Annotated in this window: 35 protein-coding genes (1 of these 35 cut by a window edge); 27 read left to right on the forward strand and 8 right to left on the reverse strand. The window is 61.2% G+C overall.

What is annotated here, in order from left to right; translation table 11 throughout:
• A protein-coding gene (locus tag HOC_RS12080) for a PLP-dependent cysteine synthase family protein (protein WP_084146289.1) crosses the window boundary here: on the forward strand, window positions 1-232 show its end. It extends 839 nt beyond the left edge of the window; the window shows 232 of its 1071 coding nt (coding positions 840-1071); its start codon lies beyond the left edge, outside the window; its stop codon occupies window positions 230-232.
• Between the two features lie 9 nt (window positions 233-241).
• On the opposite strand, the gene HOC_RS12085 is transcribed toward HOC_RS12080, so the two are convergent.
• Both HOC_RS12085 and HOC_RS12090 read right to left on the reverse strand, forming a co-directional pair.
• Complete coding sequence (locus HOC_RS12085; RefSeq protein WP_035538896.1) at window positions 242-580, reverse strand: hypothetical protein; 339 nt, start codon at window positions 578-580, stop codon at window positions 242-244.
• Between the two features lie 82 nt (window positions 581-662).
• On the reverse strand, window positions 663-1958 hold the full coding sequence (locus tag HOC_RS12090; protein ID WP_035538897.1) for a polyhydroxyalkanoate depolymerase: 1296 nt from the start codon (window positions 1956-1958) through the stop codon (window positions 663-665).
• A 234-nt stretch (window positions 1959-2192) separates the two neighbouring features.
• On the opposite strand from HOC_RS12090, the gene HOC_RS12095 reads away from it, so the two are divergent.
• Window positions 2193-2534, forward strand: coding sequence for a hypothetical protein (locus HOC_RS12095; RefSeq protein WP_156950476.1), 342 nt, complete (start codon window positions 2193-2195; stop codon window positions 2532-2534).
• Here HOC_RS12095 and HOC_RS12100 read toward each other — a convergent pair.
• Both HOC_RS12100 and HOC_RS12105 read right to left on the reverse strand, forming a co-directional pair.
• Window positions 2531-2953 (reverse strand): hypothetical protein, encoded by a 423-nt coding sequence (locus tag HOC_RS12100; RefSeq protein WP_035538901.1) that lies wholly within the window; start codon window positions 2951-2953, stop codon window positions 2531-2533. The genes HOC_RS12095 and HOC_RS12100 overlap by 4 nt on opposite strands.
• A gap of 117 nt (window positions 2954-3070) precedes the next feature.
• Window positions 3071-4201, reverse strand: a complete 1131-nt coding sequence (locus HOC_RS12105; protein WP_035538903.1) for an iron-containing alcohol dehydrogenase — start codon at window positions 4199-4201, stop codon at window positions 3071-3073.
• A 298-nt stretch (window positions 4202-4499) separates the two neighbouring features.
• On the opposite strand from HOC_RS12105, the gene HOC_RS12110 reads away from it, so the two are divergent.
• The 6 genes from HOC_RS12110 (at window position 4500) to HOC_RS12135 (ending at window position 11021) form a co-directional block, all read left to right on the forward strand.
• Complete coding sequence (locus HOC_RS12110) at window positions 4500-5180, forward strand: OmpW/AlkL family protein (protein WP_035538904.1); 681 nt, start codon at window positions 4500-4502, stop codon at window positions 5178-5180.
• Window positions 5181-5307: 127 nt separating this feature from the next.
• On the forward strand, window positions 5308-7143 hold the full coding sequence (locus HOC_RS12115; RefSeq protein ID WP_035538982.1) for an ABC transporter ATP-binding protein: 1836 nt from the start codon (window positions 5308-5310) through the stop codon (window positions 7141-7143).
• 108 nt (window positions 7144-7251) lie between these two features.
• Window positions 7252-8295, forward strand: coding sequence for a sensor histidine kinase (locus HOC_RS12120; protein ID WP_051624821.1), 1044 nt, complete (start codon window positions 7252-7254; stop codon window positions 8293-8295).
• 2 nt (window positions 8296-8297) lie between these two features.
• A complete protein-coding gene (locus HOC_RS12125; protein WP_035538906.1) occupies window positions 8298-8663 on the forward strand; it encodes a response regulator in 366 nt (121 codons plus the stop codon).
• A 198-nt stretch (window positions 8664-8861) separates the two neighbouring features.
• Complete coding sequence (locus tag HOC_RS12130; protein WP_035538987.1) at window positions 8862-10064, forward strand: threonine ammonia-lyase; 1203 nt, start codon at window positions 8862-8864, stop codon at window positions 10062-10064.
• A gap of 72 nt (window positions 10065-10136) precedes the next feature.
• Window positions 10137-11021: an FKBP-type peptidyl-prolyl cis-trans isomerase gene (locus HOC_RS12135; protein ID WP_051624822.1), complete on the forward strand. Its 885-nt coding sequence runs from the start codon at window positions 10137-10139 to the stop codon at window positions 11019-11021.
• Window positions 11022-11035: 14 nt separating this feature from the next.
• Here the strand turns inward: HOC_RS12135 and HOC_RS12140 are convergent, their stop codons facing one another.
• Window positions 11036-12559, reverse strand: a complete 1524-nt coding sequence (locus tag HOC_RS12140; protein WP_162174837.1) for a caspase family protein — start codon at window positions 12557-12559, stop codon at window positions 11036-11038.
• Window positions 12560-12709: 150 nt separating this feature from the next.
• On the opposite strand from HOC_RS12140, the gene cysQ reads away from it, so the two are divergent.
• The 6 genes from cysQ to HOC_RS12170 all read left to right on the forward strand — a co-directional run bounded on the left by cysQ (window position 12710) and on the right by HOC_RS12170 (window position 21507).
• Complete coding sequence (gene cysQ / locus HOC_RS12145; protein ID WP_035538910.1) at window positions 12710-13501, forward strand: 3'(2'),5'-bisphosphate nucleotidase CysQ; 792 nt, start codon at window positions 12710-12712, stop codon at window positions 13499-13501.
• 60 nt (window positions 13502-13561) lie between these two features.
• The gene (gene glmM / locus HOC_RS12150) at window positions 13562-14902 is read left to right on the forward strand and encodes a phosphoglucosamine mutase (RefSeq protein ID WP_035538914.1); all 1341 of its coding nucleotides are present in this window, start codon (window positions 13562-13564) and stop codon (window positions 14900-14902) included.
• A gap of 183 nt (window positions 14903-15085) precedes the next feature.
• Window positions 15086-16945: an AMP-binding protein gene (locus tag HOC_RS12155; protein ID WP_035538916.1), complete on the forward strand. Its 1860-nt coding sequence runs from the start codon at window positions 15086-15088 to the stop codon at window positions 16943-16945.
• 70 nt (window positions 16946-17015) lie between these two features.
• The gene (locus tag HOC_RS12160; RefSeq protein WP_035538918.1) at window positions 17016-17906 is read left to right on the forward strand and encodes a hypothetical protein; all 891 of its coding nucleotides are present in this window, start codon (window positions 17016-17018) and stop codon (window positions 17904-17906) included.
• A 120-nt stretch (window positions 17907-18026) separates the two neighbouring features.
• Window positions 18027-18983: an alpha/beta hydrolase gene (locus tag HOC_RS12165; RefSeq protein ID WP_035538921.1), complete on the forward strand. Its 957-nt coding sequence runs from the start codon at window positions 18027-18029 to the stop codon at window positions 18981-18983.
• A gap of 352 nt (window positions 18984-19335) precedes the next feature.
• Entirely contained in the window at window positions 19336-21507 is a 2172-nt protein-coding gene (locus HOC_RS12170) for a TonB-dependent receptor (protein ID WP_241766999.1), read from the forward strand.
• A gap of 79 nt (window positions 21508-21586) precedes the next feature.
• On the opposite strand, the gene HOC_RS12175 is transcribed toward HOC_RS12170, so the two are convergent.
• Entirely contained in the window at window positions 21587-24550 is a 2964-nt protein-coding gene (locus HOC_RS12175; RefSeq protein WP_035538923.1) for a TonB-dependent receptor domain-containing protein, read from the reverse strand.
• 196 nt (window positions 24551-24746) lie between these two features.
• Here HOC_RS12175 and HOC_RS12180 point away from each other — a divergent pair, with 196 nt between their 5' ends.
• Window positions 24747-26159 (forward strand): protein adenylyltransferase SelO family protein, encoded by a 1413-nt coding sequence (locus HOC_RS12180; protein WP_035538926.1) that lies wholly within the window; start codon window positions 24747-24749, stop codon window positions 26157-26159.
• Between the two features lie 94 nt (window positions 26160-26253).
• Complete coding sequence (locus tag HOC_RS12185) at window positions 26254-27426, forward strand: CaiB/BaiF CoA transferase family protein (RefSeq protein WP_035538930.1); 1173 nt, start codon at window positions 26254-26256, stop codon at window positions 27424-27426.
• Here the strand turns inward: HOC_RS12185 and HOC_RS12190 are convergent.
• Window positions 27423-28391 carry a DMT family transporter gene (locus HOC_RS12190; RefSeq protein WP_162174838.1) on the reverse strand — a complete coding sequence of 323 codons (969 nt, stop codon included), beginning with the start codon at window positions 28389-28391 and terminating at the stop codon, window positions 27423-27425. The genes HOC_RS12185 and HOC_RS12190 overlap by 4 nt on opposite strands.
• A 238-nt stretch (window positions 28392-28629) precedes the next feature.
• Here HOC_RS12190 and gap point away from each other — a divergent pair, with 238 nt between their 5' ends.
• The 11 genes from gap (at window position 28630) to HOC_RS22540 (ending at window position 38953) form a co-directional block, all read left to right on the forward strand.
• A complete protein-coding gene (gene gap / locus HOC_RS12195; protein ID WP_035538935.1) occupies window positions 28630-29640 on the forward strand; it encodes a type I glyceraldehyde-3-phosphate dehydrogenase in 1011 nt (336 codons plus the stop codon).
• 13 nt (window positions 29641-29653) lie between these two features.
• The gene (locus HOC_RS12200) at window positions 29654-30847 is read left to right on the forward strand and encodes a phosphoglycerate kinase (RefSeq protein ID WP_035538938.1); all 1194 of its coding nucleotides are present in this window, start codon (window positions 29654-29656) and stop codon (window positions 30845-30847) included.
• Window positions 30848-31159: 312 nt separating this feature from the next.
• Window positions 31160-32053, forward strand: a complete 894-nt coding sequence (locus tag HOC_RS12205) for a fructose bisphosphate aldolase (RefSeq protein ID WP_035538999.1) — start codon at window positions 31160-31162, stop codon at window positions 32051-32053.
• Between the two features lie 157 nt (window positions 32054-32210).
• Window positions 32211-34313: a M3 family metallopeptidase gene (locus HOC_RS12210; protein WP_051624823.1), complete on the forward strand. Its 2103-nt coding sequence runs from the start codon at window positions 32211-32213 to the stop codon at window positions 34311-34313.
• Between the two features lie 7 nt (window positions 34314-34320).
• On the forward strand, window positions 34321-34548 hold the full coding sequence (locus tag HOC_RS12215) for a DUF1272 domain-containing protein (RefSeq protein ID WP_035538939.1): 228 nt from the start codon (window positions 34321-34323) through the stop codon (window positions 34546-34548).
• A 51-nt stretch (window positions 34549-34599) separates the two neighbouring features.
• On the forward strand, window positions 34600-35271 hold the full coding sequence (gene thiE / locus HOC_RS12220) for a thiamine phosphate synthase (RefSeq protein WP_035538942.1): 672 nt from the start codon (window positions 34600-34602) through the stop codon (window positions 35269-35271).
• 68 nt (window positions 35272-35339) lie between these two features.
• Window positions 35340-35906, forward strand: a complete 567-nt coding sequence (efp, locus tag HOC_RS12225) for an elongation factor P (protein WP_035538945.1) — start codon at window positions 35340-35342, stop codon at window positions 35904-35906.
• Between the two features lie 12 nt (window positions 35907-35918).
• Entirely contained in the window at window positions 35919-36743 is an 825-nt protein-coding gene (locus HOC_RS12230) for an inositol monophosphatase family protein (RefSeq protein WP_035538948.1), read from the forward strand.
• Between the two features lie 71 nt (window positions 36744-36814).
• Window positions 36815-38314, forward strand: a complete 1500-nt coding sequence (locus tag HOC_RS12235) for a flavin-containing monooxygenase (RefSeq protein WP_035538951.1) — start codon at window positions 36815-36817, stop codon at window positions 38312-38314.
• A 70-nt stretch (window positions 38315-38384) separates the two neighbouring features.
• Window positions 38385-38672: a GIY-YIG nuclease family protein gene (locus HOC_RS12240; protein ID WP_051624825.1), complete on the forward strand. Its 288-nt coding sequence runs from the start codon at window positions 38385-38387 to the stop codon at window positions 38670-38672.
• Window positions 38673-38794: 122 nt separating this feature from the next.
• Window positions 38795-38953, forward strand: a complete 159-nt coding sequence (locus HOC_RS22540; protein ID WP_164473922.1) for a hypothetical protein — start codon at window positions 38795-38797, stop codon at window positions 38951-38953.
• Here the strand turns inward: HOC_RS22540 and HOC_RS12245 are convergent.
• Window positions 38950-40788, reverse strand: a complete 1839-nt coding sequence (locus HOC_RS12245; RefSeq protein ID WP_035539007.1) for an ABC transporter transmembrane domain-containing protein — start codon at window positions 40786-40788, stop codon at window positions 38950-38952. The two genes, HOC_RS22540 and HOC_RS12245, sit on opposite strands and share 4 nt — an antisense overlap.
• Window positions 40789-40988: the final 200 nt, after the last annotated feature.

Raw genomic sequence — 40988 nt, forward strand, 5'->3', positions numbered from 1 at the left:
ATTGGCCAGCGAACTGGGCCTCGGTGTCGGCATCTCGTCCGGCGCAAACCTGATCGGCGCCCTGAAGGCTGCCGAGCGGCTTGGCCCGGATGCCCGCGTGGCAACCGTGTTCTGTGACGACAACAAGAAATATCTCTCGACCGCGCTGTCACGCAGCGAGCCGGTCAAGGAAGGCTATCTCAGCCCCGAGGTCGAGCTGCTTGGTTTCGAAGCGACGCCCTGCCCGGCCTGATCGCGCGGCCTAGTCTGCCTTGGCGCAGATCGCCCAGACCTTCAGCTTCCACTTCGGTGAGAAGCTGCTTTGGTTCTTGGCATTGACCATCCAGTGGCTGCCGTCATAGGCGGGCTGGCTGGTGGTTGCCTGCCCCTCCAGAATGGCGTCGGTCTTGTCGAGCGCGGCCCAGCCGCCACCCGTTACCTTTTTGTCCTTCGGACAATTGACGATGAGTTGCTTGGACACGGTCGCGTCGTAGGCGGTCACCTGCGCCACGATTTCATATCCCGCCAGCTGCGCACTAGCGGCAGGCGTAATGAGGGCTGCCGCAGCGAGGGCGAGGCTGAAGGCTTTGATCTGGGGCATTTCGATACTCCCTTAGACAAAACGGCGCCCCGTTCGGGCGCCGTTTCAGTCTAACAGGAGTTGAAGGAATTGCGTAGCCGGATCAGCTGACGGCGGCCGTCTCGCGCGCGGCGACTTCGGCTTGAACATCCATGAAGCGACGCGTGAACTGGCTGACGCGCGGCGCAATTTCCGTGCGGAACCGGTTGCCGTTGAACACGCCATAATGGCCGACGCCCGGCTGGATATAGTCCGCCTTCATATCGTCGGGGATCTTCGTGCAAAGATCATGCGCGGCCTGCGTCTGGCCAATGCCGGAAATGTCGTCCTTCTCGCCCTCGACCGTCATCAGCGCCACATCGCGGATCGCCTGCGGCTTCACCAGCCGCTCGCCGCGATACATGTAGATGCCGCGCGCCAGATGGTGCTCCTGGAAAACGCGCTGGATGGTCTGCAGGTAGAATTCCTCGGTCAGGTCGAGCACGGAGAGATATTCGTCATAGAATTCGCGGTGCTTGCCGGCTTCGTCTCCGTCGCCATCGACGAGATGGTTGAAGAAGTGCCATTGCGCATCGACGTGGCGATCCCAGTTCATGTTCATGAACGAGGCCAGCTGCACGAAGCCCGGATAGACCCGCCGCATGACACCCGGATAAGGGCCAGGCACGGTGTGGATCATGTTCTCTTCAAACCACGCGAACGAGCGCTCTTCAGCCAGTTCGTTCGGCACGGTCGGGCTGCGGCGCGCATCAATGGGCGAGCCCATGAACGTCATCGAAGCCGGGCGGGCCGGATCATTGTCTTCAGCCATCATGGAAATGGCGGCCAGCACAGGTGGTCCCGGCTGGCAGACGCCGAGCACATGGGCGCCCGGGCCGACATGGGTAATCATGTCACGGATATGGTCGATATAATCGTCAAGATCGAACCGGCCGAGCCAGACCGGCGCCATGCGCGCATCGGCCCAGTCGGTGATGTAGACGTCGTGATTGGGCAGGAAGGCCTCAACCGTGCCGCGCAGCAGGGTCGCATAGTGGCCCGAGAGCGGCGCGGTGATGATCATGCGGGGCAGCGGCGGTGCGCCCGGTTTGCGTACGGCAGCCAGCTGTTCCGGGTCTTTCTTGAAGTGGACCAGATTGCACCACGGCGAACGCCACGAGACGGTCGGCGTCACCTTGATCGGCGCGCTGTTCACGCGAACGGTATTAATCTGCCATTCCGGCTTTCCATAATACCGCGTCGAACTCTCGAAAACGTCGGCAAAGGCTGCAAGCGATTTGCCGTATTCTGTCTTGCCGAGTGGATTGAGCGGGGAAAGAAGCGCCGCCCGGCCAGCCTTGGCGGCCAGTCTCATCGGCGCCATCGCCACCCGGTTCATTTCGACAAGTGAGTAAAGCATAGCGTTACAAACCTTTCATGCTGCATCGCAACATAAGTACAAGTTTCTGGCGTAGCAATCAGATTCGCCAGATGCGCGTGATGATAGTTCCGCGCGAGAGAAATTTAATTTGCGTAAAATTTGCACGCGCCTGGTCACAAGAGAGTTAAGAAGCGGATGCTTTAACGGGAGCTACAGCGAGGACGAGACGCCATGTTTCTCAAGTGTGAGCCCAATCCCCATCGCGCAGGCCGCATGACACGTTCCCTCGTATTCGAGCACGTGCCCGGCCAGCGCTACGCCATTGATGCTGAGCAGCTGCACAAAACGCCCGAGCTTCTGAACGCTTTTGGCCGCAACATGTATACGCGTTTCCGCGTGCTCGACGCGATCGCCTACATGATTTGCCTGCTCGGCTTCCTCGCCACGCTTGCTTTCGTCTGGTGGGCCTTCATACCGGGCCTTGCGATCTGTGCCCTGATGCTGGCGACCAACCGCAAATCAGCTGGCGAGATTGCCCGAAAGGCCGCCACGCGCTCGGTCGACAATTTCCGGACGCTCCACGAAATGGGCTGTCTCTGGCTGGTCTACGCCTAAATCCCGATCAGGCCGAGAATGCCGGCAATCACGGCAATCAGCATGAACATCAGTGACAGGCTGACCGATACGGCGCGCTGATCCTTGCGGCTTGTCCGCACGCCCTTCGGATTCTTGCCCTCTTTCGGCGCCAGCATCAGCCGCGTCGAGAAGAAGCCGAAGGCCGCCAGCGCCGCTGTCACGGTCGCCGCCCAACTGGTTGCGATCGCGAAAAAGGCCATCGCCGCCAGCATGATCCCGGCAATCGGGACGGCGGTCGCGTGCAGCAATTCGCGCACATGCCGGTCGGCCCGGCTGCCATCGAGCTTGTCGAAGCTGCAATTGGGCGAGGCGATCGCCACGACCCAGCCCGCGCCAATGGCCATGGCACTCGCTGCTACGCCCAGCCCGCCCGCATAATGCTGTATCTCTGCAATCATGCGCGCTTCATGCAGGGATTCGCGTTCATGCGGGAAGCGAATTCGCTATGGGCGCTGATTGCAGTCGTGGGCCGTCCGACCAGTGATTGTCGGACGCGCCCCTCACTTTATCAGGCCTTAAAGCGCTGTTTCGTAGACCTTGGCATAATCATCCGCGCTCATCGTGCGTGGATTGCCGAAATGCGCGAGATCCTTGAGGGCATATTCAACGATGCCCGGGCCGTCCGCAGCCGTCAGGCCGATATCCGACAATGTCTTCGGAATACCGATCGCATCGTTCAGGTCCTGGATCGCATCACCGAGATCAGCCTTTTGCTTCAGGCCCATGGCGGCGCGCAGGCGGACATATTTCTCGTCGGCAGCGCCTTCATGGAAGCGCAGGATATGCGGCAGGAAAATCGCGTTCAGCGTGCCATGGTGCAGTTTCTTCTCATGCAGGCGGCCCGCCGCATGGCTGAGCGCATGCACGCCGCCAAGGCCCTTCACGAAAGCCAGCGCGCCCTCATAGCTCGCCATCATCATGTGCCAGCGCGCTTCCGGGTCACCGCCATCCTTCACGGCCTTCTCAAGCCAGCCACCGCCGAGCGCCCGCACGACGCCGTCATAGCCGATGCCTTCAGCCGGCGGGTTCACGGTTGGCGTCAGCACAGCCTCGATACAGTGCGTCACGGCGTCCATGCCGGTCGCGGCCGTCATATAGGCTGGCAGACCGAGCGTCAGGTCCGGATCGCAGATCGCCGTCGACGGAATGAGGTTCGGTGATGCAAACGTCTCCTTACGGCCATTCTCCATCGTCGTGATCATGCCGATCGAGACTTCCGAGCCCGTGCCCGCCGTGGTCGGAATGGCAATCAGCGGCGGAATCTTGCCGATCTTCTTGGCGCCGCCAATAATGGCCGCATAATTCTCGAGCGGCTCCGGGTGGGAAGCCATCAGGCCGATCGCCTTGGCATGGTCCATCGAGGAGCCACCGCCGACGGCAATGATCCCATCCGCGCCGCTATCCTTGTAGGCCTGCGTCGCGATCTTGGCCTGCGTTTCGGTCGGGTTGGCGACCGTCTCGGCAAAGATGCCCGCAGGCGCAGTGCCCAGAGCGGCCACGACCTTGTCCAGAATGCCCGCCGCCTTGATGCCCGGATCGGTCACGATGAAGGCCCGTGTGATGCCGAGCTTCTTCGCGGTGACTTCCAGCTGCTTCAGCGCACCGGAATCAAAGATGCAGGGCGTAAGGAAATTGATGACGGGCATGAAAACTATCCTGTGAGGGCCGGGATCGGCATGAGTATGCCGGCATGTTCCCCGCTCGCGCGCACAAGTTCAAGCCTGCCGCAACGGGAAATACCCCGCCATCACGCCGCACCCCATCCATCAACGCGGCGCAATCCGTCTTGGTCCCACGCCCCGGCGGGCCCCGCAATCGGGACTTCTACCTATCCGGGCGCTCATGTCGCGCGGCGCGCGACCGCGCGTCAAAACGGACAATTACCAAAGTAAAAACAAAGGCCTACCTCCCGCTCATCGCAGTCACTTTTCGGGGTATAGACCAATGAAACATCTCCTTCTCGCCGCCCTCATGGCCAGCGCCGCCTGGGCCGGAACCAGCCCGGCCGCAGAGGCCCAGGACAATCCCTGGATGCTGCGCGCCCGGGTCATCGGCGTCCTTCCGGACGAAAGCGGCACACTCAAGGTCGGCGCGGCCACCCTGCCCGGCGATGTCGATATCGGCGACCAGTACGTGCCGGAATTCGACATCACTTACTTCTTCACGAAGCATCTCGCCGCCGAACTGATCCTTGGCGTCACGCCGCATGATGTGAAAGCCGTCAACGTCACCGTTCCCGGCGCGCTCACCAATGCCACGATCGATCTTGGCGACGTCTGGCTCCTGCCGCCCACGCTGACCGCTCAATACCACTTCACCGAAATGGGCCGCTTCAAGCCCTATGTCGGCGCCGGCGTTAACGCGACCTTCTTCTTCGACGAGGATAAAGGCAAAGTGGCCGACGGCATCAGCTATGATTCCAGCTTCGGCCCCGCCCTGCAGGCCGGGTTCGACTATGATCTCGACGGCGAGCCAGGTGGCTGGGCCTTCAATGCGGACATCAAGAAGATCTGGATCAACACGGACGTCACCGTCGATTTCACGACAGCGCTGGGCGCCAAGGTGAAGGCCGATGTCGATATCGATCCGCTCGTTATCGGCGTCGGGCTTGGCTACAAGTTCTAGCGCCGGACGGACCGCTGTTCCTCCCGGAAGCAGCGACCGTCATACTGAACCGCGCCTCGCAAGGGCGCGGTTTTTTTGTGCATTGAAATCATTGCACATGTCCTCACCCGATGTAGAGATTGCGGGCATGAGCATACTTTCCGTGAATGACCTTGTGGTCGATTTCGACACGCCCGACGGCCTTGTGCACGCGGTGCGCGGTATCAGCTTTGATGTTGCTGAGGGCGAATGCCTCGGCATTGTCGGCGAAAGCGGGTCCGGCAAGAGTCAGACAGCGCTTGCCGCGCTCGGTCTTCTGGCCGGAAACGGCACGGCGACCGGCCATATCGATTTCAACGGCACCAATATGCTGGACGCCCCGATTGAGGCCCTGCGCAAGATCCGCGGCGCACAGATGTCCATGATCTTCCAGGATCCGCTGACCAGCCTGACCCCCCACATGACCGTCGGCGCGCAGATGCGCGAAGTCCTGGCGCTGCATAAGGGCGTCAAGGGCGAGGAAGCCGACAAGCGCTGCGTCGAATGGCTGGAGAATGTCCGCATTCCGGAAGCTGCCCGCCGCATGGACCAGTTCCCGCACGAGCTTTCCGGCGGCATGCGCCAGCGCGTCATGATCGCCATCGCCATGCTCTGCAATCCACGCCTGCTGCTGGCCGACGAGCCAACAACGGCGCTGGATGTGACCGTTCAGGCCCAGGTCCTGGACCTGATGAATGACCTCAAGCGCGATACGGGCACCGGCATCGCCCTCATCACCCATGACATGGGCGTCGTTGCACGCATGTGCGACCGCGTGATCGTCATGCGTCATGGCGAGATCGTCGAGCGCGGCACGGTCGACGAGATTTTCTACAATCCCCAGCACGCCTATACGAAGATGCTGCTCGAAGCGGTGCCCCGGATCGACCAGCCGGATCGGCGCGGCCGCCCGACGCTCGGCCCGGCCCCGGACGCATCAATCAAACCCGTTCTCGAAGTCGACGACATGAAGATCCACTTCCCCATCCGGGTGAAGGGCGGTCTTTTTGGCAAGACAAAGCCGCTCAAGGCGGTCAACGGCGTCTCGTTTGACCTGCGCCCCGGCGAAACGCTGGGCGTTGTCGGGGAATCCGGCTGCGGCAAGTCCACGCTCGCGCGCGGCGTCCTGCGTCTGATCCCGCCGACCGACGGCAAGGTCGCCTGGCTCGGCAAGGACATTACCAAGGCCGGCAAATCCGAAATGGACGGCCTGCGCGACGATCTCCAGATCGTTTTCCAGGATCCGCTCGCCAGCCTCGACCCGCGCATGACCATCGGCGCTTCGATTGCCGAACCCCTTCAGGTACATGAACCGCGCCTCACCCGCGCCGAACGTGACGAGCGCGTCCAGGCGATCATGCCCCGCGTCGGCCTCGACCCAGCCCTTATCAACCGCTACCCGCACGAACTATCCGGCGGCCAGAACCAGCGCGTCGGCATTGCCCGCGCGATGATCCTGAAGCCAAAACTCGTTATCTGCGACGAGGCCGTCTCGGCGCTCGATGTGTCCGTACAGGCACAGGTTGTCGACCTGCTGATTGAACTCCAGAAGGAATTCGGCCTCGCGATGATCTTCATCAGCCATGACCTCTCGGTCGTGCGCGAGATCAGCCACCGCGTCATGGTGCTCTATCTCGGTCGGGTTGTGGAACTGGCCGGCCGGACCGCCATCTATGAGGATGCCCGCCATCCGTACACGAAGGCGCTGATCGCCGCCGTCCCGGCTGCCGACCCGAAACTGGAACGCACCCGCGAGCGCATCAAGCTGACCGGAGACCTGCCGAGCCCGCTGGATAGCCGGGCCCCGCTTCGCTTCCTGAAGTCAAAGCGCGTGGACGATCCCGATGCCGAACAATACCAGCCGCAACTGGTCGAAATCGCGCCAGGACATATGGTGGCCGAGCATGACGCGGTCCTGGGCAGCGAAGGGCTGCATATAAGCTGATTATCAGCATGCAGAGCCCGGGAATCATAACATTGGTTATTCCAGATTCTTTTAAAATGGTTAGAGTGCCGTCCGCTCGCCCCGTCCGGGGCTTCAACAGGCCAATCAATGTACAAGATCAGACCGAAGCCGCCGACCGAAACCAATCGCATTGACCGGCCCGTTCCAGGCTCGTTCGACTTCCAGCAAGCCTTCGAGCTGTCGCCGAGCCCTCTGATGATCCTGAACAGGGATCTCGACTATGTTTACGCGAACGCCGCCTATCTGGTGACCACAGGCTGTAGCCTGTCGGAAATTCAGGGACGCAATGTGTTTGAGGCCTTTCCGGAAACGGAAGCACGGACAGCCCTCTTCAGGGCGGCATTCGAACAGGCCTTTGGTGGCAGCGAAAACGTCTTGATGACCGAACCCTATGCCATCCCGGTTGATGGCGGCGGCATGCGCGAAGTGGTGTGGATCTGCACCCAAATCCCCCTCCGCAACGCCGCAGGAGAGGTCGAATACGTGATGCAGAACGCTGTCGACATCACCGAGAAGCACCAAAGAGAGCAGGAAAACCGTGTCCTGATGCGTGAACTGGACCACCGGGTAAAGAACTCGCTCGCCACAATGCAGGCGGTCACCCGCATGTCACTCGTCGAATCCAAATCCATGCAGGAGGCGCGTGACGACCTACTGGCCCGCATGCATGCCATGTCCGAAGTCCAGAACCTCTTGGTTGAGCGCAATTGGGCCGGCTCAAACATCGAAGCCGTACTTTCAAATGCCCTGATACCCTTTGGCTATGAACCAGACGGGGCCTCCCGCATCACGCTGGACGGCCCACATGCCCGCGTCACCGCCAAACAGGCGCAGGCCCTTTCCATGGCGCTGCACGAGCTGGCCACCAATGCCGCCAAGTATGGCGCGCTCTCCAATGATGAAGGAACCGTCCATGTCGGCTGGACGTTCAACAACACGAACGGCTCACATTTCGATCTGACCTGGCGGGAGTCCGGCGGGCCGGCTGTGACAAAGCCAACCCGCAGGGGTTTCGGGACGACGATGTTGACCCGGATCCTCGCACAGGAAATTAACGGCGACCTATCACTGGATTACAAGCCCGACGGCCTTGTTTGTAAAATGGAAGGGTGGCTTGACAACGGAAAGTGACAATGACCGCCACCCGAATATTCATTGTCGAGGACGAAGCCATTCTCCTCTGCGATCTCGAAGACATCGTCACCCACCTCGGATATGACCTTGCGGGCAGCGCCACCAGCCTCGACGAGGCGATGGACAAGCTGAAAGACGGTCAGAAGCCGGATATCGCCCTGCTCGATCTCAACCTGAACGGCACGCCCAGCGACCCGATCGCCGACTATCTGATCGCCGCCGACGTGCCCATCCTGTTCGTCTCCGGCTATGGCCGCCGGGGCCTCGCCGAGCGCTTCAGCGCCTGCCATGTCCTGCAGAAGCCCTATGACGAGACCAAGCTGGCAAATGCCCTTGAGCGGCTAATCGCCGGCGAAGCCCCCTGAAACCCCGCTGAACGGACTCAAAACGGTCCCTCAAGTCCCCTGATTGTCCCCGGACTGGTCCGGGAGTGGTCCGGGAATGGTCCGGGAATACCCACAGAACGACCTGCATTTCCCCGCCTTGCCCTTATGGGGTTGGGAGAATAGGGTGCGCCGACTTCAACCGGGACCCCTGAAATGCCTGATACACTGACCTCCACCCTGCCCGTGACCCTGTCTGACATCGAAGCCGCCGCGCGCGTCCTCGAAGGCCAGATTGTGCATACGCCAATGCACTATTCGCGGACTCTGTCGGCCATTACCGGGGCCGAAGTATGGGTGAAGTTCGAGAACCTCCAGTTCACCGCCGCCTTCAAGGAGCGCGGCGCCCTGAACCGTCTCACGCACCTCTCAGATGCCCAGCGCAAGGCAGGCGTCATCGCCGCTTCCGCCGGCAACCATTCCCAGGGCGTGGCCTATCATGCCCGGCGCCTCGGCATCCCCGCCACGATCGTGATGCCGCGCACCACGCCCTTCAGCAAGGTCGAGCAAACCCGCAGCCACGGCGCAGAGATCGTTCTCCACGGCCTGAACTTCGATGAAGCAAAGGCCGAAGCCTATAATATCTGCCAGCGCAGGGGCCTGACCTTTATCCATCCCTTTGATGACCCGCATGTCATGGCTGGCCAGGGCACTGTCGCGCTGGAGATGCTGGCCGAGGTTCCCGAACTCGAGACACTGATCGTCCCGATCGGCGGTGGCGGACTGATCTCCGGCATGGCCATCGCTGCCAAAGGCCTCAACCCTAACATCAGCATCATCGGTGTGCAGGCCTCCATGTATCCGGCCATGCTCTGCGAAATCGAAGGCCGGGACGTCCATGTCGGCGGCGCCACGATTGCCGAAGGCATTGCTGTACGCGATGTCGGCCGCCTGCCGCTGCAGGTCGTGCGCGACCTGGTCGACGAGATCCTCCTTGTCGAGGAAGAGCACCTTGAGCAGGCCATCACGCTCTATGTGAACGTCGAAAAGACGGTCGCGGAAGGCGCCGGCGCTGCAGGCCTCGCGGCTCTCCTCGCCCACCCCGGCAAGTTCAAGGGCAAGAAAGTCGGCCTCGTCCTTTGCGGCGGCAATATCGACACGCGCCTCCTGGCATCCGTGCTCACCCGCGCCCTCGTGCGCGAGAAACGCCTCGCCTCCATCCGCATCATCGGCGACGACCGGCCGGGCCTGCTCGCGCTGGTCTCCAAGATCATCGGCGACAATGGCGCAAATATCATGGAAGTCGCTCACAACCGCCTCGCGCTGGACGTGCCTGCCAAGGGCGCCGAGTTCGATATTCTCATCGAAACCCGCGACAGCCAACACACGCAGGACGTAATCGACGCCCTCACCGCCGAGGGTTACCCGCCGCGTCCCCTGTAGCGTTAAGGTGACTTGGGCCGAAAAGCCCCCTAGACCCGCGCCGAAACTGAACCAGACGGAGCCTGACCCGAGATGATCCGCACATTCGCTGCAGCCTGCGCTGCCCTCTTCATGATCGCTGCCTGCAGCCAGTCCAAGGAAATCACCGACGTGAACGCGCCATTCGAGAAATACCTGCCATGGGATGCCGACGGAAAGGACGTGAAGTCCGCCGAAGGTGGCCTGCAATATATCGTGCTGAACGAAGGCCCGAAGGACGGCAAGTCGCCCGTGCCGACCGACATGGTGCGCGTCAATTATGACGGCCGCACAGCGGCAGGCGAAAAATTCGACAGCTCCTTTGACCGCGGCCAGCCAGCTTCCTTCAAGCTGAACCAGGTCATTCCGGGCTGGACCCAGGGCCTGCAGCTGATGAGCGAAGGCGATGACTACCTCTTCTTCATTCCGAACAAACTTGCCTATGGCAACACGGCGCGCGGCAATGTCATCAAGGCTGGCGACGACCTTGTCTTCCGCGTCAACCTTCTTGAAGTGATGGAGCCCAAAACGGCCGATACCGCCGCCTGGAAGAAATACATGCCATGGGATTCCAGCCTGCCCGAAGTCAAGAAAACCAAGTCAGGCCTTGAATATATCGTGCTCGCCAGCGGCGATCCGTCAGGCCCATCGCCGGAAAACGGCGAAATGGTTGCCGTTTATTATGACGGCCGCCTCGCCGAAAACGGCGAACAGTTTGACAGCTCGTATGAGCGTGGCGCGCCGGAAGTCTTCCCGTCCAACCAGCTGATCCCGGGCTGGGTCGAGGCGCTCGCGATGATGAAGCCCGGCGACCGCTGGATGGTCTACATCCCGGCTGACCTCGGCTACGGCGCTGCCGGCACGCCCGGTGGCCCGATCCCGCCAAACGCAGCCCTGCAGTTCGAAGTCGAACTCATGGACGTAATGAAACGCGGCTAAGGCCGCAGGCCCGCTTAGGCAGGCTCGATATCGGCATTCGCCCGGAAAAAGACCGGCAGCGCCGATGGCGTTCCAAACCAGACGGCCTGGCCCGCGCCAGGCCGTTTTTCTATGTCCGCCGACACACGCGCCATGACGGTGTCGATACTGACCCGGTCAGCGGAACGGATCTCTTTGGCAAATGCATCTGCAAACTGCGATCCGCTGGCGCCCGGACCATAGACAACGGCGACTTTCTTTTCGCCAAGATATCGCTTGAAGGCCGACATGCTATCCGCATCCTTCCCCGGCAGGACAAATGGTTCACAGTCGAACACAACAACCAGCCCCTGCGCCGCACTCCCCTCAAGCTGTGACACCAGATCGCCAAACGGGATCGACCCATAGCGCACATCCGCCTCGGTTTCCGGCAACCAGCCGTCGGGAATGAGATACGCCTCCCCATCAACCATGGTCGCATAGCCGGAAATATAGAGAACACCGACACTGGCCGGCCCCGCCTTGTCCAGGCTCGCACTGAAATCCTTCAATGCGATGCTGACATCTGACAGGCCCGCATTCCGGACCTGGCTTGTCTTGTAGCCGCTCGCGTCCAATGCGCGCGCTATCGTGCGGCCATCCGCGTCCGCGCCGGGCCGCCCATGGCCCTTCATGCCCGAATACGCATTGGACACGACCAGCGCATGGCGCAGATTCGGATGCCATTTCCACGCAAGTTCGGGATCATAGACCTGATCTTCAGAGCCGATACTGATGTCAATCGAGCGCCTTTGCAGCCGGCTCAGGTTCATCGGCTCCTGAACCTGAAATGTCCTGTCGAGTACATCGACGCGAACCTGTTCAAACATGTCCCGCACTGTAACAGGCGGCGCCGTAAGGCGCGTTGCAAGCGATGTCGCATAGGGCCCATTCTTCTCATCGGCAAAGCCATCACTGGCCGTTTCGCCTTCCCAGGTTGCAAATGACAGGAACATGTTGCGCTCCCCCGCGCCCCCGGCAGAGCGGCGCAGGCCGCGGAAGGATTCCCCTCCCCCCAAGGCCCGCTGCGCGGCGGGCAACCGCAATACATTCCGGCACGCATCAATCGCCACAACACTCGGCGCATCAAGTCTGACGAGCCGGTCCATCACCGATTCCAGCGAAATGGAATCGTCCCACAGCGCATCATCAAGCTGGGCTGCCTCCTGCACAGGGATCAGGAAATTCCCCCTGTCTTCATGCGCTGCGCCATGTCCGGCATAGTAGAGGAAGCCGAGCGCATCCGGGCCAGCCTCCTCCATCAGGTTCACATATTCCCGAAGGCTGCTCAGCATGGTCGAGCGATCGGCGTCACGGACCACATCGCCGGTTACCAGTTCGAAACGGCAATTGCGGATCGCGTCAGCCACAAGCAGAGCATCGCTCACGGAATTTTCCAGCGGCCCAATCCCGTCAGAATAGGCCGCATTGCCGATGATGAGGGCATAATGGGGCGCCTTGGGCTTTTCCTGCGCACGCCCAGGCCAGGTAATCGCGGCAGCCCCTCCCAGAATCAGCATTTGACGACGCGAAATCATTTACACCTACCGTAGCAGTTCGCGTCAAACATTGCCCGACCCTGACCCGCATCGTCAACGGGCGCTCATTGGGGCTTGCCTCTATCCGGCGGGGCTGACAGGGAGAAACCGGATTAAATCAACGGAGCATTCATTTTGACCATTTCACCCGACCAGTTGGCGCGTATCGCGCTCGACGCCGGCAAGCTGATCATGGACATCTATGAGAGCGATTTTGATGTCGCCCAAAAGGGCGATGCGTCGCCCGTGACCGAGGCAGACCAGAAAGCCGAGACGCTTATCCTGGCCGAGCTCGCCAAAGCCGATCCTGATCTTCTGGTGGTGGCAGAGGAGGCTGCGAGTGAAGGTAATGTGCCGGACCATGGCCCGCGCTTCGCCCTCGTTGATCCGCTCGACGGCACGCGCGAGTTCGTCAGCAAGAATGGCGAATTCACCGTGAACATTGCAATCATCGAGCATGGGCGCCCGGTCATAGGCGTCGTCTATGCGCCTGCCCGCGATCGCCTCTTTGTCGCCGAGAGCCATAATTCCGGCTGGCAGGCGACGGCCAAGCCAGGCGGCGCCGTGCCGACAGAGCGCACGCCCCTGCGCATTCGCCCCTGCCCAGAAGCGGGCGTCACCGCCATCGCATCGAAATCACACCGCACGCCCGAAACCGACGTCTGGCTGGACAAGCACAATGTCAGCGAGACGCTCAGCGCCGGTTCGTCCCTGAAATTCTGCCTGATTGCGGCCGGCGAAGCTGACCTCTATCCCCGCATGGGCCGCACGATGGAGTGGGACACAGCTGCAGGCCAGGCGGTGGTCGAGGCCGCTGGCGGCCGCGTGCTGACGGAAGATGGCGCGCCCCTCCTCTATGGCAAACGCGAGCGCGGGTATGATAATCCGCACTTCATTGTCTATGGCGATGTGACACCCTGCTGAAGCGGGCTCTCGATCAAGCCGCTTAATTCTGCCAAGAAACGTGCAGGGAGAAGAAAGCGCATGGCACGTCAATATTTCGGAACCGACGGCATTCGCGGCCGCGTGAACCAGAAGCCGATGACGGCGGAAACCGCGCTCCGGCTCGCCATCGCAACGGCGCGCACCTTTGCGCCCGATGGAAATGGCACGGTCGTCATAGGCCGCGACACACGCCGCTCTGGCGAGATGATCGAAGCCGCCCTGGTCGCGGGCCTCACCAGCATGGGCCTGACACCCCAGCTCGCCGGCATCGTGCCGACGCCAGCTGTCGCCATGACAACCCGCGTCTCAGGTGCACGGTTCGGCCTGATGGTATCAGCCTCGCACAACAAATACGAAGACAATGGCATCAAGCTTTTCAGCCCAGACGGCCTGAAATTCGACGACACGACTGAAGAAGCGCTCGAAGCCGCCATGGCAACGGCCTTTGACGGCACCTTCGCCGCGCCAGACATGATCTCGACGCCGCAGCGCATGGCTGGCGTCGGCGACGATTATGTCCGCAGCTGCCTCGCCACCGTGAGTTCCTGCAGCAAGATGCAGGGCATCAAGGTCGTGCTCGACTGTGCCCATGGCGCGGGCTTCGAGGTTGCGCCGGAAGCCCTGCTCCATTGCGGCGCGGACCTACGGGTCATCGGCGCGGGGCCGGACGGCGTTAACATCAATGCCGGGTGCGGATCGACTGACACCGCAGCTTTGAAAGCCGCTGTCCTCGACGCGCGCGCCGATATCGGCCTTGCCCTCGACGGCGACGCCGACCGCATCATCGTCGTGGATGAGACAGGCAACGAGATTGATGGCGACCAGATCATGGCCCTGATCGTGCGCGAGCTGCACGCGACCGGGCGCCTCAAAGGCGGCGGCACGGTCTCCACCGTCATGTCAAACATGGGCCTCGACCAGTACATGCAGTCGCTTGGCCTCACCCTCGCCCGCACCAAAGTCGGTGACCGATATGTCGGCGAACACATGCGCGCCCATGGCTTCAATTTCGGCGGTGAACCCTCGGGTCACATTATCCTCTCGGATGTCTCCACAACGGGCGACGGCCTGCTGGCGGGCCTGCATGTGCTCTCCATCCTCGCCGAGAGCGGGCAGAAAATGTCGGAACTCGGACGGGTGTTTACGCCCGCCCCGCAGGAACTGGTCAATATCCGCTATTCGGGAACCAATCCAATGGGCAGTGATCGCGTGAAGGCCGCCCTTGCCGAGGCTGACGCGCTGATGGGCGCGCGTGGCCGCATGGTGGTGCGCAAGTCCGGCACGGAACCGCTTATCCGGGTCATGGCTGAAGCGCTCGATGAAGACCTGATGAAACAGGGCCTCCAGATCGTTGTCGATGCCGTCGAGGCTGAAGCCTGAGCGCGTCACACCCTGTCAGGAATGCTAGGCCCTGACGTAGCGGCGACAGGCCATTCAGCGCAAACTAACCCCACGTCATCGGCCCGTTTGCCCGCGCCAGCGCATAGTGGCCGCTAGCCAATACGCCCGTTTCAAATACACTGGCAAAAAACATGACAACCATATCCGAGGGAGTACGCAGCCATGGCCGAAGGTCAGACCTTACCGCCATTTCGCCTGTTGCCGATGAAGGCGCCGGACATCGAGATGACCCGCGCTGAGGGCGGCACCATCTATGTCACGCCGCGCCAGGCCCCTGGCGACCGCCCCAAAACGGTGCCGCATTGCCTCGACGAGCGCGCCGCAGAACACCCCGATCGCCCCTTCCTGAGAGAAAAAGACCCGGCCACCGGCGAATGGCAGACGCTCACCTATGGCGAAGCCAAGTCGATCACTGACAGCCTTGCCCAGGCCTTCCTCGACATGGGCGCAGGCCCCGACGCGCCGGTCATGATCCTGTCGGGCAACTCGACGCGCGCCGCCATGGTCATCCTGGCGGCGCAAAAAATCGGCGCGCCTGCCGCACCGATCTCGGTCCCCTATTCGCTGATGTCCACCGACTATGAGAAGCTGAAGCACTGCTTCGCCGCCGTAAAGCCTGCAGTCATCTTCGCCGAACAATACGAGCCCTTCCGCAAAGCCATCAGCGCGCTCAATTCCGATGCTTGCCACATCTTCTCCGCCGAACCGGCGGGCGAGAATAGCGTCCGCACCTATGACGACCTCGTCGCGACCGAGCCAACGGATGCCGTCGCCAGCGCCATGGCCAAACTCGACGACGGATCCATCGCGAAATACCTCTTCACCTCCGGCTCCACCGGCATGCCGAAACCCGTGCCGACCACGCAAGGCGCCATGTGCGCCATGATTGGCGGACAGGAAGGCCTGCGCGACGATGCGCGCGACCCTGAATATGATCCGGACCTGATCCCGAACGTGCTCGATTGGCTGCCCTGGAACCACATCTCCGGCTCCAATGTGAACTTCAACGGCGCGATCTGGAATGGCGCCACCTTCTGGATTGACGACGGCAAGCCGACCCCTGCCCTCTTCCAGCGCACGATTGACAACATTCGCGATTGCTCGCCCTCCTCCTTCGGCACGGCGCCCATCGCGCTTGCGATGCTGGCCGATGCCATGGAGGCGGACGACACGCTGCTCGCGGCCTTCTTCAAGAACATGCGGTCTATCGGCTATGGCGGCGCAACGCTGTCGGACGATCTCTATGATCGCTTGCAGGCCCTCGCCATCAAGGCCACCGGTCGGCGCATCCCCATCATCACCATGTACGGTGCCACCGAAACGCAGGGCATCACTGTGGTCCACTGGGAAGCCGAACGTGTCGGCCTGATCGGCCTGCCGCTTCCCGGCATGACGCTCAAGCTTGTGCCCAATGGCGCCAAGCTGGAAGTACGCGTCAAGGGCCCCTCGGTCATGCCAGGCTACCTCAACAGCCCCGCGAAGAATGCCGAAGTGTTCGACGAGGAAGGTTATTATTGCCTTGGCGACGCCGTCACCTTCGTGGACGAGAACCATCCCGAGAAAGGCCTCGTCTTTGACGGTCGCGTCGGCGAAGACTTCAAGCTCTCTTCCGGCACATGGGTCAGCGTTGGCACATTGCGCCCGGACTTCGTCGCAGCCTGCTCCCCGCTCATCTTCGACGCCGTCATCGCCGGTCAGGACAAGGACTATGCTGCCGTGATGGTCTGGCCCTCCCAGGCCGTCATGGAACAGTATGTGAAGATAGCGGGAGGCGACAAGGCGCGCGCCATGAAGACGTTTACGGATGAGATCGCGCACAAGGCCAGGGCCTTCAATGCCGGCGAGCCAGGCTCCTCACGCCGCCTCAAACGGCTTCTCGTGCTGACCGAGCCGCCATCGATCGACGCAGGTGAAATCACCGACAAGGGCTATGTGAACCAGCGCCTGGTGATCGACCGACGCGCCGACCTGGTCTCCCGCATCTATTCGGAGCCACTGGCAGACGGTGTCGTCCAGCTTTAGTCCGCCCGCGTCTTAAAGCCCTGTCAGGCATTTCAAGCTAAGGTGCCCTTCACTTGTGGAGGGACGCCCTATGACGTTCGATGCCCGCGGCGGCAAAAGCCCTGCGATCAGCAGCAACGCCATGTTCGCAGGCGTCGTCGTCGCAGTCGTGGGCGGCGCATTCCTCGCCGTGCTCAACTTTCCCCACTCTCCCGACAAGGGCGATGCGCCACAGGACATTGTCGCTATTGCCGAAACTGAAACGCCATTGGCACCCGGCAGCTTCTCCTCAAAGCCTGCGACATACTATTTCGAGACACTTGCCCGTATTGATCCGTCTGCCTCGGCCAGCCTCAAGTCGCGCCTGGGCAAGTCCCGCGGACCGAAAGGCATCAATGAAGCCAATATCGTTCTGTCGCATGGCGCCGCGCTTCTGAAGGAACGGGCCAGCGACCTCTCCCACGCAGACACACGCCATGTCGACGACATCCTGGTCATGACGCGGGATCGCCTGAAAGCGGCCTCGCGGGCCGGCAACATATGGTGCGACGGCAACCAGTATGCCGATCTGGATGAAAGCGCCCTGCGCAACCCTGCTGCGCTTGAACAGAATTTTGCGCGTCTTGAGGCACCGCTCCAGGATTACGGTTTCGAACTGATGGCCGGTCTCCTTCTGGCCGCCGACGATGCGGCGCGCAACCCGGTCAGCCATGGGCCCGTTACGCACGCTGACAAGGCGGCCCTTGAGGGCGTTGCCATGTCCATGCTGTCAGACCCACAGGTCATGCCGCTTCTGATGGCTGCCCAGACAAGCGGAAATCCGGATGAACTCAGGCGCAAGCTCGACATGTGTGAACTCGGCGCGACAGCCATGACGGCGCTGAAGACCCTCCCCCAGGATACCAAGGGACGCGTCTTCGCGGATCTGGTCCGGCAACTGGCTGAAGGCAATGCAGACCTCGCCGGTCTGACCCATTATTAAGGCTGTCCAGACCGGCGGTTGGGCACGTCACCGGAACACGCTTCCACGATTTTCAGGAAACGCTCTCCTCCCCGCCAATTCTGCCTTCACAAGACCCCGTTTCAGACCCATCTTGCCGCCATGACGCTCGACGAATCCTTCCGCCAATTCCTTGACCGGTTCCAGATGCCGGATCTGACTCACCTTGACTGGAAGAGCTCGACCGACAAGCTGCGCCAGCAATTCCACGTCGCCAGTCGCGCGATCGAGCGCGATGCTCCGGAAATGGCCGATATTTCCCACGTGAAGGTCGAAGGCGCCGCCGGCACGCTCAAGGCCCGCCTCTATACCCCGCTCGGCGCTGGCCTGCCCCCGGGCCCCGGGATTGTCTTCTTCCATGGCGGCGGCTTCATGCTGGGCGATCTCGACAGCCATGACATGGTTTGCAAGCGCCTCGCTGAAGGCGCCCGCAGCCGGGTGATCGCCATCGACTACCGGCTCGCCCCCGAACACACATTTCCTGCTGCACATGAGGATGCGCTCGCCGCGTGGAACTGGATCATCACCCATGCCGAACAGCTTGGGCTTGATCCGGACCGTCTCGCTGTCAGTGGCGACAGCGCGGGCGGCAATCTATCTGCCTATCTGGCGCAGGAGATGAACCGTACCGGCGGCCCGAAGCCCGCATTCCAGCTCCTGCTCTACCCACTCGTTCAATTCGTCGACATCCGCACCAAGAAAATGAGCTTTCAGGAGGGTGGCTTCTTCATATCCGCCAACCTGTTCGAGTATTTCAGGGACAGCTACATTACGGACGAGAGCCAGCGAATGGACGTGCGTGTTTCGCCCCTTTTTGCCGGCCCGGACGCCTTCAAAGGCCTGCCGCCGGCGCATTTCGTGCTCTGTGGCTGGGATCCGCTGAAGGATGAAGGCCTTGCCTATGCTGACAAAATGGCCAGTTTCGGCGTGCCTGTAACCGTGCGCGAACATGCGGGCATGGTGCATGGTTTCATGAACATGACGGCCCTGTCGGACACGGTCCGTCTGGCCATACGCGATGCGGGCCATGTGGCTGGCAGGGCTTTGGGAGCAGTTTAACCCGCCCATTCATTAGAATTTCTAAACTCACCGTTGCATATTTGAGACGGTCATCCAATAAATTGCATGGCAGCGGTGTATACACCTTTTGTGAGGGTCTCGCGGCGTCATATGCAGTGCTTGCGCCCACCTCCCAGAGTCCTCGGGTTGCAGTAAATATAATCTAGAGGAAACACAGAATGAAATTCAGAAACATGCTGGCCCTGTCAGCATCTGCAATTGTATTTGCCGCCGGTGCGGCCGTTGCACAGGATCAGGACGCCGAATCAACACGCGAAAACGCCGTTTCCCGCGTCCTTGGCACCGTCACCGTTACAGCCACCAAAAAGCGAATGTTGAAAACGTCCAGGACGTGCCGGTTGCCGTTTCGGCCTTCAACAGCGACACGCTGGATGCGCTGAACGTCACCACGCTCGAAAGCCTGAGCTACTCGGCGCCGAACGTCTCGCTTGACGACGTGGGCACATCCCGCGGTACAGCCAACTTCGCTATTCGCGGCCTTGGCGTGAACTCGTCCATCCCTTCGATCGACCCGGCCGTCGGCGTCTTCATTGACGGCGTCTATCTCGGCATCAACAGCGGTGTCGTCGTCGACCTGTTCGACATTGACAGCATCGAAGTGCTGCGCGGCCCGCAGGGCCTGCTTTTCGGTCGCAACACGACCGGCGGCGCAGTTGTCGTCAACACCGGCAACCCGACCGACGAATTCCACTATAAAGTCCGCGCCAATGTTGATGGCCCGGTCGACGGTGATCGCGGCGGCGCCAACTCCACGATCCAGGGCACGATTTCGGGCCCGCTGATCGAAGGCAAGCTGAACGGCAAGTTCGGCATCGCCTACAACTCTGATGCTGGCTATTTCAAGAACCAGTTCAATGGCGACAACCATGGTGAACTTCAGGCCACGACCTATCGCGGCGCCCTGGAATTCATGCCGACCGACTCGCTGACCTTCCTCGGCAAGCTGGAATATTCTGACTCGCGCGGCGACGGTCCTTCGGGCCAGAACCGGTCCTATTTTGACCGCTACTCGTTCGACTTCTCGATCAACAATCCGGGTCTCGCTGAAAGCGAATCCACACTCGGCTCGCTCAAGACCGATCTTGATGTCGACTTCGGCAATGGCGTGATCACCAACATCTTCGGCTATCGCAAATATGACGGCGTCTCGAGCGGCGACATTGATGCGAGCGCCAAGACGCAGTTCCACTCCGATGCCGAAATCGCGCAGGAACAGTTCTCGGACGAACTGCGCTACGCCGGCACGTTCGGCAAAGCAGACGTCACCACAGGTCTCTACTATTTCGAGCAGACGCTTGACTATACCGAGATCCGCAACCTTCCGGACACACGTCCGGCCACACTTCCGGCCTCCATCCCATGGGGCTTCTACGGCGGCGGCAGCATGGAGCACACGGTCTTCGGTGCATTCGCGAACGTCGATTACTCGATCACCGACAAGCTGGTGGCAACGGTTGGCGTGCGTTATTCGAACGAAGAGAAGTCGGCTGACGTTATCTACATCCGCCCACGTTTCCCCTGTAGCGTCGTTGAAGGCACCTGCTCGGCAGACGGCAACAATGCGCTTATCGGTCTCCTGACCGGCGGTGCAGTGGCTGAGCCGAACGGCTTCAGCGACTCCAATGACTGGTCCAACTGGACGCCGAAACTCGGCCTGCAATACTTCTGGTCCGACAATGTCCAGTCCTATGCTCTGTACACCAAGGGCTTCCGTTCGGGCGGCTATAACTTCCGCATCACCGACCTGCCGATCTTCCAGCAATATGTGGCCCAGACCGGTGACCTTGGTTTTGACGAAGAAGAAGTCAACTCCTACGAACTCGGCTTTAAGGCCCAGAGCGATGACGGCCGCATCCAGGTCAATGGCGCGACCTTCATCACCGATATCAAGAACATGCAGCGTGAAGTTAACACGTCCAATCCGACAGGGGCGGTCGTCCAGAACATCATCAACACGGCTGACGGCTCCATCTTCGGTATCGAAGTTGATGGCCGCATTGCCTTCACGGACTCCCTGCTCGGCACGTTCAATGTCGGCATGATGGACGCGAAATATGACAAGGTCTTCTTCGACCTCACCGGCGACGGCGTTGTCGACAGCAAGGACCTTGGCCTCGACATGCCACGTGTGCCTGAAATGACTTACGGCTTCGGCATCATCAAGGACTTCGATCTTCGCTCGAACGGCGCGATCGTGGTCACGGCCAACTTCCAGCACCGCGACAAGATCGCCTACACCGACAGCAACTATGGCTGGGTCCAGCCGGCTGACATGGTCGACGTGAACCTGACATGGGAAACGCCTGTCGATGGCCTTTCGGCCTCGATCTACGGCAAGAACCTGCTCGACGAAGTTCAGGTCGGCAACGACACGCAACTGCCATTCTCAGGTCCATTTTCGACCGGCGTCAACCTGCCTTACCAGGACTCCCCTGCTGGCGGCACATTCTCGCCGCTCAAGAAGGGCCGTCTTGTCGGTGTTGAGCTGACCTACTCTTACTGATCGCTTCGGCGCTCATAAGTCCAAATGGAAAGGGCGGCCCTTGGGCCGCCCTTTTTTATTCTGGAGATGTTGGTCCGGCTTAGTTGCCCGAACCGCCGAACCGCTTGGTCAGGCTGATCTTGAACGTCCGACCGAATGGGTTGTGCGTGTAGGGATCGTAGTTGACATCGAAGGCCGCGAATGGCGGGTCTTCATCCGTCACGTTGACCACCGAGAGACCGAAGTCGAAACCGCCGAGCATTTCGCTCTGCAGGTTGTAGAACAGGTCAAACGTTGTCTGGCTGTCGATTTTCTCACCAACACCGCCACGGGCAGCCGGGGCACGTTCATCCTTGTAGCTGTCGATGTGACGCATCACGACGCGGAAATTGTGATCCCCGAGTGCATAGTTCGCAAACAGGTTCGCTTTCCACTGCGGCATGGAGCGGGTGAAGTTCGACCGGTTGAACTGGCCGACATAATCACCACCGCCGATTGGCAGGCCCTCAACGAAGTAGGGATCGACCTTGTACTCGATGATGTAGGTCGCATCCGCCCCCACGGCGAACTCTGCGCTATTGCCAAGTTCCCAGCTATTCTGAAGGCGCAGGTCAAGGCCGGACGTCTGGATGTCCGGACCATTGGTGATGTTCGTCCGGACACGTGATATGTCAGACCCAGCTTGCGGAGAAGACGCTGGCGGCGTGCCTGTAATAATGTTGGCGGGATCATTGAAAGTAATTCGATTTAGAATACCCGCATCCAAGTCTCCGGCTTTCAGTGCCGCAACCGCCGCATTCACAATGTTCGATTGCTCTTCAACGATAACCGGATCGGAGAAATCGAAATTGTAATAATCGAGCGAGGCGAAGAAGTTGTTCACTTCATAGATGCCGCCAAAGTTGAAGCTGAACGCTGATTCCGGCTTGAGGGCCGCGTTGCCAAACGTATCAACTGCCTTGAAGGCTGAAGCCTGCGAGATGAATTGCAGTGTCGTACCGACGCCGCCCAACTGGTTCAGCGTTGGCCCCTTGAAGGAGGTCTGGGCCGAACCGCGCAGGGCGAAATTGTCTGTCACATCCCATTTGGCTGCCACTTTCGGATCGAAGGTCGAGCCGATTTCACCGCCATAATCCTCGTAACGAACAGCAAACTGCATGTTCAGCGTGTCATAGAGTGGCACCTGAAGTTCGCCGAAGACAGCAAAAATGGTCTGCTCTTCGTCTGCCGGTACCGTGCCCGCGAGGAACGAGTATGGGCCCGTACCACCGGGTCCCGGCGTTACCGTAAGGTCGGTCAGATCCGATGGGTCAACCTTGTAGCTTTCACGCCGAACCTGAACACCCGCAGCCCAGCCAACGGCTCCGCCAGCGGCCTGTACATTGCTCTCCCCTGAGAACACGCCATCAAAAACGAGCAGGTCTGTCTTCGCGACGGTCACACTGCCATCAGTCATCCAGTCTGCAAGCGTGACCGTGTTTTCGAGACCCGGCGTATAGTTCGGGTTCGCTGCGCCTGTGACGCCGTTCTGAACGATGCCGTTCGAGAACGGGTTATAGTATTCGCAGCTTCCTGCCCCGGCGACCAATGTGCCGGCATAACCCGGTGCATAAGGCACAGTACCCGTGGCCGGATCGAAGCCTGTATTCGGGTCGGTACACACACCGAAGCCACGAAGGGCCGACGTCAGGCCGACAATATAGGTGTCATTGGTCAGGCGCTCGGCTTCGGTCGAAGAGTAGCTGAGCGCAGCGTCATAGTGCACGCCATTGTCGAAATCGCCGACATAGGAGCCTGATCCGCGCCATGTATCACTGGTACGATAGCCTTCCTGAGCGGCACCTGTACCGGGGAAACCACCCCAGCCAAATGTACGGCCTACAAAAAGCGCGCCAACAGCATTCGCCGGAAATGCGCCAGGATTGTCAGCAAGATATTGCTGATAACCAGGAGCGCTCGCAGGAACGAACTGGTTCGTCAGTGACTGTGGTGGATAGGAAGGCGAGGTCTTCCATGTCGGCACGTCCGTATGGGCATAAAGCAGTTCTAGGTGCAGCTCGGCGCCGTTCGACAGGTTACGGTTATACTCGGAGAATATCTGGTAGCGTTCTTCTTCCTCGACGAGGTTGTCATAATTCGTGAATTGGAACCGGCAGGTTCCAGAAACCACGAATCCACCAGCCGCCTCGCAGCCAGAATCAGGCACTGGAATCGATGGCGATTGCGGCAGTCCTGTCGCCGGATTGATCGGCCCAATCTGTGGGCCGCCTGTTGTAGGATTTACGCCAACGACGCCCAGAGGAACATAATAACCGGGGTTCGAAAGCCCGGACCAACCCCCAACCGGGTTGTCCGCATAAGGCAGGACGGCCCAGTCTTTCTCGCTCAGCAGAACTTCGCTGCGCTTGTTATAGCCAACCGATGTGACCCAGCTGAAATTCTGGCCCTGGAGGCCATAGGCAGCCGAAAGGTCATAGTCGCCATCGGACCCGTCAAACGTCGAGAACGATCCGCCGACTTCAAAGCCGTCAAGATCGCGGTTTGTGATGAAGTTCACAACGCCGGCGATGGCGTCAGAACCGTAGAGCGCCGCGGCACCATCCTTCAGCACTTCGATACGGCCAATGGCGGCCGCTGGAATGTTGTTCGTGTCGACGAACAGCTGTGCCTGCTCACCGATCGAATAGGGGTGGTAAGTCTGGCGGTGGCCGTTGATGAGCACGAGCGTCCGGGCCGGGCCAAGACCGCGCAGGTTGATGTTCGATGTGCCTTCAAGGCCGTTCGACGAGAACTGGTTGGTTTGTCCGTCCACGCCCGAAGACGGGCCGAGGTTGCGGATCAGTTCCGTGATGGAAGGCTGGCCTTCCAGTTTCAGGTCACCGGCTGTCAGAACGTCCACTGGCAGGGCAGCGTCTTCCGGCGTGCCCTGGATGAACGAACCGGTCACCGTGACCGTCGTCAGTTTCCGTGTACTGTCATCTGTTTCTTCCTGCGCAAAGGCCGGTAAGGCCGAGGCGAGCGCAAGGGCAGACGCCCCCAGCACCAATCGTGTGGTTAATCTCATTTGGTTTCCTCCGTTTATACCCTGTGACGCGCTCCGGATTATGTGCCCCGGATGTCGCCCTCACCGACCTGTAACCTTAGCTTCATCTTTCCGCTGCGATAGAGACGACCTGTGCTGCACTGCAATATTGCATTTCAGCCATGCGTTACAGCAAATCTATTGCGTAACAGCCTGAATTCAGGTCAAAAATGAATGGATGTTGCGCGACCAGCCCCTCCCCGCCCCCTTTCTTGCGCTGGCAGATCGTTTCGCAGATGCGGTAGAACCGGCAGATTTTCCGGCCCATGTGTTGCGCTTTCGCAACCGTCGCTGGTCGGAAACCGTCGGTCTGGGCGATCTCGATGATGCCGCATGGGTAAACCACTTCGCCCGATTCGAGCCCCTGCCCGGCAATCTGCAGCGCCCATTGGCGATGCGCTATCACGGTCACCAGTTCGGAACCTACAACCCCCAGTTGGGAGATGGGCGCGGATTCCTCTACGCACAGGTGCGGAATGCCCCCGGGGACCTCTTCGATCTCGGCACCAAGGGCTCCGGTCAGACGCCCTGGTCGCGACAGGGTGACGGCCGCCTGACGCTCAAGGGCGGCGTGCGCGAGATCCTCGCCGCAACCTATCTGGAAACGCTCGGCGTCCACACATCCAAGGCCTTCAGCCTGGTCGAAACCGGCGAACAACTTGCGCGCAATGACGAGCCCTCCCCCACACGCGGCAGCGTTCTCGTGCGCCTCTCGGAAAGCCATATCCGCTTCGGCACATTCCAGCGCTGCGCCTATCTCGACGACAGCGAAGGCCTCGCCCGCCTCGTCGACTATTGCATTGCCGAGTTCCACCCTGACGCCGACGCACCGGAGATGGCCACAAAGGCCGTGAACCTCCTCACCGCCATCACGCGCGCCACCGCCGCCATGATCGGCCAGTGGATGGCCGCCGGGTTCGTGCACGGCGTCATGAACACCGACAATTTCAACGTCACCGGCGAGACATTTGATTTCGGCCCGTGGCGCTTCCTGCCCGTGTCAGACCCCAACTTCACCGCCGCCTATTTCGACCAGAACGGCCTTTACAGTTTCGGGCGCCAGCCAACGCAAGGCGCATGGGCGCTGCAACAGCTCGCCTCCGCCCTCCTGCCACTTGCCGAGGCCGAAGACCTCGCCAGGGGCCTTGCGCCCTATGAAGCGGCCTACCAGCAATCCTTCGCCGCCCACACGCACCGCCTTCTCGGCCTTCACGGCTCTGGCGACCTGCGCACAGACCTCACCTTCCTCCAGACCTTCTATGGCTGGATGACGACCAGCGGCGCCGCCTGGCCGCAGACCTTCTTCGATCTCTATGCCGGCGAGGCCAGCGACGCCCGCATGAAAGCCTCGCCTCAGGCGGCCCTTTATCAGACGGAAAGCTTCGCCCCTGTCCGCGACTTTATCGCCGCGCGGGAGGCCACCCATGCAGACCGCCTCACCCTCCCCTATTTCCAGGCCGACAAGCCCGTCACCCTGCTGATAGAGGATGTCGAATCCCTCTGGGCGCCGATCGCCACCGAGGATGACTGGTCCGCCTTCGAAGCAAAGCTCGCGCATCTTGAAGCCGCCCGCCTCGCCCTCGCGCCCTGACCCTGCGTTCGGCCTTGTTGCCCCCGGCGCGCCCCCTTACGGTCACCCGGAATAACCCCGGAACGGTCCGGGAATACCCCAAGAGTTCCCCGCAATGACCCATGAAGTCCCCAAAGGCCCCCTCTCCGGCATCAAGATTGTCGACATGAGTTCGGTCGTCCTTGGCCCGTTCGCGACGCTGATCTTCGGTGATCTCGGCGCCGACGTGGTCAAGGTCGAGGCGGGCCAGAAGGGCAAGGCGGGCGACATGATGCGCTATGCCGGTGCCTCCCCCACAGGCGACCTCGGCCCCATCTATACCGCCTTGAACCGCAACAAACGCTCCATCGTCCTCGACGCCCAGACAGACGCCGGAAAGGCCGCCCTCACGGCGCTTCTCAAGGATGCGGACGTCTTCTTCCACAATGTCCGCCTCGCCGGAATGGACCGTCTCGGCTTCGGCTATGAGGCCGTCAAGGCGATCAATCCGGACATCATCTACGTCCACTGCGCGGGCTTCGGTGTCGGCGGCGAATATGAACAACGCCAGGCCTATGACGACCTGATCCAGGGTGCTTCCGGCTTTGCCGCACTCAATGCCATGCGCTCCGGCGGCGCGCCTGAATACGCCCCCTCCCTCGTCGCCGACAAGACGGTCGGATTGTTCGCGACCTATGCAACGCTTGCCGCGCTGTTTCACCGGGAACGTACGGGAAGGGGCCAGTTCGTTCAGGTGCCAATGCTGGAGAGCTTTACCTTCTTCAACATGGTGGAAAACCTCTACGGAGAGACCTTCATTCCGGGCAATGGCCGCCTCGCCTACACCCGCTCGATCAATGCCAACCGCAAGCCCTACCCCACCAGGGACGGCTATATCGGCCTCGTCCCCTATTCCGATCAGCAATGGGAACAGTTCTTCACCATCGGTGGCCGCCCGGATGTTTTCCAGGACCCGCGCTTCTCGACCTATGCCGCCCGCACCGAGCATGTGACCGAACTCTATGCCCTCATCGAGGAAGTGGCCGCCACCAAGACAACCGATGAATGGCTCGTCCTGCTGGACGCCGCGAACATCCCGGCCATGCGCTACAACACGATGGAAGCGGTGCTGACAGACCCGCACCTGCAACAGGTCGGCTTCTTCGAGGAGCGCATCCACGCCGTCGCAGGCGCCTATCGCTCAATGAAGCATCCGGTCAAATTCTCTGACAGCCCCGCCAGCACCCGGATTGATCCGCCCTGTCTTGGCGCAGATACAGAGACGATCCTCGAAAGCCTCGGCCTCTAGGTCGCGCGCCGCCCGCCACCGCCATTGCGGGCAAGCCAGACGCCGCCGAGGATGAGCGCGAAGCCCGCAAGGGCATTCCAGCTCTGCGTCTCGCCGAACAGCAAGTAGCCCAGAATGGCCGCCACGACCGGTATGGAATATCCTGTCAGAGACAGAAAGGTCGCCGACGTGCGCGCGATCAACAGCATGTAAAGCGCCTGTGCGAACGCGGTCGGCCCGAGCCCCAGCCCCGCCACGGCGAGCCAGTTCGACCAGCCCGCATTCACCTCACCCGGATCCACAAGGAACACCAGCGGCCACGAGACAACCGCCGCGACCGTCACGAAAGCCGTTGCAAACGGTATCGCCCGCATGACCGGCGCGCCTCGTGCAATCAGGCTCGACATCGCGTAGGCCATTGTTGCGCCCATCAGCATCAGTTGCGCCAGCGCCGTGGCCGAACCGAGCCCCTTCATCGCCTCAGGTCCGAACAGGCAGGCCACACCGGCAAAGCCGATCAGGACGCCCAGAAGCGAGCCCGCGGTCATCCGTTCGTCGCGAAACATGAAATGCGCGCCAATCGCCACGAAAATCGGAACGGCCGATGTATAGAGCGCGGCAAGGCTTGAATTGACCACTTCCTGCGCTGTCGTGATGAGGAAGAAGGGCACGACCGAGCCAACCAGCCCCATCCCGATAATGGCGCCCCAGCGGCGACGGTCAGAGAAAGGCGGCGGGCGCTGGCGCGTCGCCAACATCACACACCACAAGGCCACGGCCCCGATGGTCAGGCGCGCCGAAATCACCCATTCCGGTGGCAGGCCCGCGTCAGCATGGCCCTTGTCGACCGCGATGCGCGTGAAAAGGTAAGCACTGGCCCAGATCAGGCTGAGCAACCAGAACAGCACCCAGTCGCCCAGCGTTCGGCCGGCAGGGCTTGCCGGCACCAGAGTCGGAATATTCGCGTCTGGAACGTCTCCCGTCACCCTCGAACCTCTCAAAGCAGGCCTTCAGGCAATACAGGCGCCCCCGTGCAAGTCCATGCAAATTTTGCACGGAACTTGCAAGCCGCGCCTCCCAATACCGGCTCTGGCTGAAAGACGCCCCGGAATACCTGGTTTTGCGGCTCGATACCGCAGGTCATCCGGGTGGACGGGCGGGCCTCAGCATCGTAAAGGGCCTGCAAAGTCGCAGCTTATATCCCGCCTGAGGAGAAAAATTAAAATGGCAATACGTGTTGCAATCAATGGCTTCGGTCGCATCGGACGTCTCGTCCTCCGCTCCATCATCGAGCATGACCGCAAGGACATTGAAGTCGTCGCCATCAACGACCTCGGCCCCGTTGCTACGAACGCTCACCTTCTGCGCTTCGACTCCGTCCACGGCCGCTTCCCGGCAGACGTTCAGGTCGACGGCGACAAGATCGTCATCAATGGCAAGCCGATCCTCGTGACCGCCATCCGCGATCCGAAAGACCTTCCCCACCGCGAACTCGACATCGACATCGCGATGGAATGCACCGGCATCTTCGCCGACAAGGAAAAGGCCTCTGCCCACCTTGCTGCAGGCGCCAAGCGCGTTCTCGTGTCCGCACCAGCGACCAATGCCGACAAGACCATCGTCTTCGGCGTGAACCACGACACCCTGACCAAGGACGACATGGTCGTCTCCAACGCGTCGTGCACCACGAACTGCCTCTCCCCTGTCGCCAAGGTTCTCAACGACCTGGTCGGCATCGAAAAAGGCATGATGACCACGATCCACTCCTACACGAACGACCAGCCGTCGCTCGACCAGATGCACAAGGATCTCTACCGGGGCCGCGCTGCAGCCCTCTCGATGATCCCGACCTCCACCGGCGCCGCCAAGGCCGTCGGCCTCGTGCTGCCGGAACTGAAGGGCAAGCTGGACGGTATTTCGGTTCGCGTGCCGACCCCGAACGTCTCCGTTGTCGACCTGAAATTCGTCGCCAAACGCAAGACAACGCCGGAAGAGATCAACAATGCGATCATCGCCGCCGCCAATGACGGCCCGATGAAAGGCGTTCTCGGCTTCACCGACCAGCCAAACGTCTCGTGCGACTTCATCCACGACAACCGCTCGTCGATCTTCCACCTCGACCAGACCAAGGTCATGGACGGCAATTTCGTCTCGATCCTCACCTGGTATGACAATGAGTGGGGTTTCGCGACCCGCATGAGCGACACCGCGCTCGTGATGGCGAAATTCCTTTAGGAGCCTGCAGGCGATGACCTTCAAACGCATCGCCGACGCCGGCGACCTCACTGGCAAGACCGCCCTCGTGCGCGTTGATTTCAATGTGCCGATGGATAAGGGCCTTGTCACCGATGACACCCGCCTGCGTTCTGCCGTGGAAACGGTCCAGACGCTGCGCACCCACGGCGCCAAGGTTGTGCTGCTTGCACACTTTGGTCGCCCGAAGGGCCAGCGCGTGGCCGAGATGAGCCTTGCGCCCATCGCCGGCGCCTTTTCCAAGGTGCTCGGCTCGAATGTCAGCTTCGTGGCTGACTGTCGGGGCGACCATGTGAAGGCGGCGATTGCCGACCTGCCACCGGCCGGCGTGATTCTGCTCGAAAACACCCGCTTCCTCCCCGGCGAGGAAAAGGGTGACATGGACCTGGCAAAGGAAATCGCCGCGCTCGGTGACATCTACGTCAACGACGCCTTCTCCGCCGCCCACCGCCGCCATGTCTCGACCGCCGTTCTGGCCGAGATCATGCCCGCCTATGCGGGTACTGCCATGGAACGCGAACTCGACGCCCTCGACAAGGCGCTCGGCAATCCGGAGAAACCCGTGCTGGCCGTTGTTGGCGGCGCCAAAGTCTCTTCCAAGATCGACCTCCTCAAAAACCTCGTGACGCAAGTCGACATGCTCGCCATCGGTGGCGGCATGGCCAACACGTTCCTCGCGGCGCGCGGCCTGTCGGTCGGCAAGTCGCTATGCGAGCATGATCTCGCCGACACGGCCCGCGAGATCGAGACCATCGCCAAGGCCAATGGCTGCCAAATCCTCCTGCCCGTCGATCTCGTCGTCGCCAGGGAATTCGCCGCCAATGCCGCAAACCGCACCTGCGGCCTGGATGACGTTGCCGACGATGAAATGATCCTCGACGCCGGCCCGCAAACCGTCGCAGCCCTCGGCGCCGCGATGGATACGGCCAGGACGCTCGTCTGGAACGGGCCACTCGGCGCTTTCGAGATGACCCCGTTCGACACGGCCACGGTCGCAGCCGCCCAATCCGCCGCAAAGCTTGCCAAGGCCGGCAAGCTGGTCGCCGTTGCCGGCGGCGGCGACACGGTCGCAGCGCTCAACCATGCAGGCGTCGCGGACGATTTCACGTTCGTGTCGACCGCTGGTGGCGCCTTCCTGGAATGGATGGAAGGCAAGCCCCTTCCCGGTGTGGATGCCCTGAAAGGCTGAGCCTGATTGGCACACCCTGCGGCAAATCGCGCAGGGCCCTCCAAATGATAGCGATCACATTTCAGCGCCGTTCGATTTCCCCGAAATCGGACTGTGCCGGAATTGGTCGGTGTCCATTCCGATTTGCAGCGCGTTGCCTGCCCCGCCTTGTGCCAAAAGCGCCGAAATCCCCGCAAATGCAGCGATTTCCCCGGTTCAGACAGATGCGCAGCCGGTCCTGTTGACGCCACATTTGGGCACGGTACTTGAAAGCAACTGCCTGCAAACAACCAAGCAGGTCCCCAGACAATGAGTTTTGACGCGGTATTGAACATGGATAAGACACAGATGGCCGAACAGGCCGCCCACAAGGACGGCTTTATCGCCGCGCTCGATCAGTCCGGCGGCTCCACGCCAAAGGCTCTGCGCCTCTATGGCGTCGAGGAGAGCGAATACGCCAATGACGAAGAAATGTTCGGCAAGATCCACGAGATGCGCGCCCGTATCATCAAGTCCCCCGCCTTCACCGGTGAGAAGGTCATGGGCGCGATCCTGTTCGAACGCACGATGGATGGCGAAATCGACGGCGTGCCAACAGCTGAATATCTCTGGAACGAGCGCAGCGTTGTTCCCTTCCTGAAAGTCGACAAGGGCCTCGCCGACGAAGCCGACGGCGTCCAGCTCATGAAGCCGATGCCCGAGCTGGACCACCTGCTCGGGCATGCCGTCACAAAGGGCATTTTCGGCACCAAGATGCGCTCGGTCATCAACGCCGCAAACCCGGTCGGTATCGCCGCCGTCGTCGCGCAGCAGTTTGATGTTGGCCGCCAGATCCTCGGCCACGGCCTGATGCCGATCATCGAGCCTGAAGTCACGATCACGATCGCCGACAAAGCCGAAGCTGAAGACATCCTGCTTGCCGAGATCACCAAGCAACTCGACGCCCTTGCCGCCGACAAGCAAGTCATGCTCAAGCTTTCGCTTCCCGAGAAAGCCAACCAGTACAAATCGCTCTGCAAGCACCCACGCGTGATGCGCGTCGTTGCGCTCTCAGGCGGCTACAGCCGCGAAGAGGCAAACGACAAGCTCTCGTCAAATACCGGCATGATTGCCAGCTTCTCCCGCGCCCTCACCGAAGGTCTCTCGGCCAAGCAAAGCGATGCAGACTTTGATCGCACGCTCGCCGCCACGATTGACGGTATTTTTCAGGCGTCAAAAGCCGGCTGAACCACTCATCTGCGCTTCATTCAAAGGCGGCCTTCGGGCCGCCTTTTTTGTTGCCCGGACCAGACTGGACACGGGTGCCATAGCAAGACAAGTTGCCACCTTAGCGAGGCGACGCCCCACGGGACAATCTTCGCCGCATGACGAGGGACACCGCCAGATGAAACACCTGAAGATCGCCGCTTCCGCCGCAGCCCTCCTGATGGGCGCCGCCGCCTGCTCACCCGCCCAGAAGGCCGAAGCACCAGCGCCTGCCGCCCCAGCTGAAAACCTGCTCGCCGCCGACGCCAAGACGATGATGGGCGATCTCGTTCTGGCCCCTGCCAGCGCCGATGTTTTCACCGTTCGCTGCAACAATGCCCTCGACCTTGCCAACAAGATGATTGCAGACCTTGAGGGCCGTGACAGCGTCGCGGGCGCCTCAGATATCTATTTCCTCGACACGCTGACAAACCTCGCCATGTCGGTCGGCTATGGCGAAGCATCGGTCATGGCTGAAGCCAATCCCGACCCGGCCATACGGGAAGCGGGCGACACCTGCCAGCAACGCACATCTGACGTCATGACACGCCTCTCCCTGTCGCGGCCCGTCTACGAACGCCTGTCTTCCATTGATACCGAAGCGCTGAATGAGCGTGAACAATTCCTGCTCGCGCGGACACTGCGCGACTATCGCCGCTCAGGCATCGACAAGGATGAGCAGACGCGTGACAAAGTCCGCGCCATCAATGCCGAACTGGCTGAGATCAGCACTGAATTCAGCAAGAACCTCCGCGAGATCCAGGGCAAGGTCGTTCTGGAATCCGTCGATGCCCTGATGGGCATGCCGCAGGACTATATCGACGCGCACCAGCCCGACGAAAACGGTCAGATCACGATCACCACCGACTATCCCGATACCGGCCCCATCTACAGCTATTCGCCGAATGAAGCGCTGCGCAAGCAACTGCGCCAGGTCGACAGCGACCGCGCCTATCCTGAAAACATAGGACCGCTTCGCAAACTCCTCGAGAAGCGCTACGAGCTCGCCACCCTGCTCGGCTATCCGAACTGGGCCGCCTATGTCACCGAAGACAAGATGACCGGCTCGCCGGAAGTCGCCGAAGCCTTCCTGTCGCGTTTCGAAACCGCCGCAACGGATGCCGCCGGCATCGAATACCAGCGCCTTCTCGCCAAGCTCGTTGAAACGAAGCCTGACGCCGACACCGTGCCGGAATGGAGCAGCAGTTACCTCGCCGAGCAGATCCGCCAATCGGACTATGCGCTCGACAGCCAGGAAGTCCGCCAGTATTTCGCCTATGACAATGTCCGCAGCGGGATCTTCTCGCTGGTGCAGGACCTGTTCGGCGTCGAGATACGCAACTGGGCCAATGCCCCCGTCTGGGACGAAAGTGTCACCGCCCACGAGATGTACCGGAACGGCGAGCTGATCGGTCGCTTCTTCCTCGACATGCATCCCCGCGACGGCAAGTACAAGCACGCCGCCGCCTTCCCGATCCGCTTCGGCCCGACCTCGGACGGCGTGCCGGTCGGCGCACTGATGTGCAACTTTCCGGCAGGCGATCACACGACCGGCCTGATGGAACACCGTCAGGTCGAGACCTTCCTCCACGAGTTCGGTCACCTCATCCACGGCATGTTCTCCGGACAACCAGACTTTGCCAACCTCACCATGGGCAATCTCGAATGGGATTTCATCGAGGCGCCGTCGCAGATGCTGGAGAACTGGGTCTGGGATTATGACACGCTCGCCAAGTTCGCCGTGAATGCAGACGGTGAAACTATCCCGCGTGAACTGGTCGCAAAAATGAACGCCGCCCGCGACTTCGGCACAGGCCTCGGCACGCTGCGCCAGCTCATCTATGCGGGCGTATCGCTCAACTATTACAACCGGCCGCCGGATGAAGTCGATTTCGACGAAATCTGGAATGAGCGACAGTCCGCGCTCAGCCCCTTCGAGGCTCTTCCGGATGTCCACCGCTATGCCAGCTTCGGCCATCTCGATGGCTATTCGGCGATATACTACACCTATCAATGGTCGCTCGCGATCTCGACGGACATGTTCACCGAGTTCGAAAAGAACGGCCTGCGCGACCCGGACACCGCCGCCCGCTATCGCGACAATGTCCTGGCGCCCGGCTCGTCAAAACCTGCCGCCGAACTGGTTCATGATTTCCTCGGCCGCGACTGGACGCCAGAAGCCTACGAGAAAAAGCTGATCGACGCCGCCCAGTCCGGCAAGCCGATGAAAAAGAAGAAATAGGCCCGCCATGCTCGAGATGCGCCCCAATTGTGAACGCTGCGATGCAGACTTGCCGCCAGATGAAGTCGGCGCCTTCATCTGCTCGTTCGAGTGTACCTTCTGCGATGAGTGCACCGACGGCCCCCTCGACGGCGTCTGCCCGAACTGCAAGGGCGACCTCGAGCCCCGCCCGATGCGCAAGGGCGGTGCACTCGCCCGCAATCCGGCGAGTACAAAGCGCATCGGCCCGAAGTAACCGGTAAAGCCGCCTTCCTTCCCTGCCCTGCTTGGGCTAGAGAGCCCGCCCATGGCTGAAAAGATCCCTCCGCGCGAGCGCACCCGTCTCTATCTCATCACCCCGCCCCGCATCAGCGATGTGGCGGAGTTCGCCGCCATTCTCGAAGGCGCGCTCGAAGCAGGCGATGTCGCCAGCCTCCAGATTCGCCTGAAAGGCGATGACGGGAAGATCGACATTGCTGCAACGCGCGAGGTCACCGAGACCGTCATGGCCATGGCGCAAGCCTATGGCACCGCCATCATCATCAATGACAGCCCCGAACTGGCCGTGGAACTTGGCGCCGACGGCGTCCATGTCGGTCCGGAAGACATGCCCATCAAAAAGGCCCGCGAGATCGTCGGCAGCGACATGATCCTTGGCGCAACCGCGAAGAACAGCCGCCACGCAGCTATGGCCGCCGGTGAACAGGGCGCAGATTATGTCGCCTTTGGCGCCTTCTATCCGACCGAGACCAAGGCTGGCACGGTGCCCGCAGAGCTGGAGCTCCTCGAGTTCTGGCAGGAGACAATGGAACTGCCCTGCGTCGCGATTGGTGGCATCACGGTCGATAATGCCGCCCCGCTTGTCACCGCCGGCGCCGACTTCCTCGCTGTCTCATCCGGCGTCTGGAACCATCCGGAGGGCGCCGCCGCTGCTGTATTTGCCTTCAACGCCTTGCTGGATAGCCTGCATTCGCGTTAACACCCCGCCGCTTGACCCTCGCGCGGCAAAGGCTTACGCCGCGCCAAACCCCAATTAGGACGACTTCAATGGCCAAGATCAATGGTAATGAAATCAAGCCAGGCAACGTGATCGAGTATGAAGGCACCGTATGGCGCGCGATCAAGACCATGGCCGTCAAGCCCGGCAAGGGCGGCGCCTTCAACCAGGTTGAACTTCGCAACCTGTTCAACGGCTCCAAGTCCAACACGCGCTTCCGCTCCAGTGAGACGGTCGAGCGCGTGCGCCTCGAACAGAAGGACTTCCAGTACCTGTTCGCTGACGACAATGCGTTCACGTTCATGGATACCGAGACCTACGAACAGATCATGATCGAGCGGGACTTCATCGGCGACCAAGGCGCGTTCCTGCAGGACGGCATGATGGTCACGATCGAATTCTACGGCGAGCGCCCGATCGGCGTTGCCCTGCCAGAGCAGGTCATCATCGAAATCCTCGAGACCGAACCGGTCGTCAAAGGCCAGACGGCCGCCAACAGCTTCAAGCCTGCCATGTGCGAAGGCGGCATCCGCGTCCTCGTCCCGCCTTTCGTGGGCGTCGGGGAGCGGATCGTCGTGCAGACCGCCGACAGCACCTATCTGCGCCGCGCAGACTAGTCAGGACCTCCTATGTCAAAACCCTCCGCCGTCGGTTCCGTCATGATCACTGCTGCTCGCGCCGCTGGCCGGGCGCTTGCGCGTGATTTCGGCGAGGTCGAGAACCTTCAGGTTTCCAAGAAGGGCCCGGGCGACTTCGTCTCCAATGCAGACCACCGCGCCGAAGAGATCATCTACGCCCAGCTCTCCAAGGCCCGCCCCGGCTATGGCTTCGTCATGGAAGAGCGCGGCATCATCGAAGGCACGGACAAGTCCAACCGCTTCATTGTCGACCCGCTCGACGGCACGCTGAACTTTCTGCACGGCCAGCCGCACTATTCGGTCTCCATCGCGCTTGAGCGTGAAGGCCAGCTGCTGTGCGGCGTCGTGTTCGACGTTGCCAAGAACGAGATATTCTGGGCCGAAACCGGCCGCGGCGCCTGGCTCGAACAGCGCAAGCTGCGCGTGGCCGCTCGCCGCAAGCTCAGCGAAAGCGTCGTCGCCACCGGCACGCCGTGGATCGGCAAGTCCGAAGCCGCCCATATCGGCTTTGCCCGCGAGATTGCTGCCATGACGCCCGTTTGCGCCGGTATTCGCCGCTATGGCTCCGCCGCGCTGGACCTCGCATGGGTTGCCGCTGGCCGCTTTGACGGCTTCTGGGAGCGCGACCTGAAGCCGTGGGATATCGCAGCGGGCATCGTTCTCGTGCGCGAAGCGGGCGGCTATATCGAAGAAATCGACGGCGGCGACGTGCTCAAAACCGGCTCGATCGTCGCGGGCAACGAGGACATCCTCCCCGCTGTGCGCAAGCAGATCCGGCACGCCGACGCCTTCGGCAAGGCCGCCGCCATCAAATAGCACGCGAATATAGGTGACACTCGCGTCATCTATTCTTGTGGCATCGACACTGTCATTGTATCATTCCGGGCATGACCCAGACAGATACAGACATTCTCATCATCGGCGCCGGCCTTTCAGGCATTGGCGCCGCCGTACACCTGACCAAGCGCTGCCCGGATAAATCCTACCGGATTGTCGAACAGCGCAGCGCGATTGGCGGCACATGGGACCTGTTCCGCTATCCCGGCATCCGCTCGGACAGCGACATGCACACGCTGGGCTACAATTTCAAACCGTGGACGGAATCCAAGGCCATTGCCGACGGCCCGTCGATCCGCAAATATGTCCGCCAGACAGCCGACGAATACGGCATCACTGACCAGATCCAGTTCGACACCAAGGTCGTCGCAGCCGACTGGTCCGGCGCCGATCAATCCTGGCATGTGACCCTGGAAACCGCGTCAGGCGCGCGCGAACAGATCACCTGTGGCTTCCTCTTCCTCTGCGGCGGCTATTACAATTACGATCAGGGCTACAAGCCGGAATTCCCGGGTGAAGCCAGCTTCAAGGGCCAGATCGTCCATCCCCAGCACTGGCCGGAAGACCTGGACTATTCCGGCAAGAAGGTCGTCATCATCGGCTCCGGCGCAACGGCGATGACGCTGCTTCCCGCGATGACTGACAAAGCCGCTCATGTCACCATGCTGCAGCGCTCGCCTACCTATGTCGTGTCGCGTCCTGCCGTCGACACGTTCGCCAACAAGCTGCGCAAGTTCCTGCCCGATAGCTGGGCCTATGGCCTCATCCGCTGGCGCAACGTCCTCTTCCAGCAATTCTTCTTCCGCCAGACCCGCGCGCATCCGGAAAAGGCCCGCGAACGCCTGCTCGGCATGGTCCGCGAAGAGCTGGGGCCGGACTATGACGTCGAGAAACATTTCACGCCGTCCTATAATCCATGGGAACAGCGCCTCTGCCTCGTGCCGGATTCTGATCTCTTCACAGCCCTGAAGGCCGGCAAGGCTTCCGTCGCCACCGACCACATCGCCCGCTTCACCGAGAATGGCATTGAGCTCAAATCCGGCGAAACGCTGGAGGCAGACATTATCGTGACCGCCACGGGCCTCAATCTTCAATACATGAACGGCATTGATGTCAGCGTCGATGGCGTGAAAGCCGCGCCGGGTTCCCTGCTCAACTACAAGGGCGTCATGGTCTCCAACGTGCCAAACTTGGCGATCACGTTTGGCTATACCAATGCGTCGTGGACGCTGAAGGCTGACCTGACATCGGAATATGTCTGCCGCCTGATCAACTATATGGACCGCAACAACTATGCCTCGGTCACGGCAAAACTGGATGCCTTCCCCGATGAGACCGACCCGTTCGTCGATTTCTCGTCCGGCTATTTCCAGCGCGTGATGGACAAGTTCCCCCGCCAGCACAAGGAAGCCCCCTGGAAGCTCCACCAGAGCTACACAGCCGACATGATGAACCTGCGCTATGGCCGCGTTGACGATGGCGTACTGGCGTTTGAAACGGAGCGCGCGACTGCCAAGTCCGAGAAACCGGTTTTACAGGCGGCTGAATAAACTAAAGGGAAGCCGCCCCTGCCTTCGCAGGGGACACGGTGAATATTGTGCGTGTGATTTGGAGGGCTGGGTGGCGTTCTATGTCTACATGGTGATGAACCCCACCACGGGCGCGCTCTATATCGGCCATACGGACGACATATCGCGGCGCGCGCATGAACATCGCCACGGGCTGCTGCCCGGTTGGAGCCGGGACCACGGCTGCAAAAAGCTGGTCTGGTATGCAGACTTCGAAAGCCGCGACGCTGCCAAACAGCGCGAATGGCAGATGAAGAAATGGAAGCGCGACTGGAAGCTGAGACAAATCGCAGAAGATAATCCGGACGGGGTCGATCTCTACGAACGCCTGAACTGGTAACCTCACGAACCCCGATTTCCGTGTCCCCTGCGAAGGCAGGGGCGGCGCACAAAAGCTTCCACCCCTATAATTCCCGGAATAGATCCCATACCCTAAGGGCGTACGGAAGAAGGAGTATCTGTATGTGGTTATGGCTATTATGGTGGTGCGTTGACGATCATCTCGCGGCAGCACTGCAAACCCCCGGTCTCGGCGAACTACCGATCTGGGTCCCGCTTATCCTGTCGCTCGCCTTTGCCTTCACGATTGATGGCAAGGTCAAGAAGCTGCGCAAGTCCTAAGCCTGCTCGCTCGCGAACTGCAGTTCCGCGAGGCGCGCATAAAGCCCGCCCTTGGCAACCAGTTCGTCATGCGTGCCCTCTTCAACGATCCGGCCCTGCTCCATCACCACGATCCTGTCGGCCCGGCGCACCGTCGACAGGCGGTGCGCGATGACAAGCGTCGTGCGGCCCTCGGCGGCATTGGCAATCGCGCGGCGCACGGCGGCCTCGCTCTCGGAATCGAGCGCGCTTGTCGCCTCGTCCAGCAACAGGACAGGCGCATCCCGCACCAAGGCCCGCGCCAGGGCAACACGTTGGCGCTGGCCGCCTGAGAGGCTCCGCCCCTTCTGGCCAAGGTCTGTCGCGAGGCCTTCCTTGGCATTGAGGAAGTCCATCGCCTCGGCCATCCGCGCGGCATGCTCCAGCAGCGCCGCATCCGGATTATCCGTGCCAAAGGCAATGTTCTCGCCCGCTGTGCCGGTAAACAGCGCCGATTCCTGCGGCGCATAGGCAAACTGGTGGCGCCAGTCGCTCGGGTCAGCCGACACCGACGCCACACCATCCAGCGACACTTTCCCCTTTTGCGGATCGAACAGGCGCAGCGCGAGGCGGAACACGCTGGTTTTGCCGGCCCCGCTCGGACCCACCAGCGCAACAAACTCACCCGGCTTCACGGTCAGCGAGAAATCCTCCAGCGCCGAGAGTGCCTCCTCCCCATAGCGGAACGTCACATGATCGAAGGTCAGCGCGCCCGTCACTTTGCTGGGCAGCGCCACGGGATGGTTCGGCGCCGCAATCTCGATATCAGTGTTCAGCACTTCAGCGGCGCGGTCTGCCGCGCCCGCCGCGCGCATCACTTCCCCATAGACTTCCGCCAGCATGCCGATGCCGGATCCCGCATAAAGCGCATACATCACCATGGAGGCGAGATTGCCGAACGTCATCTCGCCGGTCGCCACGCCGCGCGCCCCAAGCCAGAGCACACCCACAAAGCCGCCAAACAGCAGAACCGAGACCATCACGATCATCAGGGCCCGCGCCCCGATCCGCTTCATGGCCGCCGCGAAGGTTGCCTCCACAGCCGTCGTGAACGAGGCAAGGCGCCCGTCCTCGCGCCCATAGGCCTGAACCAGCTCGATCGCGTCCAGAGCCTCGGCTGCCTCAGCACCGGCATCGGAGAGGCGCGACTGCGCCCGGTTCGACATTTTCCGTATGATCCGGCCAATCCCGAGCACTGGCAGGATCGCCACCGGCAGCATGGCGAGCAAAGTCAGGCCCAGCTTCCAGTTCACGACCATCATCATCACCAGCGCGCCTGTCGTGGTCAGCAGCGTCCGGGCCGCCATCGAGGCCGATGTGCCAAGGAAGGTCTCGATCAGGGTGATGTCCGCCGTCAGGCGCGACACGGCTTCGCCTGAGCGCATCTTGGAATGGTAGGCCGGCGACAGCTTCAGGAGGTGGGCATAAAGGTCACGCCGCAGGTCCGCCGCCACCCGCTCGCCGAAGCGCGACACAAAGTAGAACCGCACGGCCCCAAGCATCCCGGAGCCAATGGCTGCGAGAAACACCCAGAAAAACGCCTTGTTGATCAGCTCCAGCAGTTTCTGGACATTGCCTTCGGCGGATTGGCCTGCATCCGCCGCCCGGCCCAGCAGAACGGGGATCAGAAGGCTCGAGGCCGCCGCCAGGATCAGGAAAACCCCGGCAATCATGACCGTGATCCAGTGTTTCCGGAAATAGGGCAGCAGCAGGGTCAGGGGCTTCAGGCTGCGCGCCTTCGGCCGACCCAGCGCTTCGCCCCCGTCAGGCAACGTGGTACGCCGATCCTCAACGAGGCGGGTCTCTGAGTCAGCCATGGGGAAGTCTTTCTGCGCCGGGCGCTTCGGATTCAAATGCAAGCCCCCCCTTGCAGGGCGGTCCTGTTTCAGTTACACGCCGGGCTTCGAAAAATGGCTGAGACATGCCAGCGCACCTCGTGCGAATTCAACCCGTTACACCAGGCTACATAGAGAGGCCCAGGCTATGAAAATGTATGGTCCGCCCCGTCATTGCAAGG

Source organism: Hyphomonas oceanitis SCH89, from assembly GCF_000685295.1.
Taxonomy (GTDB): Bacteria; Pseudomonadota; Alphaproteobacteria; order Caulobacterales; family Hyphomonadaceae; genus Hyphomonas; species Hyphomonas oceanitis.

Bases quoted from the DNA above. Each gene is read 5' to 3' on its own strand.
- HOC_RS12085 (WP_035538896.1), bottom strand. From the start codon at position 580: ATGCCCCAGATCAAAGCCTTCAGCCTCGCCCTCGCTGCGGCAGCCCTC.
- HOC_RS12090 (WP_035538897.1), bottom strand. From the start codon at position 1,958: ATGCTTTACTCACTTGTCGAAATGAACCGGGTGGCGATGGCGCCGATG.
- HOC_RS12095 (WP_156950476.1), top strand. From the start codon at position 2,193: ATGACACGTTCCCTCGTATTCGAGCACGTGCCCGGCCAGCGCTACGCC.
- HOC_RS12100 (WP_035538901.1), bottom strand. From the start codon at position 2,953: ATGATTGCAGAGATACAGCATTATGCGGGCGGGCTGGGCGTAGCAGCG.
- HOC_RS12105 (WP_035538903.1), bottom strand. From the start codon at position 4,201: ATGCCCGTCATCAATTTCCTTACGCCCTGCATCTTTGATTCCGGTGCG.
- HOC_RS12110 (WP_035538904.1), top strand. From the start codon at position 4,500: ATGAAACATCTCCTTCTCGCCGCCCTCATGGCCAGCGCCGCCTGGGCC.
- HOC_RS12115 (WP_035538982.1), top strand. From the start codon at position 5,308: ATGAGCATACTTTCCGTGAATGACCTTGTGGTCGATTTCGACACGCCC.
- HOC_RS12120 (WP_051624821.1), top strand. From the start codon at position 7,252: ATGTACAAGATCAGACCGAAGCCGCCGACCGAAACCAATCGCATTGAC.
- HOC_RS12125 (WP_035538906.1), top strand. From the start codon at position 8,298: ATGACCGCCACCCGAATATTCATTGTCGAGGACGAAGCCATTCTCCTC.
- HOC_RS12135 (WP_051624822.1), top strand. From the start codon at position 10,137: ATGATCCGCACATTCGCTGCAGCCTGCGCTGCCCTCTTCATGATCGCT.
- HOC_RS12140 (WP_162174837.1), bottom strand. From the start codon at position 12,559: ATGCTGATTCTGGGAGGGGCTGCCGCGATTACCTGGCCTGGGCGTGCG.
- glmM (WP_035538914.1), top strand. From the start codon at position 13,562: ATGGCACGTCAATATTTCGGAACCGACGGCATTCGCGGCCGCGTGAAC.
- HOC_RS12155 (WP_035538916.1), top strand. From the start codon at position 15,086: ATGGCCGAAGGTCAGACCTTACCGCCATTTCGCCTGTTGCCGATGAAG.
- HOC_RS12160 (WP_035538918.1), top strand. From the start codon at position 17,016: ATGACGTTCGATGCCCGCGGCGGCAAAAGCCCTGCGATCAGCAGCAAC.
- HOC_RS12165 (WP_035538921.1), top strand. From the start codon at position 18,027: ATGACGCTCGACGAATCCTTCCGCCAATTCCTTGACCGGTTCCAGATG.
- HOC_RS12175 (WP_035538923.1), bottom strand. From the start codon at position 24,550: ATGAGATTAACCACACGATTGGTGCTGGGGGCGTCTGCCCTTGCGCTC.
- HOC_RS12180 (WP_035538926.1), top strand. From the start codon at position 24,747: ATGTTGCGCGACCAGCCCCTCCCCGCCCCCTTTCTTGCGCTGGCAGAT.
- HOC_RS12185 (WP_035538930.1), top strand. From the start codon at position 26,254: ATGACCCATGAAGTCCCCAAAGGCCCCCTCTCCGGCATCAAGATTGTC.
- gap (WP_035538935.1), top strand. From the start codon at position 28,630: ATGGCAATACGTGTTGCAATCAATGGCTTCGGTCGCATCGGACGTCTC.
- HOC_RS12200 (WP_035538938.1), top strand. From the start codon at position 29,654: ATGACCTTCAAACGCATCGCCGACGCCGGCGACCTCACTGGCAAGACC.
- HOC_RS12205 (WP_035538999.1), top strand. From the start codon at position 31,160: ATGGATAAGACACAGATGGCCGAACAGGCCGCCCACAAGGACGGCTTT.
- HOC_RS12210 (WP_051624823.1), top strand. From the start codon at position 32,211: ATGAAACACCTGAAGATCGCCGCTTCCGCCGCAGCCCTCCTGATGGGC.
- HOC_RS12215 (WP_035538939.1), top strand. From the start codon at position 34,321: ATGCTCGAGATGCGCCCCAATTGTGAACGCTGCGATGCAGACTTGCCG.
- thiE (WP_035538942.1), top strand. From the start codon at position 34,600: ATGGCTGAAAAGATCCCTCCGCGCGAGCGCACCCGTCTCTATCTCATC.
- efp (WP_035538945.1), top strand. From the start codon at position 35,340: ATGGCCAAGATCAATGGTAATGAAATCAAGCCAGGCAACGTGATCGAG.
- HOC_RS12230 (WP_035538948.1), top strand. From the start codon at position 35,919: ATGTCAAAACCCTCCGCCGTCGGTTCCGTCATGATCACTGCTGCTCGC.
- HOC_RS12235 (WP_035538951.1), top strand. From the start codon at position 36,815: ATGACCCAGACAGATACAGACATTCTCATCATCGGCGCCGGCCTTTCA.
- HOC_RS22540 (WP_164473922.1), top strand. From the start codon at position 38,795: ATGTGGTTATGGCTATTATGGTGGTGCGTTGACGATCATCTCGCGGCA.
- HOC_RS12245 (WP_035539007.1), bottom strand. From the start codon at position 40,788: ATGGCTGACTCAGAGACCCGCCTCGTTGAGGATCGGCGTACCACGTTG.